Below are 57671 nucleotides of genomic sequence, written 5' to 3' on the forward strand. Positions count from 1 at the left end.
GCTCGTCAACGTGGCCCCGATGCCCGTCAGCGTCCGGGCCGACGACACCGTCGCGGAACTGATCGAGAAGGTCCAGCGTGAGCTGGTCGCCGCACTGCGACACCAGCGGTGCAGCCTCGACGACATCCGCCGCGACGCGGGCGACACCGCGACGACGGCACTGTTCGGGCCGATGGTGAACGTTATGTTGTTCCGTCAGGAGGTCGCGCTGGGTTCGCTCCTCGGCGATTTCCACATCGTCACGTCGGGTCCGGTCGAGGACCTGCTGATCAACGTGTATCAGAGCGGCACCCCCACCAGGATCTTCGTGGACTTCCGCGCGAATCCCAGCCGCTACGAGGACGCGGAACTGCGGGAACACCATCAGCAGTTCGTCGAGTTGCTCGAGGAACTGGCCACCGCCGACCCGGCGTCCCGGGTGGGCAGCATCCACGAGCCCAGTTCCCGTACCGGCGAACGGCTTCTGCGCGAGGCGGCGGAAATCGAGTACTGGCGCCGCCAGCTGGACGGGTTGCCCGACCTCCTGCCGTTGCCCACCGACCGTCGGCGGCCCGCGAGGTTGTCGCAGGCGAGCGACCGGGTCACCGTGGTGGTACCGGGGGAGTTGCACCGCCGCGTGGCCGCACTGGCCGATGCCACCGGCACCACCGGCCGCACGGTGTTCCTGACGGCGCTGTCGATTCTGATCGGCAGGGTAACCGGTAGTAGCGACATCGCCGTCGGAACGGCCGTGGACGTGGGCGATCGCACGGACGCCGTGGTCGTGCGGTCACGGTACGCGGGCGAGGTGTCGTGCCGCGACTATCTGTCGCACGTCCGGGATGTCGCCACCGAGGCGGTGGCGCACACGGGTGTTCCGTTCGACCGTCTGGTGCGGGAGCTCGGCGTGTCGGCGTCGGACGCGTACGCACCGATCGTCCAGGTGCTGCTCGACACCCGAGCGCCCGGCTCCCGGGGTTCCACCGTCTCCGGCCTCGACCTGTGCGTGACCGTGATCGAAGCGGCCGACGAGTCGGGCGGTCTTGCGGGTGTCACCGTCGAATTCGGTTTCGCTGCAGATTTGTTCGACGTCCACACGATCCGGGTGGCCGCCGAGCGGTACCTCCGCATACTCGACGCGATGACGGCCGATCCGGAGGTTCCGGTCGGTGACATCGAGATCCTCTCCGCAGACGAACGTTCCGCACTGACGCCGGTTCGAGGCCGGCCGGGCCGGTCCGAGCGCACCCTGCCCGACCTCTTCGCGGACGCCGCGGCACTGGATCCGGCGGCGACGGCGCTGTCGCGGCAGGGCGAGGAGTTGTCGTACCGAGAGTTGGACCGGTGGTCGACGCAGGTCGCGCGCATGCTGATCGATCGCGGGGTGGGACCGGAATCGTTCGTCGCGTTGGCGCTCCCGCGTTCGTTCCGGTCGGTGGCGTCCGTGTGGGCCGTCGCGAAGACCGGGGCGGCCTTCGTTCCGGTGGACCCGAACTACCCGGCCGATCGGATCGAATACATGCTCGCCGATTCGGGTGTGGTGCTGGGCCTGACGGAGGAATGGGCGCTCGGCCGCCTGCACGACTCGATTCCCTGGTGCGTGCTGGACGATCCGGACTTCCAGGCCGACTGCGCCGCCCGCTCCGACCGTCCGCTGACCGACTCCGACCGCATCCGGCCACTGCACCTCGGCAATGCCGCATACCTGATCTACACGTCCGGTTCGACGGGGCAGCCGAAGGGCGTCACAATCACCCACCGCGGGCTCGACAACTTCGCTGCCGACCAGCAGGAGAGGTTCGGGGCCACGAGATCGTCTCGGACGCTACACTTCTCGACCCCGAGCTTCGACGCGTCGGTGTTCGAGTACCTGCAGGCGTTCGGGGTCGGCGCGACGATGGTGGTAGTGCCGCCGTCCGCGTACGGGGGCTCGGAACTGGCCGACCTGCTGCGGTCGGAGCGTGTCACGCACGGCTTCGTCACCACCGCGGCGCTGGGCACGATCCCGCCGGATTCGCTGGGCGACTTCCTCGACGTGGTCGTGGGCGGTGAGGCCTGCCCGCCCGAACTGGTGGCCCGGTGGGCGCCGGACCGCAGGCTGCACAACGCCTACGGTCCCACCGAAACGACCATCATGGCGAACATCAGCGCACCGATGACCCCCGGTGACCCCATCACGCTGGGCGGGCCGCTCCGGGGCGCCGAGGAAGTGGTGCTCGACGCCCGGCTCCATCCGGTACCCGTCGGCGCGCCGGGCGAGCTGTACATCGCCGGTGCCGGTGTGGCGCGGGGCTATCACCGCCGGCCCGGTCTCACCGCGGCGCGGTTCGTCGCCGACCCGTACGGCCGGGGCCGCATGTACCGCACCGGTGACGTGGTGCGGTGGCGGCCCGACCACACGCTCGAGTACCTGCGGCGCAGCGACTTCCAGGTGAAGGTGCGGGGCTTCCGCATCGAGCTCGGCGAGATCGACGCGATGCTGCAGACGCAACCGGACGTGCGACTGGCCGTCACCATCGGCAGGCCGGGACCGTCCGGGGACACGGTCCTGGTCTCGTACGTCGTCCCGGCTCCAGGCAGGCCGATCGAGACGACCGAACTGCTGCGACAGGTGCGGAACCGATTGCCGGCGTATATGGTTCCCTCTGTCGTCGTGGTGCTGGACGAGATTCCGCTGAACCCGGTGGGCAAGCTGGACCGTGCGGCGCTACCGGAACCGCGGTTCCTGTCCGCGGCCGCCGAGTTCAAGGCGCCTGCCGATCCGGTCGAGGAGTCGATCGCCGAGGTCTTCACCGAGGTCCTCGGCGTCGAGCGGATCAGTGTCGACGACAGCTTCTTCGACCTCGGCGGAAATTCACTCGTGGCGACGCGGGTGATCGCGCGCGTCAACGCGGCACTCGGATCGGAGGTGGGTGTGCGGGCGTTGTTCGAGGCGCCCACCGCCGAACTGCTGGCCGCGTACGTTCGCCGTGCGGGGACGGACCTCGTGGACCGACCGCCTCTGATCGTCGGGGAGCGGCCCGAGCGGATCCCGTTGTCGCTGGCGCAGCAACGGATGTGGTTCATCAACCAGTTCGACACGTCGTCGGTGGCGTACAACATCCCGATGGCCGTGCGCCTCACCGGACCCTTGGACGCGGACACGCTGCTTGCCGCGGTGGGGGACGTGATCGAACGGCACGAGTCGTTGCGCACCGTGTATCCCGCGTCGCAGGACGGCCCGTACCAGGTGATCGTGGATGTCGCAGAGGTCGTCCCCGATCTCACCCCGCAGGTCGACGGCGACGAGTCGCTGCACGAGAGGATCGGGGCCCTCCTCGCGGGCGGGTTCGACGTGAGCGCGAAGGTCCCGCTGCGCGCGTCGCTGTTGTGGACCGGCCCCGACGAACACGTGCTGGTCATCGTGGTGCATCACATCGCCGCCGACGGGGCGTCGCTCGCGCCGCTGGCCCGAGACCTGATGGTCGCCTACTCTGCGCGCCGATCCGGGACGCCGCCGAGCTGGGAGCCGCTGCCCGTGCAGTACGCGGACTTCAGCGTGTGGCAGCGTCGCCTTCTCGGCAGTGCCGAGGACGCAAACAGCCTCATGTCCCGGCAGTTGCAGTACTGGCGCGGTGTGCTGGCCGAACTCCCGGAGGTCAGCGCCCTGCCACTCGACCGGAACAGGCCGGCCGCCCGCTCGCTCGAGGGTGCGACCGCGGCGTTCTCGATCGACGCGGGCCTGCACCGGCAACTGCTCCTTCTCGCGCGTGAGCACCACGCGACGCTGTTCATGGTGATGCACGCGGCGCTGGCCGTGCTGCTGTCGAGGATGTCCGGGTCGGGTGACGTCGCCATCGGCACACCGATCGCGGGTCGCGGTGAGGCGGCGCTGGACGACCTCGTCGGGATGTTCGTCAACACGCTGGTGCTGCGGACCCCGGTGGAGCCGGGAGAGGTGTTCACCGACGTGCTGGCCCGGGCCCGCGACATGGATCTGGGCGCGTTCGGGCACACGGACGTTCCGTTCGAGAGCGTCGTCGACGAGCTGGCTCCGGGCCGGTCGACGTCCCACTCGCCGCTGTTCCAGGTGCTGCTCGAATTCCAGAACACCGTGCGCGCCCATCTCGAACTGCCGGGCCTGACCGTCGATGCGGTCGACGTCGACCCGGGGGTCGCGAAATTCGACCTGCAGCTGTCGCTCGCCGAATACCACGACGAGAAAGGCACCGCCGCAGGGATGTCCGCCGCCTTCCGGTACGCGACGGACGTGTTCGACCGGACGTCGGTGGAGGGATTCGGGGAACGCTTCGTCCGGGTGCTGCGGGCGGTGGTCGACGACCCGGCGGCGGTGGTGGGGGACATTCCGGTTCTCGGTGCGGTCGAGCGCGACCTGGTGCTGGACCGGTACAACCGCGAGGGTGTCACCGCCGACGCGCAGACCGTGGTCGAGTTGTTCGCGCGGGTGGCCACGGCGACCCCGGACGCCACCGCGATCGTGTGCGGCGACGAGACGCTGACCTACGGCGAACTGGACGAGCAGGCGAACCGGTTGGCACGGTTGCTGATCGCCGAGGGTGTGGGAACCGAGTCGCTGGTCGCGGTGATGGTGGATCGCACGCCTGCGCTCGTGGTGACGTTGCTGGCGGTGCTCGCCGCCGGTGGCGGGTACGTGCCGGTCGACACCAGCTATCCCGCCGAGCGGGTGGCAGCGATGTTCGAGGACGCGCGACCCGTCTGCGCCGTGGTGAGCGCGGACTTCGCGTCGCTGGCACCGGCCGGAATTCCGGTGGTGGCGATCGACGATCCGGCGACGGCCGGTGCGGTGGCGGAACTGTCCGGGTTGCCGGTCACCGACTCGGACCGGTTGCGGCCGCTGTGGGCCGACGCCGTCGCGTACGTCATCTTCACGTCGGGGTCGACCGGGCGGCCGAAAGGCGTCCAGGTGTCCCATCGGTGCGTCGTCACGCTGCTCGCCAACACCCGGGAGCTGTTCGGGTTCGACTCGTCCGACGTGTGGACGCTGTTCCACTCGTACGCTTTCGACTTCTCCGTCTGGGAACTGTGGGGTGCGCTCGTCCACGGTGGCCGGCTGGTGCTGGTCGACTACTTCACCGCGCGGTCGCCGGACACGTTCCTCGAACTGCTGCGCCGGGAACGGGTGACGGTGCTGAACCAGACCCCGACGGCGTTCTACCAGCTGACGGAGGCCGATCGTGCGGCGAATGCCGTCGAAGACACGGGCGGAACGCCACTGTCATTGCGGCACGTGATCTTCGGCGGCGAAGCCCTCGACGTCGGGCAACTGGAGCGGTGGTACACCCGGCACGACGACCGAGCCCCCGTACTGGTGAACATGTACGGCATCACCGAGACCACGGTGCACGTCAGCTTCCTCGCCCTCGACCGCGCGCTGGCGGCGTCCGTACCGGGCTCGGTGATCGGCGGCGGACTCCCCGGTCTGCGCGTCTACGTCCTCGACGCCCGGCTGCATCCGGTGCCGCCCGGGGTGGTGGGCGAGCTGTATGTGTCGGGCGACCAGGTGACTCGCGGCTACATCGGCAGGCAGGGTTTGACCGCGACGCGTTTCGTCGCCGACCCGTTCGACCACCACCGGGCGGGGGCGCGCATGTACCGGTCGGGCGACGTCGTGAAGTGGGGTGCGGGCGGTCGGCTCGAGTACGTGGGGCGCAGCGACTTCCAGGTGCAGCTGCGCGGGTTCCGGGTGGAACTCGGCGAAGTGGAGGCGGCGCTGGCCGCGTGCACCGGGGTGGCGCAGTCGGTGGTCGTGGTGCGCGGCGACGACCGGGACGGCGACCGGCTGGTGGGCTACGTGGTCCCGGAGACGGGTGCCGATATCGACGCGGCGGCGGTACTCGACGCGGTCGGGGCCAGCGTTCCGTCGTACATGGTGCCGGCCGCGGTCGTGGTGATCGACGCCCTGCCCCTGACGATCAACGGCAAACTCGACCGGAAGGCGCTGCCCGAAGCGGACTTCGGCACATCGACGGTGGGTTTCGTCGCCCCGCGCAACCCGGTCGAGGAAATCGTCGCCGCCGTGTTCGCCGACCTGCTCGGCACCGTCCGGGTGGGGGCGAACGACAACTTCTTCGCACTCGGCGGAAACTCGCTGACCGCGACCCGGCTCGTCGCCCGCGTCAACGCCGCGGTCGGCGACCGACTGGGCGTGCGGGACGTGTTCGACGCCCCCACCGTCGCCGGGTTGGCCGCCCGCGCCGAGGCCGGGGACTCCCGCCCGGAATCCCGGCCGGCGCCGGCCCCGCGGGATCCGTCGCGGGAGGTCCCCGTCTCGCTCGCAGGGCAGCGGATGTGGTTCATCAACCAGTTCGACACGGCCAGTTCGGCGTACAACGTCGCGATCGCACTCCGCCTCGCCGGCACGCTCGACGCGCAGGCGCTGGAGACGGCCGTCGCCGACGTCGTCGAGCGCCACGAGTCCCTCCGCACCGTCTTCCCCCTCACCGACAGCGGTCCGCGGCAGGTGATCCTCCCGGCGGAGAACGTGGCGCCCGCTCTCACACCGCACGCCGTCGGGTCGGCGGACCTCGACGCGGAACTGCACCGCCTGCTCTCCGCAGGGTTCGACGTGACGACGGAGGCACCGGTGCGGGCCCGGCTGTTCGGGTTGGACGCGCACGAGCACGTGCTGGCCGTGGTCGTGCACCACATCGCGGCGGACGGCTTCTCGATGGTTCCGCTCGCCCGCGACGTCTTGTCGGCGTACACCGCCAGGCTGCACGGCGTCGCGCCGGACTGGACCCCGCTTCCCGTGCAGTACGCCGACTACACACTGTGGCAACGAGACTGGCTCGGCGGCGAAGACGAAGACGGTTCGCCGCTCGCCCGCCAGCTCGCCTACTGGACCGCGACGCTGGCCGACCTCCCGGATGTGCTGGAACTGCCGACGGACCGGTCCCGCCCGGCCGCCCGCGCCCTGGGTGCAGGCCGCGTCGAGTTCGAGATCGACCCGGACCTCCACCGGAGCGTCGTGCAGCTCGCACGCAGGCACGGATCGACCGTGTTCATGGCCCTGCATTCCGCGCTGGCGGTCCTGCTGTCGCGGCTGAGCGCGTCGGCCGACATCGCCGTGGGCACACCCATCGCGGGACGCGGCGAGGCCGAACTCGACGACCTGGTCGGGATGTTCGTGAACACCCTCGTGCTCCGCACCCCCGTCGACGGTGCCCGCACGTTCGCCGAGCTGCTCGCCCAGGTCCGCGAGGCCGATCTCGGGGCGTTCACGCACGCGGACGTCCCGTTCGAACGCGTCGTGGAGAGCCTGCGGCCCTCCCGTTCGACGGCGTACTCACCGCTGTTCCAGGTGATGCTCGAATTCCAGAACACCGAGCGCCCCGAGCTGGAGCTGCCCGGCCTCCACGTCGAACCCCTCGACCTCGCGTTCGACACGATCAACTTCGACCTGCAGCTGACCCTGCGGGAGAACGTCGACGCCGAAGGACATCCCGCGGGCATCAGCGCGGCGCTGGGGTACGCCACCGACATCTTCGACGCGGACACGGTGGCCGCGTTCGCCGAGCGTCTGGTCCGGATCCTGGGCGCCGTCACCGAGTCGCCGGACGCCCCGGTCGGCGACGTCGACGTCCTCGGCGCCGGCGAGCGGGTCGCACTGACGTCCGCGAGCGGGGGCCCCGGAGTGGCCGCTCGGACGCTGCCGCAGTTGCTGACGGCCGCCACCGCCGCGGACCCGGACGCCGCGGCGCTGTCCTTCGAAGGACGTCAGGTGTCCCACCGGGACCTCGACGAGTGGTCGAACCGGCTCGCCCGGCTCCTGATCGAGCGCGGCGTCGGCCCGGAACAGGTGGTAGCTCTGGCACTGCCGCGGTCGATCGAATCCGTGCTGGCCGTGTGGTCGGTGGCCAAGACCGGGGCCGCGTTCCTGCCGGTCGACCCGAACCATCCGGCCGAGCGCATCGAATACATGCTCGGCGACTCGGGCGCCGTCGCCGGTCTCACCACGGCCGCGCTGCGGTCTGCCCTTCCCGCGTCGATCCCGTGGCTGGTGCCGGGCGACCCCGGGACCGAGGCCGAGCTGGCGCTGCTCCCGGCGGGGGCGGTGACCGACACCGACCGGACGTCGGCGTTGCACGTGGACCATCCCGCGTACGTGATCTACACGTCGGGATCGACGGGCAGGCCGAAGGGTGTGGTGACCACACACCGCGGCATGGCGAATTTCGCTGCGACGGAGCAGAACACGTTCGGTACCACCGCGGCGTCCCGGACCCTGCACTTCGCGTCGCCGAGCTTCGACGCCTCCGTGCTGGAGCTGATGCTGGCGGTGGGTCCGGGCGCGACGATGGTGATCGCGGCCCCGTCCGTGTACGGCGGCGACGAGCTTGCGGATCTGCTGCTGCGCGAGCGGGTCACGCATTGCTTCGTCACCCCGGCGGCGCTCACCTCGGTCGATCCCGCAGGCCTCGAGAGCGTGCAGTGCGTGGTGACCGGCGGCGAGGCCTGCCCGCCGGAACTGGTGGCCCGCTGGGCGCCGGGCCGGGCCATGTTCGACGCGTACGGTCCGACCGAGTCGACCGTCGTGTCGAGCATCAGCACCCCGCTGGCGCCGGGCGAACCGGTCACGATCGGCGCGCCGACGCTCGGGTTCACCGAGGCGGTCCTCGATCAGCGGCTGCATCCCGTACCGGCGGGGGTCGCGGGGGAGCTGTACCTCGCCGGGCCGGCGCTCGCGCGCGGCTATCACGGCAGGTACTCGCTCACCGCGGAACGCTTCGTGGCCAACCCCTTCGGGCCGGCGGGCAGCCGGATGTACCGGACCGGCGACCTCGTGCGCTGGACGGCGGACGGGCAACTCGACTACCTCGGGCGCACCGACTTCCAGGTGAAGATCCGCGGATTCCGGATCGAGCTCGGCGAGATCGAGTCGGCGCTGCTCGCGCACGGCGACGTGGCGGCGGCGGTCGCCGACGTGCGCCGGGACGAACGCTCCGGCGACCGGCTGATCGGGTACGTGGTACCCGAACCCGGAGCGGACATCGATCCGGGTGTGGTCCTGCAGTTCGCGGGCACGCGGCTCGCGTCGTACATGGTGCCCGCCGCCGTCGTGGTGATCGCGGCGCTCCCGGTGACGGTCCACGGCAAGCTCGACCGGAAGGCCCTGCCGGAAGCGGACTTCGGAGTCGCCGTCACCGACAGTCGTCCGCCCCGCACCGAGACGGAGGCGCTGCTCGCCGGCCTGTTCCAGGATGTACTGGGACTCGAGTCGGTGGGGGTGGACGATTCGTTCTTCGCGCTGGGCGGCGACAGCATCATGTCGATCCAACTGGTGGCCCGCGCGAAGGCCGCGGGTCTGATCCTCTCCCCGCGGGACGTGTTCGAGCGCAGGACCGTTGCCGGTCTCGCCGAGGTGGCCCACTACGAGCGGGCGGATGCCGTGGTGCTGGAGGAACTGCCAGGCGGTGGCGTCGGCCCGGTTCCGCTGACGCCCGTCGTCGCGTGGATGCTGGGGCGCAGCGGTGGCCGGCTGGACCGGTTCTCCCAGGCGGTGCTGGTCACCGCACCGCCCCGGCTCACCCGCGACGGCCTCGTCGCCGCCGTCGACGTGGTGCTGGACCGCCACGACATGCTCCGCGCGCAGTTCGCCGTCGACGAGGCGGGGCAGTGGGCGATGACGGTGCTGCCCACCGGATCGGTGCCTGCCGATGCGCTGATCCATCACGTGCCCGTGACGTCGTTCGACGCCGGCGACTTCGATGCCGTGGCGAGAGCGGAACTGAATGCGGCGGCGGACCGCCTGGACCCGGCCTCGGCCAGCATGGTGCAGGTGCTCTGGTTCGACGGTCCCGGCGGGCAGGGGCGGTTGCTGCTGGTCGCGCATCATCTCGTGGTCGACGGCGTGTCGTGGCGGATCCTGATCGCGGATCTGGCGGCGGCCCACACTCGCGCCGCCGAGGGTCTGCCTGCCGCGCTGCCTGCCGTGGGGACGTCGATGCGGCGGTGGTCGCACGGACTCACCGATGCCGCGGTGGGCCGTCGCACCGAAGAGGGGCGGTGGCAGTCGATCCTGGACGGTCCCGACCCGCTCCTCGGCTTCCGGCCGCTGGATCCGGCCGTCGACGTCGATGCCACGACGGGCCGCGTCACCGTCGACGTGCCCGCACCCGTCACCGAGGCACTCCTCACCACACTGCCCGCCGCCTTCCACGGCACCGTCGGCGACGGCCTCCTCACCGCGCTCATACTGGCGATGATTCGATGGCGGCGGCACCGCGGGGTCGAGACGGCCGACGTGCTGATCAACCTCGAGGGTCACGGCCGCGAAGACCACGTCGTGCCCGGCGCCGACCTGTCCCGCACCGTCGGGTGGTTCACCACCCTGTTCCCGGCGCGACTCGACCTCACCGGCATCGGCATCGACGCCGCCCTCGCCGGCGACGACGCGGCCGGGTCCGCGATCAAGGCGATCAAGGAACAACTCCTCGCCATCCCCGATCACGGCATCGGGTACGGGATCCTGCGACACCTGGATCCGGTCAGCTCGGAGGCACTGCGCCGATTCCGGCCACCGCAGGTGAGTTTCAACTACCTCGGCCGGGTGGCGACGAGCGCGGGCGACGTGCCCTGGCTGCCCGTCGCCGGCAGCGGGGACCTCGGCGGAACCCAGAACTACGACATGCCCGCCGCCTGGGTCGTGGACGTCAACGCCGCCACCACCGTCCGGGACGGCGCACCGGTACTCACGGCGACGTGGTCGTACCCCACCGGTGTGCTGGCCGCCGAGGACGTGGAAGAGCTGTCCGCACTGTGGGTACGGGGACTCACCGCCCTGGCCGAGCACGCGAGCCGTCCGGGCGCAGGCGGGCTGACGCCGTCCGATCTCGATCTGGTGTCCGTCGGGCAGGCAGACATCGACCGGTTCGAGAGCACCTACCCGGACCTCGCCGACATCTGGCCGCTGTCACCGCTGCAGGCCGGTCTGCTGTTCCACGCGCAGCTGTCCGAGCATCGCCTCGACGCGTATCAGGTGCAGCTGGTCCTCGACCTGCGCGGCACCGTCGACTCCGCCAGGCTCCGCCGCGCCGCGCAGGGCCTGCTCGACCGGCATGCGAACCTCCGGGTGGCGTTCGCGGACACCGGTGGCGGACCCGTCCAGGTGGTACTCGCCGGGGCGACCGCGCCGTGGACAGACGTCGACCTGTCGGATCTCGACGACTCCCGGGGCGCCGCGGAGGCGACGGCACTCGTCACGGCCGACCGCGCGGTCCCGTTCGAGATGTCCGAGGCGCCGCTGCTCCGATTCACGTTGCTGCGCACCGCACCCGACCGCTACCGGCTGGTCGTGACCCACCACCACATCCTGCTCGACGGATGGTCGACGCCACTGGTGATCAAGGACCTGCTGATCCTCTACGCCACGGACGGCGACACGACGGCCCTTCCCCGCGTCACGTCCTACCGCGACTACCTGCAGTGGATCGGCAGGCAGGACCATGAACGCTCCACGGCCGCCTGGGTATCCGCCCTCGCCGGCTCGGACGAGCCGACGTTCGTGGCCCCCGCAGTGCGCGGCGAGCAGAGCTTCGCCGAACCCGAGGACGTGCGTCTCGACGTGGGCGAGGAGAAGACCCGGGCGCTCGAGGCCGTCGCACGGGAGCACGGACTGACGATGAACACCCTCGTCCAGGTGGCGTGGGGGCTGGTGCTGACCACACTCGGCACGCGCGAGGACGTGGTTTTCGGAGCCACGGTGTCCGGCCGCCCACCGGGAGTTGCCGGCATCGAGTCGATGGTCGGGCTGTTCATCAACACGGTGCCCGTCCGGCTGCGCCTGCGCCGTGAGGAGACGCTCGCGGAACTGCTGCAGCGTTTCCAGCGTGAACAGTCGGCCCTCCTCGATCACCACTACGTGGGCCTCACGGAGATTCAGCGCGCCGTGGGCGAGGGCGCCGCGTTCGACACGCTGACCGTGTTCGAGTCGTATCCGGTGGACCGCATGGGATTGTCGGAAGACACCGACATCGACGGCATGCACGTCGCCGGGATCGAGGGGATCGACTCCACCCACTACCCGTTCACCCTGATGGCGCACGTCGACACCGGACTGCACCTGCGCCTGCGGTACCAGCCGAACGTCTTCCAGAGCGAGTTCGCGGAGTCGGTGGCGGCCCGCGTCGCGCGCGTCGTGCAGATCATGCTGTCGGACATCGACACACCCATCGCCCACCTCACCCTGCTGTCGGAGGCCGAACTCCAGGAGTACACCGCGGTGTCCGGGGCCCCCGCCGGGCCGCCGAAGACCCTGCCCGAGATTCTCACAGCCTCGGCCGGGAACCGGCCGGAGGCACCCGCGCTCGTCTGCGACGGACGCGAGACGAGCTACCGCGAGCTCGACGAGCGGTCGAGTGCGCTGGCCCGCGTCTTCATCGAACGCGGTGCCGGGCCGGAGACGTTCGTGGCGCTCGGGCTACCCCGATCACGGGAATCGGTGCTGGCGGTGTGGGCGGTCGCGAAAGCGGGCGCGGCGTTCGTGCCCGTCGACCCGAACTATCCCGCCGATCGCATCGAGCACATGCTGACCGATTCCGGTGCGGCACTGGGTGTGACGACGTCGACTCACCGGCACCGGTTGCCCGGCTCCGTGCCGTGGCTGGTGCTGGACGATCCTGCCTTCGACCGCACGTGGGCCGCCGCATCGCCGGTCCGCGTCACCGACCTGGACCGCCGGTCGGTGCTCGACGTCGACCACGCCGCGTACGCGATCTACACGTCCGGGTCCACCGGCAGGCCGAAGGGCGTTGTCGTCACCCACCGCGGTCTGGCGAACCTGCTCACCGAGCAGACCGAGCACTACACCGTGTCGCCCGCCGCCCGGTGCCTCCACATCTGTTCACCCAGCTTCGACGTGTCGATACTCGAGCTCGTCCAGTCGTGTGCCGCGGGTGCGACGCTCGTCATCGCTCCCCCCGACGTCTACGGCGGTGCGGAACTGGCGGCGCTGCTGCGGCGCGAACGCGTCACCCACGCCTGCATCACCCCGGCCGTCCTGGCCACCGTGGAGCGCGACGGCATCGAGCACCTCGAGGCGCTCGTCGTGGCCGGCGACGCCGTCGGCGACGAACTGGTCGCCGCGTGGGGTGCGGATCGGTTGATGTTCAACGGCTACGGCCCCACCGAGGCGACCATCCTCACCACGTTCAGCCGGCCGATGAGACCGGGCGAGCCGGTCACCATCGGGAGCCCCGTTCGCGGCATCGCGCTGTCGGTCCTCGACGCGCGGCTGCAGCCCGTTCCGGCCGGGGTGCCCGGCGAGTTGTACATCGCGGGACCGGCGCTGGCCCGCGGATACCACCGGCGGCCCGCGCTCACCGCGGAGCGGTTCGTCGCCGACCCCTACGGCGGCGGCCGGATGTACCGCACGGGCGACGTCGTGCGGTGGCGTCGCGACCACACCCTCGAGTACCTCGGGCGCAGCGACTTCCAGGTGAAGATCCGCGGTCAGCGCGTCGAACTGGGGGAGATCGATTCCGTTCTCACCACCCACCCACACCTCGACTTCGCCGCGACCCTCGGCAGGCCGGGACCGCTGGGGGACACGGCGCTGGTGTCGTACGTGCTGCCGCACGACGGCGAGGAGGTGGCGGCGCCGGACGTGCTCGCGTTCGCGGGCCGGATCCTGCCCAAGTACATGGTGCCCGCCGCGGTGGTCGTCCTCGACGAGATTCCGCTGACCCCCGTCGGCAAGCTCGACCGGAAAGCCCTGCCCGCGCCGGAATTCACGTCGGCGACCATCGGGTACCGGGCGCCCACCACTCCGGTCGAGGAGGCCGTCGCGCAGGTGTTCGCCGACGTGCTCGGTGCCCCGCGCGTCGGTGCGGACGACAGCTTCTTCGAACTCGGCGGCGACTCGCTCAGCGCCACCCGGGCGGTCGCGCGCATCAACTCCGCCCTCGACGCCGGGATCGGCGTGGCCGCATTGTTCGACGCGCCCGTGGTCGCCGATCTGGCGGTCCGGATCGACTCGGCCGCGACGGCGGCCACCCCGTCGGTGGCACTGACCGCCCGACCGCGCCCCGACCGGATCCCGTTGTCGCTGGCGCAGCAACGCATGTGGTTCGTCAACCAGTTCGACACGTCCTCGCCCGCCTACAACATCCCGATCGCCCTGCGACTGACCGGCGCCCTCGATCACGCCGCCCTGCTCGCGGCGGTCGGCGACGTCGTCGAGCGGCACGAATCGCTCCGCACCGTGTTTCCCGGGTCGGTCGACGGACCGCACCAGGTGATCGTCGATCCCGGGCGGGCCACCCCCCGCCTCGATCCGGTGGCCGTCGCCGGTGACTGCCCACTGCGGGACGCGCTCGCAGCCCTGGTCGGCGCCGGTTTCGATGTGAGCGACGAGATCCCGTTCCGCGCCCGGCTGTTCGAGTTTGGGCCGGAGCAGCACGTCCTCGCCATCGTCGTGCACCACGTCGCCGCCGACGGGTTCTCCATGCTGCCGCTGGCCCGCGACATCATGCTCGCGTACACCGCCCGGACCGTGGGTGAGACGCCCGGGTGGACCCCGCTGCCGGTGCAGTACGCCGACTACAGCGTGTGGCAGCGGGACTTCCTCGGTGCGGTGGACGATCCGGACTCGGTGCTGTCGAGGCAACTGGGCTACTGGACGGACACCCTGTCCGGTGCGCCCGAGGTGCTGCAGATCCCGGTCGACTGGCCGCGCCCCGTCCAGCGGTCCTACCGCGGGGACGTCGTCGAGTTCGACGTGCCGACCCGGCTGCACCGGGCGTTGAACACGATCGCGGCCCAGCACAATTCGACACTGTTCATGGCGGTCCACGCGGCGTTCGCCGTCCTGCTGTCCCGGTTGTCGGGCACGGACGACGTCACGATGGGAACGCCCGTCGCCGGTCGCGGGCAGGCGGTGCTCGACGACGTGGTGGGTATGTTCGTCAATACGCTCGTCCTGCGGACGGTGGTGGATCCGCGGGCGTCGTTCGGTGAGGTACTGACCGCGGTCCGGGCCGCCGACCTCGGTGCGTTCGAGCACGCGGACATCCCGTTCGAGCGGCTGGTCGATCATCTCGCCCCCGAACGATCCACCGCGCACACCCCGCTGTTCCAGGTGCTCATCGAATTCCGGAACGCGGAGGGTACCCACCTCGAACTGCCCGGACTCACCGTCGACTCGCTCGACGTGGACCTCGGCGTCGCGAAGTTCGACCTGGAACTGAGCCTCGCCGAACGGATCGACGCGGACGGCGCACCCGCCGGACTCGCTGCCGGACTGCGGTTCGCGACGGACGTGCTCGATCGCGACACCGTCGCCCGGTTCGGGGAACGGTTCCTCCGGGTGCTCGAGTCGGTCGCCGCTGCGACGGAGCTCCCGGTGGGCGACATCGAGATCCTGGACACGGTGGAGCGGGACCTCGTGCTGCCGGCGTTCGCCGAGCCCGCCGTACCGGACGCGACCCTGGCGGAACTGTTCGAGCAGGCCGCGCAGCGGTCCCTCCACGAGACGGCCGTCGTGTGCGAAGGCGTCTCGCTCACCTACGACGAGCTGGACACCCGGGCGAATCGTCTGGCGCGGTTGCTGATCGCGCGGGGCGCCGGCCCCGAGACCCTGGTGGCCGTCGCCGCGGCGCGGTCGGTGGATCTGGTGGTGGCGCTGCTCGCGGTGGTGAAGTCGGGCGCCGGTTATGTGCCCGTGGACGTCACGTACCCGGCGGAGCGGCTCGCGTTCGTGTTCGCCGACGCCCGGCCGGTGTGTGTGCTGACCACCGAGGCCGAATCCGGCGCGGTCCGGGGGAGCGGGGTCCCGCTCCTGCTCGTGGACAGCGCGGAGACGGCGGCCGAACTCGACCGTACGTCGCCGCTGCCGGTGACCGACGGCGACCGGACCGGGCCGTTGCGCCCGGACTCGGTGGCGTACGTCATCTACACGTCCGGCTCGACGGGGCAGCCGAAAGGCGTTCAGGTGGCGCACCGCAACGTCGTCACCCTGTTCGCGGACACGCAGCCGCTGTTCCGGTTCGACGCCTCCGACGTGTGGACCATGTTCCACTCGGCGGCGTTCGACTTCTCCGTCTGGGAGCTGTGGGGTGCGCTGCTCCACGGCGGCCGACTGGTGGTGGTCGACTACTTCACGACCCGCTCACCCGACATGTTCCTGCGACTGCTCCGGGACGAGAACGTCACCGTCCTGAATCAGACCCCCACCGCCTTCTACCAACTCGCCGAGGCGGACCGGGTCGCCGGCGCCGCCGAACTCGCCCTCCGCGTAGTGGTGTTCGGTGGCGAGGCCCTCGACCTGGGGCAGCTCACCCGCTGGTACGCGCGGCGCGTTGACACCGCCCCGGCGCTGGTGAACATGTACGGCATCACGGAAACCACCGTGCACGTCAGTCACCTGCCGCTGGACGAGGAACTCGCCGCGTCCGCGTCGGCCTCCGTGATCGGCCGGGCACTGCCCGGACTGCGCGTGTACGTGCTCGACTCCCGCCTGCACCCGGTGCCGCCGGGAGTGGTCGGGGAACTCTATGTGTCGGGCGCGCAGGTGTCCCGGGGTTATCTGGGCCGGTTCACGCTCACGTCGACCCGGTTCGTGGCCGACCCGCACACACCCGGTTCGCGGATGTACCGGTCCGGCGACCTCGGCCGGTGGAACGCGGACGGCCAGCTGGAATATCTGGGCCGCAACGACTTCCAGGTTCAGGTCAAGGGCTTCCGCATCGAGCTCGGAGAGGTGGAATCGGCGCTCCTCGCCTGCGACGGCGTGGCGCAGTCGGTGGTGCTGGCGCGGCGCGAACGACTGGTGGGCTACGTGGTGCCCGAGGCGGGCCGGGTGCTGGACCCGGCCGGAATCGTCGACGCGGTCGCCGGCCGGCTGGCGGCGCACATGGTGCCCGCGGCCGTGGTGGTACTGGACGCCCTGCCCCTCACCGTGAACGGCAAACTCGACCGCCGGGCGCTGCCCGAACCGGACTTCGGACGGCAGGTGTCGCTCGGCCGCGCACCCGCCACGGAGACGGAGCGGATCCTCGCAGGCCTGTTCGCCGAGGTGCTCGGCCTCGAATCGGTGGGCGTCGACGATTCGTTCTTCGGGGTGGGCGGCGACTCCATCATGTCGATTCAGCTCGTCACCCGGGCGAAGGCGTCCGGGGTGGTGATCACCCCGCGGGACGTGTTCGAACGCAAGACGGTTGCCGCACTCGCGGAGGTCGCGACCGCGGGGGAGCAGACGGTCACGCTGGAGGAGTTGCCCGGCGGCGGCGTCGGCGAACTCCACCTGACCCCGATCGTGCACTGGATGCTGGGCAGGGACGGTGATTTCCGGCGGTACTCGCAGGCCGCGCTGTTCACCACCCCCGCCGCACTGGACGAGGACACGCTGACGGCGGCGATGCAGGCAGTCCTGGACCGGCACGACATGCTGCGCGCCCGGCTGTACCGGAGCGACCGGGCCGAGTTCGGCGCGGCGATGGCGGTCGCGCCCCCCGGCTGGGTGCGGGCGACCGCGGTGGTGCGCACGGTGTCACTCGACGCCGCGGACTCGTTCACCGAGGTTGCGTCCCGCGAACTGGACGCGGCCACGGGCCGGCTGGACCCGGAGTCGGGTGTCATGGTGCAGGCGGTCTGGTTCGCGAGCACTGCGACACCGGCAGCCCCGGGGCGGCTGCTGATCGTCGCCCATCACGTGGTGGTCGACGGGGTGTCGTGGCGGATCCTCGTCCCCGACCTCGCCCTCGCCTGCGCTCAGGTGCTGTCGGGTGAGCCGCCTACCCTGCCCGGCACCGGCACGTCGATGCGCCGGTGGGCGCACGCCCTCACGGATGTGGCACAGGAGCCTTCTCGCACAGCCGAACTCGACCTGTGGCGGCAGATGCTCGACACCCCGGACCCACCGCTCGGGTCGCGGGCCCTCACCGCAGCCGACGTCCAGACCTCCGACGTCGAGGTCCGGATTCCCGTCGAGGTGACCGAGGCGCTGCTGACGACGCTCCCCCAGGCCTTCCACGGGAGTGTCGGCGACGGACTGCTGACGGCGCTGGCGTTGGCGCTCGTCCGCTGGCGCCGGGTGCGAGGCATCGAGTCGTCCGGCGCGCTGGTGAATCTCGAGGGGCACGGTCGTGAGGAGCAGGTGGTTCCGGGCGCCGATCTCGCCCGCACCGTCGGCTGGTTCACCACGATCTTCCCGGTCTGCCTCGACCTGAGCGGCGTGGACATCGACGACGCATTCGCGGCCGGCCCCGCCGCCGGGGTCGCGGTCAAGGCGGTGAAGGAGCGGTTGCAGTCGATCCCCGACCACGGCATCGGGTTCGGGCTGCTCCGTTACCTCGACGCCGAGACGGCTCCCGAACTCGCGGCCCTGCCGGGCGCGCAGGTGAGCTTCAACTACCTCGGCAGGCTCGGTTCGGGTTCCGCTCCGGACGGCGACTGGATGCCGGTCGCCGACGCGGGCCTCGCGGCCGCCGCGCACTCCGGGCTGCCCGCCGCGGCCGTCGTCGACGTGAACGCCAGGACCACCGACACCGCCGCCGGTCCCGCACTCACCGCCACGTGGTCGTTCCCCGTCGGGGTGATCGCCGCCGACGACGTCGGCGAACTCGCGAGCCTGTGGGCCGGCGCGCTCGAGGCCCTCACCGCGCACGCCCGGTCCGGTGGCGGCGGATTCACCCCGTCCGACCTGAACCTCGTCCGGCTCGGCCAGAGCGCGATCGACGACCTCGAGCGCCGCTACCCGGCGATGACCGACGTCTGGCCGCTGTCGCCGCTGCAGGCGGGCATGCTGTTCCACGCCGAACTGGCCGACGAATCGGTCGACGCCTACCTCGTCCAGCTGATTCTCGACCTCGGCGGCGACGTCGACGCCGCACGACTGCGCCGGGCCGCCGCCGCACTCCTCGACCGTCACCCGAACCTGCGCAGCGCGTTCTGTCACGACGCCGACGGCGGGGCCGTGCAGGTGGTCTCGGGCCGGGTGGCCGTGCCCTGGCGGGAGATGGACCTGAGCGGACTGGACGAGGACGCGGCGGCTGCCGAGATCGAGCGACTGCTGGCCGCCGACCGGACCACCCCCTTCGACATGGCCACCGCGCCGCTGATCCGGTTCCTGCTGGTGCGGACGGCCGGCGGCCGCTGCCGGCTGGTGTCGACGAACCACCACATCCTGCTCGACGGCTGGTCGATGCCGCTGATGATCCGGGAACTGCTCACGCTGTACGCCACGGACGCCGACCCCTCGCCGCTGGCGCGTGTGCGGGACTACCGCGACTACCTGGCGTGGATGAGCGGGCGCGACACCGACCTGTCCGCGCGGGCCTGGGCGGATACCCTCGCGGGGGTCGAGGAACCGACGCTGCTGGTGCCTGCCGACCGGGCTCGGCAGCTGTCGACCGTGTCGCGGGAGTGGGTGTTCGATCTCGACGAGGACCGGACCGACCGGCTGCGCGAATCCGCGCGGACGCGCGGGCTCACCCTCAACAGCATTCTGCAGACGGCATGGGGCATCGTGCTGGGGATGCTCACCGGACGCGACGACGTCGTGTTCGGCGCCACCGTCTCCGGCCGGCCGCCGGAACTCTCCGGCATCGAGACGATGGTCGGGCTGTTCATCAATACCGTTCCGGTGCGCGTGACGCTGCGCCCGGAGGAGACACTCGGTGCGTTGCTGGAGCGGGTGCAGGCCGAGCAGGCGGCGATGCTCGATCACCACTACACGGGTCTCGCCGAGATCCAGGACGCCGCGGGTCCCGGCGTCGGGTTCGACACCCTCACCGTGTTCGAGTCGTATCCGGTGGACCGGGCGGGGCTGTCGGAAGACACCGACATCGCCGGGCTCCGCGTGACGGGTGTGGATGCCCGCGACGCCGCCCACTACCCGCTGAGTCTCGTCGCGTCGGCGGCGGCAAGCCTGCACCTGAAGTTCGAGTACGTGCCCGACCTGTTCGCCCCCGGCGCGATCGAGGACATCGCCGAGCGGGTGGTGCGGGTGCTCGACGCCTGCACGGGACCCGACGTGCCGCTGGCCCGGCTGTCGTTGCTCACCGAGCGGGAACGCGCGGAACTGGTACCGGTCCGCGGTGGTCCCGCCGGCTCCGTCCGCACGCTCCCGCAGATCTTCACGGACGCCGTCGCGGTCGACCCCGATGCGGTCGCCCTGTCGTCCGGCGACGTCGAGGTGTCGTACCGGGAGCTGGACGAGCGATCCAACCGGCTCGCCCGTGCTCTGATCGCCCGCGGACTCGGGCCGGAAAAGTCGGTGGCCGTGGGTATTCCACGCTCGATCGAGTCGGTGCTGTGCGTCTGGGCGGTGGCCAGGACCGGGGCCGTGTTCGTGCCCGTCGACCCGAACTATCCGGGCGAGCGCATCACGCACATGCTCACCGATTCGGAGTGCACACTCGGGCTGACGATGTCCGAGCATCGCGCCCGCCTGCCCGAGAACACCGGCTGGCTGGTTCTCGACGACCCCGCATTCGCCGCCGAGTGCGTTGCCACATCCGCGGCACCGGTCGACGACGGCGACCGCACGGCACCGGTCACCCTCGACACGGCCGCGTACCTCGTCTACACGTCGGGGTCGACCGGCCGGCCGAAGGGCGTGACCGTGACGCACCGCGGTCTCGACAATTTCGCGCGCGACCAACTCGCCCGCTTCGGGGCGGATCCCGGGTCGCGGACACTGCACTTCTCGACACCGAGCTTCGACGGTTCCGTGTTCGAGTACCTGCAGGCGTTCGGCGCGGCGGCGACGATGGTGATCGCGCCGACCACCGTCTTCGGCGGCGACGAACTCGCCCAGCTGATCCGCGACCGGCACGTCACGCACGCGTTCGTCACCACGGCGGCGCTCGCGTCCCTCGACCCGGCCGGGCTGGATCACTTCACCGAGGTCGCCGTCGGCGGCGAGGCCTGCCCACCCGAACTCGTGTCCCGGTGGGCGCCGGGACGCCGGTTGTACAACGCGTACGGGCCGACCGAGACCACGATCATGTCCAACATCAGCGATCCCCTGACGCCGGGGGAGCGCATCACCATCGGCGGACCGATCAGCGGTGTCACGGAGTTGGTGCTGGATTCCCGGTTGCAACCCGTTCCGGTCGGGGTTCCGGGGGAGTTGTACCTCGCCGGTGCGGGACTGGCGCGCGGCTACCACCGACGCCCCGGGCTGACGGCGCAGCGGTTCGTCGCCGACCCCGCCGCTCCCGGGGAGCGGATGTACCGCACCGGCGACATCGTGCGCTGGACCGCCGAGCACACCATCGAGTACGTCGGCCGCAGCGACTTCCAGGTGAAGGTGCGCGGGTTCCGCATCGAACTCGGCGAGATCGACACCACCCTCGTGGCGGACCCCGACGTCCGGTTCGCGGCCACGGTCGCCTACCGCGGACCGGCCGGGGACACACTCCTCGCGTCGTATGTCGTGCCGGCGCCCGAGCGCACCCTCGATACCGAGAAGATCACCCGCCGTCTCGCGGGCAGGCTGCCCGCCCACATGGTTCCGTCCTCGATCACGGTGCTGGACGAGATCCCGCTGAACGCCGTCGGCAAGTTCGACCGCAAAGCACTGCCCGCACCCGAATTCGACGTCGGTGCGCGCGAATACCGGGCACCCGCCGATCCGGTCGAGGAGACGGTGGCCGACGTCTTCGCGGAGGTCCTCGGACTCGACCGGGTGAGTGCGGATGCGGGATTCTTCGACCTCGGCGGCAACTCACTGAGCGCGACCCGCGCGGTGGCCCGCCTGCGCGCCGCACTCGACACCGACATCGGCGTGCGGGCGTTGTTCGAGGCGCCCACCGTCGAGGCCTTCGCCGCCCGCATCGAGCACGCGGGAGCGGGTCCGTCCGGCCGCCCCGCCCTCACCGCCGGGGACCGTCCCGACCGCATCCCGCTGTCCTACGCCCAGCAGCGCATGTGGTTCATCAACCAGTTCGACACGAGTTCGCCCGCCTACAACATCCCGATGGTGGTGCGGCTCACCGGCGACCTCGACGTGGAGGCGCTGACCGCCGCGGTCACGGACGTCGTGACCCGGCACGAGTCGTTGCGCACCCGCTTCCCGCTCCGCGACGGCGAACCCGTCCAGGAGATCCTCGCGCCCACCGGCCACCAAGGCTGTGGCCGATCAGAACAAGCCCCGATGCTCGCGCCGACCGCGGTCGCGGACGACGGTCGGCTCCGGGAGGAACTCACCCGGCTCGTGACGGCCGGCTTCGACGTCGCCCAAGCCGCCCCGCTGCGCGTCGCCCTGTTCTCCCTCGACCCGACGGACCACGTGCTCGCCGTCGTGGTCCACCACATCTCGGCCGACGGCTTCTCCATGGCACCGCTGGTGCGGGATGTGATGATCGCGTACGAATCCCGCGTCCACGGCCGCGCTCCCGTCTGGACGCCGCTGCCGGTCCAGTACGCCGACTACACACTGTGGCAACGCAGGCTGCTGGGTTCGGAGGACGACCCCGGGTCGCTGATCTCGCGGCAACTGGACTACTGGGAGTCGGCGCTGGCCGGGCTGCCCGAACTCCTCGAACTGCCTGCCGACCGTCGGCGTCCCGCACAGCAGTCGTTCCGCGGCGAGCGGGTGCGCTTCGCGATCGACCCCGGCCTGCACGAGCGGATCCGGACGGCGGCGCGAGAACACCGGTCCACCGAGTTCATGATCGTGCACGCTGCACTCGCCGTACTGCTCGGCCGGCTCGGCGGCACCGGGGACGTGGCGATCGGCACCCCGATCGCCGGGCGCGGCGAGGCGGCGCTCGACGACCTCGTCGGCATGTTCGTCGGCACGCTGGCCCTGCGCACCCCGGTGGAGGCGGGACAGCCGTTCCGTGACCTGCTCGCGCGGGTGCGCGACGCCGATCTCGGTGCCTTCGCGCACGCCGACCTGCCCTTCGAACGGGTGGTGGACGCCGTCGGACCGGTGCGGTCGACCGCCCACTCGCCGCTGTTCCAGGTGTCCCTCGAATTCCAGAACACCGAGAATCCCGCACTGCGGTTGCCGGGGCTGACCGTCGAGGGGCTCGATCCCGACCTCGCCGTCGTGAAGGTGGACCTCGAGGTGATCCTCGACGAGCGGTTCGCCGCCGACGGCAGCGCGGCGGGAATGGTGGGTGCGATCGACTACGCGACCGACCTGTTCGACGCCGACACGGTGCGCGGGTTCGCGGAACGGTTCGTGCGCATCCTCGGCACCGTCACCGCGGAACCCGGTGTTCCGGTCGGCGACATCGAGATCCTCGGCATCGACGAAGTCGCGGCGCTCACCCCGGCGCGCGGCGCACCCGACGCCCCGAATGTCCTGCTGCCGGAACTGCTGTCGGCTGCGGTCGAACGAGACCGGGGCGCCGACGCGGTGTCCTATCGGGGCCGGACGATCAGCTACCGCGAACTCGACGAGGCGTCGAACCGGCTGGCGCGCCGCCTGATCGAGGACGGTGCGGGTCCGGGAACCACCGTCGCGCTGAGCCTGCCGCGTTCGATCGAATCGGTGCTGTCGGTGTGGGCCGTCGCGCGAACGGGCGCCGCGTTCCTGCCGGTCGACCCCGGATATCCGCTCGACCGCATCGAGCACATGCTCACCGATTCCGGGGCGGTGTCCGGGGTGACCCTCCGGGCACACCGAGATCGGCTGCCCGGCACCGTGAACTGGATCGTGCTCGACGACGCGGAAGACGAGGAGCGGATCCGGGTGCAGTCGCCTGACCCCGTCACCGACGCGGACCGGACGGCACCGCTACACGAAGCACATCCCGCCTATCTCATCTACACGTCCGGATCCACGGGCGTCCCCAAGGGAGTGGCCGTCACGCACCGCGGCCTGGCGAACCTCGCCGCAGAGGAGCGCGACCGCCTCGGCGTCACACCCGGCGCCCGAGTGCTGCACTTCGCGTCGCCGAGTTTCGACGCGTCCGTGTTCGAACTGGTCATGGCATTCTGCGCGGGTGCGACGCTGGTGATCGCCCCGCCGACGATCTACGGCGGCACCGAACTGGCCGCACTGCTGAGCGACGAGCGGGTGTCCCACGGATTCGTCACCCCGACCGCACTGGCGTCGATGGACCCCCTCGGCTTCGAATCGCTGCGGACTCTGGTCGTGGCCGGTGAAGCCTGTCCACCCGAACTCGTCGCCCGGTGGGCGCCCGGCCGCCGGATGTTCAACGCCTACGGGCCGACCGAGACGACGATCATGTCGAACATCAGCGAGGCGCTGGTGCCGGGCGACCCGATCACACTCGGCGCACCCACCCGCGGTGTCTCGGAGGTGGTGCTGGATTCGCGGCTGCGCCCGGTGCCGGTCGGTGTGGTCGGTGAGCTGTACGTGTCGGGACGCGCCCTGGCGTCCGGGTATCACCGTCGGCCCGGTCTGACGGCCTCCCGTTTCGTGGCCGCCCCCTGGGGTGCCCCGGGTGAGCGGATGTACCGCACGGGCGACGTGGTGCGGTGGCGCCGGGACGGCACCCTCGAGTACGTCGGGCGCAGCGACTTCCAGGTGAAGATCCGCGGGTTCCGCATCGAACCCGGCGAGATCGACGCCGCACTCACCGATCATCCCGACGTCGGGTTCGCCGTCACGATCGGCCGTGCCGGGCCTGCCGGTGAACCGCTGCTCGTCTCGTATGTCCGTCCGATCGGCGGCGCGGACGTCGACACCGCGGAACTCACCCGTCTCGTCGGGGAGCGTCTGCCCGCCCACATGGTGCCCGCCGCGATCGTCGTCCTCGAACAGATTCCGCTGACGCCGGTGGGCAAGCTGGATCGCGCCGCACTGCCCGCACCCGAGTTCCTCTCGGGCGCCGGCTTCCGGTTGCCGGCGAACGACCTCGAGGCGGCGGTCGTGGACGTCTTCGCCGAGGTGCTCGGTCTCGACCGGGTGGGGGCCGAGGACAACTTCTTCGAGAGGAGCGGCAACTCCCTGCTCGCGACGAAGGTGATCGCCGCCCTGCAGGAGAGGCTCGATCGGAAGATCCCGCTGCAGTGGATGTTCCTCGATCCCACCCCGGCCGGCCTCGCCAGCAGGATCGCACTGCCGTCGGCGGAGGGCAGTGTGACGGAGGCGCTGGGGGTGGTGATTCCGCTGCGCACCGAGGGCACTGGACGACCGCTGTTCTGTGTCCACCCGGGAATCGGGCTCTCCTGGGGGTATGCGGGCCTCGTCCGGTATCTGCCCGCCGGCTTCCGCGCGTACGGACTGCAGTTGCCCACGATCAGCGGCGACGGCGACTACCAGTCGATCGAACAACTCGCGCACCGGTACGTCGAGGAGATGAAGGCCATCCAGCCGGAGGGACCGTACGACCTGCTCGGCTGGTCGCTGGGTGGGGTCATCGCCCACGCGATGGCCGTCGAACTCCAGCGTGCCGGCGACGACGTCGCCACCCTCACGGTCATGGACAGCTATCCCGACAACGGCGAGGATCCGCTGTTCGGGAAGCTCGACATGAAGGACCTGCTCCGCGGCCTCGGTCTGGTCGTCGAGACGAACGGCGAGCTCACCTACGAGGAGGCGGCGCGGCTTCTCAACCAGTCGTGGGGCAGCGACTCGGGGCTCCGCGGTGAGGACCTCGCGCGGATCAACTCCGGCTACGAGATCTCGCGAGACCTGGTCCACCGGTTCGTGCCGCAGGTCTACGACGGCGACCTGCTCATCTTCCCCGCCGTCGGCGCGGACGACACCGACACCAGGCCGCGGTCGGCGCAGGAATGGCGGCCGCTGGTCAGCGGCCGGATCGACGAGCACGCGGTGGACTGCGGGCACAACGACATGATCGAGCCGCGGTCCCTCGCCGTCATCGGGCCGGTGCTGTCGAGGTATCTCGAGGCCGGTCGCACCCGGCGCCGCGACGACCGAATCCGCTGAACAGGTCCGCGCCGCTGTGCGACTATGGGGTCTGTGCGCCCTGCTGACGGCGAACGAATTTTCTGGGGGGCGGGGAAAAGCTACCGCCTCCCGCATTCGCGAGCCAGGATTCGGACGCGGTCACGCCTTGAGCGGTCGGGGATACCTTATGGGGAGGAACCACCGTGAAGCCCGTCGACACGCGGAAGCCGGCCACACACGATTCTGACGCGGTGCCCTTCCCGCTGTCTGGGGCCCAGCGTGCCACCTGGTTCGCGCAGCAACTCGATCCCGCGGTGCCGATCTCGGTAGCGCACTACGTGGAGCTGCACGGCGACCTCGACATCGAGTTGTTGCGACGGGAGACCATCGTGGTGGCCCGCGAGTTCCAGTCGCCGTTCCTCAAGGTCGTCGAAGTCGACGGCCGGCCGATGCAGTACGTGGACCATGCCACCGACACGTCCATCGCCGTCATCGACTTTCGCGGTGCGGACGACCCGGTCGCTGCAGCGCACGAATGGATGGACCGGGACTACCAGGCCCCACTCGATCTCGACGCGGATCGACTGTTCGAAACCTCGATCCTGTGCGTGGGAGAGTCGCATTACCTGTGGTACAGCCGCATTCACCACGTCGCGCTCGACGGATACGGCGCCATGACGGTGATCAACCGCATCGCGCACCGGTACTCGGCCTCGGTGGCCGGTCGCGAACCGGATCCGAGTCGAGCCGCGACCCTGCATGAGCTGTACGCCGTCGACGCCCGCTACCGGTCGTCCGACCGCTTCGAGGCGGATCGGGAGTACTGGGCGAAGCGAGTCGAGGCGGTCGAGGGATCGACCCTGGCCGACGCGCCCGCGCCCGCACTCGCCAGGAGCAAGGTCGAGAGTGCCCTGCTGTCCGAGGCGGCCGTTTCCGGTATCCACAGCGCCGACAGTCAGGCAAACGCCACTGCGGCAGTCACGATCATCGCCGCGTTCGCCTGCTACCTGTCGCGGATCAATGCGAAAACCGATGTCCTCGTGAATGTTCCGATGTCCGGCCGGACCACGTCAGTGCTGCGCAACTCCGGCGGCATGATGGTCAGCGTCGCACCGCTGCCGATCACGGTCGACGAGGAAGAAACGGTCGAGGACCTCGTGTCGCGGGTCAGGCGAGAGCTGATGGGCGCGTTGCGGCATCAGCGGTGCAGTATCGAGGACATCCGCCGCGACGTGGGCGCGGGCAGCGGCGCCGATCTCCACGGACCGATGGTCAACGTCATGCTGTTCCATCAGAACGTGCAGCTGGGCCCACTGGTCGGCGAATACCACATCGTCACGTCGGGTCCGGTGGAGGATCTCCTGGTCAACGTGTACCCGAGCGGGACGCCGGCCGAGATCTTCGTCGATTTCCGAGCCAACCCGAACCGGTACGAGGATTCGGTGCTGCGCCTGCATCACCGGCACTTCGTCGAACTGCTGGAAGAGTTCATCTCGGCCGGCCCGCAGGCGCGGGTCGCTGCGATTCACGAGGCCACGGCCCGCGACGGTGAGCGACGACGCCTCGAGGCGCACCAACTCGAGTACTGGAAGGATCGGCTGTCGGGGATGCCCGAAGTGCTGAACCTGCCGTCCGATCGGCCTCGACCCGTCGCGCAATCCCGGCGGGAAGACCGCGTCGAAATTCCGATCGGCGCAGAGACACATGCCGCAGTGGTGGCCCTCGCGCAGGCACACGACACCACCATGTTCTCGGTTCTGCACGCAACCTTCACCATGCTGCTGAGCCGGCTGTCGGGCGCCTCGGATGTGGCGATCGGAACCACGGTGGGGGAGGACGACTCCCGGAACATTATCGTGCTGCGGAGCCGCGCCGAACCGGACCGCACCTTCACCCACGTGCTGAGGCACGTTCACGACGTCGACGTGGAGGCGTTCGCACACTGCGACGTTCCGTTCGAACAGGTGGTCCGGACGATCGGCCTCGGCGATTCGCCCGCGTACTCGCCGATCGTCCAGGTCCTGCTCGAGTGCCGCGGCGCAGCGGAGACGCCCGGGATCGGCCGACTCGACCTCCGGGTGACCGCGGCCGAGACCTTCGACGCCGACGGCATCCCGTCCGGCATCACGGCGACTCTCGGGTTCGCCACCGATCTGTTCGACCCCGACACGGTACGTCGTCTCGGCGAACGGTTCCGCCGAATCCTGGAGACGGTCACCGGCGATCCCTGGCTCGCAGTCGGCGACACCGACATCCTGTCCGATACCGAACGGGCCACACTCGTTCCGGTGTCCGGCGAGCCGGGGCGACCGGGTCGTACACTGCCCGAATTGTTCTCAGCAGCAGCACGAGCCAACCCCACCGGAGTCGCGCTCTCGTATCGCGGTATCGAGGTGACCTACCGCGAATTGGACGAGCGCTCGAACCAGTTGGCACGCATTCTCGCCGACCGCGGCATCGGGCCGGAGAACTTCGTCGCACTGGGCATGACTCGCTCGATCGAGTCGGTCCTGTCGATGCTGGCCGTGGCCAAGTCGGGTGCGGCCTACGTGCCGGTGGACCCGAACTACCCGGCCGAACGGATCGAGCACATGCTCGCCGATTCGGGCGCCGCCCTGGGCGTGACGGTGTCCGCCGTCCGTTCCCGGCTACCGGACGCGATTCCGTGGCTGGTGCTCGACGACGAAGAATTCCGGACCCTCTGCGCGACGCAGCCGGTATCCGTCGTGACCGACACCGAGCGGGCGCGGCCCCTCCGCGTGGACAACCCGTCCTACGTGATCTACACGTCCGGTTCCACAGGCAGGCCCAAAGGCGTCGTGGTCACACACGGCGGCCTGGACAACTTCGCGGCCGAGCAGCACTCACGATTCGGAGCGACGCAGACATCCCGGATTCTGCACTTCTCCACACCGAGCTTCGACGCGTCCGTCTCCGAATACCTGCACGTGTTCGCCGCGGCGGCAACCATGGTGATCGTGCCGCCCACGATCTACGGCGGTACCGAGTTGTCCCAGCTCCTGAAATCGGAGCGGGTCACCCACGGTTTCGTCACCACTGCCGCGCTCGGAACGGTCGAGCCGGACGGACTCTCCGACTTCCGGGACGTGGTGTTCGGTGGCGAGGCGTGCCCGCCGGAACTCGTCGAGCGGTGGGCGCCCGGTCGCAGATTGTGCAACGCGTACGGGCCCAGCGAGGCGACCGTCATGTCCAACATCAGTGCACCGATGTCCCCGGCCGGAGCCATCACGTTGGGCGGTCCGCTCCGCGGATTCCACGAGGTCGTCCTCGATGCGCGGTTGAAACCCGTGCCGCCCGGCGTGGCCGGGGAGCTGTACGTCTCGGGTGACGCCCTCGCTCGCGGGTATCACGGCAAATCAGCGCTGACGGCGGAACGGTTCGTGGCCAACCCCTTCGGTGACCCCGGCGACCGGATGTATCGAACCGGGGACGTGGTGCGGTGGCGAACCGACCGCACACTGGAGTACCTGGGCCGCAGCGATTTCCAGGTGAAGGTACGCGGATTCCGCATCGAGCTCGGTGAGATCGACACCGTCCTCCACACCCATCCGCGAGTGCGGACCGCGGTGACGATGCCGCGAACGGCACCGTCCGGCGACACGGTGCTCGTGTCGTACGTGCTGCCGGCAGCGGGGCAACAGCTCGCCACCGGCGAGTTGATCGACTATGCCGCAGAGCAATTGCCGACGTACATGGTGCCGGCAGCGATCGTCGTACTGGACGAGTTCCCGATGACACCGGTGGGGAAGCTCGATCGGGCGGCGTTGCGGGCGCCGGAATTCCTCTCCACGGCCACCGAGTTCCGTGCTCCTGTCACTCCGGTGGAACGGGCCGTCGCGCGAGTGTTCGCCGATGTGCTGGGTGTGGAGCGAATCGGCCTCGACGACAGCTTTTTCGACCTCGGCGGAAATTCACTGGTCGCGACGAGGGTGGTCGCGCGTGTCAACGCCGCACTCGGCGTCGACCTCGTGGTGCGGACCTTGTTCGAGGCACCGACGGTGGAGGTATTGGCGGCCCGGATCGAGGGTACTCACGCGAGGCGCCCCGACCGCCCGGACCTGGTGGCGCAGACACGGCCCGACCGGATCCCGCTTTCGCTTGCCCAGCAGCGTATGTGGTTCGTCAATCAGTACGACACCTCATCGCCTGCCTACAACATTCCGATGGCGTTGCGCCTGTCCGGAACCCTCGACGTCGAGGCGCTCCGGGCGACGGTGGCGGATGCCCTCGAACGACACGAATCGCTTCGCACGGTGTATCCGGCGTCGGTGGACGGACCGCATCAAGTGATCCTGTCGCCGGGAGAGGTGATTCCGGATCTGGAGCCGACGGTCTGCGAAGACGAGAACGCATTGCGCGTGCGGATCGCCGAGTTGACTGCTCAGGGCTTCGACGTGAGCACCGAGGTGCCCGTGCGTGGTGCCCTGTTCCGGACCGGCCACGACGAGCACGTCCTCATGCTGGTGGTGCACCACATTTCGGCGGACGGAGCGTCGCTGGCCCCGCTCGCCCATGACCTGGTGGTGGCGTACTCGGCGCGGGTACAGCAGGAGGCGCCGGACTGGCGGCCCCTCCCGGTGCAGTACGCCGACTACAGCCTGTGGCAGCGGGCGGCCCTCGGCAGTGACACGAATCCCGACAGCGTGATGTCGGCGCAGTTGGAGTACTGGAAGCAGACGCTGTCCGGCATCCCCGACGCGATGGATCTCCCATTGGATCGACCGAGGCCCGTGGACAGGGCGCTTCGGGGTGGGATCGTCCGGTTCTCGGTGTCGGCGGACGAGCATCGGGAGCTCCTCCTCCTTGCGCGGCAACACAATTCCACGATGTTCATGGTGATGCATGCGGCGCTGGCGGTGTTGGCGGCCCGGCTGAGTGGTTCCGGAGACATCGCGATCGGGACGCCGATCGCCGGGCGCGGCGAGGAAGCACTCGACGACGTGGTGGGGATGCTCGTCAATACTCTGGTCCTGCGGACGACCGTCGAGCCCGCCGCAACATTCGCCGAGGTGCTGTCCCAGGCGCGGGAGGCCGATCTGGCGGCGTTCGGTCATGCGGAAGTGCCCTTCGAGAGCGTGGTGGACGCGGTCGCGCCGACCCGCTCCACCGCGTATTCACCGCTGTTCCAGGTCCTGCTGGAGTTCCAGAACACCGCCCCGGCGCATCTCGACCTGCCAGGGCTGACGGTGGAGATCCTCGACGTCGATTCCGGTGTGTCCAAGTTCGATCTGCAGTTGACGCTCGCGGAGCGCTACGACGCGTCCGGGACGGCAGCAGGGATCGCCGCATCGTTCACGTTCGCGTCGGACGTGTTCGATCCGGCCACGGTCGCGGGATTCGGGGAGCGGTTCCTCCGGATTCTGGCGGGTGTGGTTGCGGATCCGGATGCGCCGGTCGGTGATGTGGAGGTTCTGGGGCCGGGTGAGCGGGCGTTGGTGGTGGGTTCGTGGAATGCGACGGGTCACCCGGTGCCGCACACCACCCTCGCCGACCTGTTCGATGCGCAGGTGGCGCGGACTCCGGACGCGGTGGCGGTGGTGTGCGGTGCGGTGGTGCTGTCGTACGCGGAGTTCGATGCGCGGGTGAATCGGCTGGCGCGGTTCCTGATCGCGGCCGGGGTGGGCCCGGAGTCGTCGGTGGGTGTGGCGGTGCGTCGCTCGGTGGAGATGCTGGTAGGGATCCACGCAGTGGTGAAGGCGGGTGGAGCATACGTTCCGATAGATCCGGATCTGCCTGAGGAGCGGGTCGGGTATGTGGTGGGGATTGCGGGTCCGGTGTTGGTGCTGACCACATCCGGGGATCGGGTGGGGTTGCCTGCGGGTGTGCGGGTGGTGGAGTTGGATTCGGTGGAGGTGTCGGGGTTTTCGGCGGGTCCGGTGGGGGATGGGGAGCGGTTGTCGCGGTTGCGGCCGGAGAATCCGGCGTATGTGATGTTCACGTCGGGGTCGACGGGGCGGCCGAAGGGTGTGGCGGTGCCGCATGAGGGCATCGTGAATCGGTTGTTGTGGATGCAGGATCGGTATGGGTTGGTGTCGGATGATGTGGTGTTGCAGAAGACGCCGGTGACGTTCGATGTGTCGGTGTGGGAGTTGTGCTGGCCGTTGATTGTCGGTGCGCGGTTGGTGATCGCGGAGCCGGACGGGCATCGTGACCCGGGGTATCTGGAGCGGGTGATCCGTGAGGAGTCGGTCACCACTGTGCATTTCGTGCCGTCGATGCTCGAGGTGTTTGTGGCGGGGGCGAACGTGGAGGGGTGTGGTGCGCTGCGCCGGGTGGTTGCCAGCGGTGAGGCGTTGCCGTCGGCGACCGCGGCACGTCTGCGGCGGGTGAGTGGGGCGGAGCTGCACAATCTGTACGGTCCGACCGAGGCTGCGGTGGATGTGACCTTCCACGAGGTGACGGAGGCGGATCGGACTGTGGTGCCGATCGGGGCGCCGGTGTGGAATACGCAGACGTTTGTGCTGGATGGGCGGTTGCGGCCGGTGCCGGTGGGGGTGGCGGGGGAGTTGTATCTCGGTGGTGTGCAGTTGGCGCGGGGGTATCAGGGGCGGCCGGATTTGACGGCGGATCGGTTCGTGGCGAATCCGTTCGGTGCGGGGCGGTTGTATCGGACGGGGGATCGGGTTCGGTGGTTCCCGTCCGGTGAGTTGGAGTATTTGGGGCGTACGGATTTTCAGGTGAAGTTGCGGGGTCAGCGGGTCGAGTTGGGGGAGATCGAGGCGGTGTTGTTGCGCCGGGAGGAGGTGGCGCAGGCGGTGGTGGTGCTGCGCGGTGATGGGTCGTCGGGGGACTATCTGGCGGGGTATGTGGTGCCGGTGGCGGGTGCGGTGGTGGATGAGCGGGAGGTGCGGGAGTGGGCTGCGGTGGGGTTGCCGGGGTTCATGGTGCCGTCGGTGGTGGTGGTGCTGGCGGAGTTGCCGGTGACGGCGAACGGCAAACTCGACCGAAAAGCATTGCCCGAACCAGATTTTGGCGGCGCGACTGCGAGTTTCGTCGCTCCCCGATCCCCGATCGAGGGGATAGTCGCCGCCGTGTGCGCCGACCTGCTCGGTCTCCCGAGAGTAGGCGTGAACGACGACTTCTTCGCCCTCGGCGGAAACTCTCTGATCGCCACCAGGTTGGTCGCGCGGATCAATGCGGCCGTCGGAGACCGGATCGGTATTCGCGACGTGTTCGACGCCCCCACCGTGGCCGGTCTGGCGGCGCTGGCCGAGTCGGAGGAAGGACTGGAGGCCCGGCCACCGCTGAAGCCGAGGGAAGGTACCGCCGAAGTCCCCGTGTCGCCGGCCCAGCAGCGGATGTGGTTCATCAACCAGTTCGACACCTCCTCGTCCGCATACAACGTCGCGTTCGCGTTGAGGCTCGAGGGACGGCTCGACGTGCAAGCGCTGCAGGCGGCGGTTGCCGACGTCATCGACCGGCACGAGGCCGTGCGCACCCTGTTCCCGCTCACCGACGACGGACCGTGCCAGGTGATCCTGCCCGCGGCGAGCGCGGTGCCCGACCTCGTACCGATCGCGGTGTCGGGGGAGGCCGAGCTCCGCGAACATTCGCGGAGAGTGCTGTCCGCCGGATTCGACGTGACGACGCAGGTGCCGTTGCGCGCACGACTGTTCAGCCTCGACGGGGACGTGCACGTGCTCGCGGTGGTGGTGCATCACATCGCGGCCGACGGCTTCTCGATGGCACCGTTGGCCCGGGACGTCATGGACGCGTATGTGTCCCGGGTGAACGGGTCGGCCCCGGACTGGGCCCCGCTCGAGGTGCAGTACGCCGACTACGCGCTGTGGCAGCGCGAGTGGCTGGGATCGGAATCCGATGAGAATTCGCCCATTTCGCGACAGCTGACCTATTGGACCACCACGCTGACGGATCTGCCCGAAGTGCTCGAGTTGCCCACCGACCGTCCCCGTCCCCCCGTCCGGTCACTTCGCGGCGGCCACGTCGAGTTCGTGATCGGACCGGAGGTTCATGCCGGTGTGGTCAGGCTGGCGCGGCAACACACCACGACGGTGTTCATGACGTTGCATGCCGCGTTGGCGATCATGCTGGCACGCGTGAGCGGTGCGGACGACATCGCCGTCGGGACGCCGATCGCCGGCCGCGGCGAGCGCGAACTCGACAACGTGGTGGGCATGTTCGTCAACACCCTCGTCCTGCGCACCCACGTCGACGGCGGCGCCACCTTCTCCGAGTTCCTGGCCGGCGTTCGGGAAACCGATCTGGGCGCCTTCACCCACGCGGAGGTCCCGTTCGAACGGGTGGTGGAAGTCCTGAGTCCTTCCCGGGTGACGGCGTACGCGCCGCTGTTCCAGGTGATGCTGGAGTTCCAGGACATCGAGCGCCCCACACTGGAATTGCCGGATCTGCAGGTTCGGAACATCGACTTCGAGATCGACACCGCCAACTTCGATCTGCAGCTGACCCTGGCCGAGAACGTCGACGTCGACGGCAACCCGACGGGCATCGCCGCGGGGCTGGGCTACGCGACCGATCTCTTCGACGAGGACACGGTGCTCGGCTTCGCGGAACGGCTCGTGCGCATTCTCGAGGCGGTCACGGCCGACCCCGGCGCCCGGGTGGGAGACATCGACATTCTCGGACCGCTCGAGCGTGCCGTACTGACCCCGGTGACGGGCGGCGCGGCGGTAGAAGCACGGACGCTGCCGGATCTGATGGCCGAGGCGGCAGCGAACGATCCGGAAGCCTCGGCGTTGGTCTTCGACGGGCGTGTCGTGCGCTACGGAGACCTCGACAGGCGATCGAACCAGCTGGCCCGCCTGTTGATCGAGTGTGGTGTCGGCCCGGAATCCGTCGTCGCACTGTGCGTGCCGCGGTCCGTCGAATCCGTACTGGCCGTCTGGGCGGTGGCCAAGTCGGGGGCCGCGTTCCTGCCGGTGGATCCGGATCATCCGGCCGCACGGATCGAATTCATGCTCACCGATTCCGGTGCCGTGTGGGGTGTGACGGGCTCGGCGCAGCGCGACGCACTGCCGGACACGGTGCCGTGGCTGGTGCTGGGTGGTCCGGATCTCGAGGACCGGCTGTCGCGCTTCCCGTCGTCGCCGGTCACCGATGGCGAACGGACAGCGAAGATTCGGATCGACAATCCCGCCTACCTCATCTACACCTCGGGGTCGACCGGCACGCCCAAGGGTGTGGTCACCACCCATCGCGGTCTCGCCGCCTTCGCTGCCCAGGAGAGGGCGACGTTCGGCACGACGCCCGAATCCAGAACACTGCACTTCGCATCGCCGAGCTTCGACGCGTCCGTTCTCGAACTGCTGCTGGCAATCGGCGCGGCAGCCACGATGGTGATCGCACCACCGTCCGTCTACGGCGGTGCCGAATTGGCGCAGTTGCTGGAATCCGAGCGGGTCACGCACTGCTTCGTCACTCCGGCGGCGCTCGCGTCGGTCGACCCAGTCGGTCTTACCGCCCTCGAGTGCGTGGTGACGGGCGGCGAGGCGTGCCCGCCCGAACTGGTCGCGCGGTGGGCGCCGGGCCGTCGCATGTTCGACGCGTACGGGCCGACCGAGTCGACCGTCGTGTCGAGTATCAGCGACGAACTGGTACCGGGAGCTCCGATCACCATCGGCACGCCCACGCTCGGTTTCGCCGAGGTCGTGCTGGACTCGCGACTGCACCCGGTGCCTGCCGGTGTCGCAGGGGAGTTGTATCTCGCAGGCCCCGCCCTCGCACGCGGGTACCGCCGGCGGTTCCCACTGACCGCCGAACGATTCGTCGCCGATCCCTTCGGCCCGCCGGGAAGCCGGATGTATCGCACCGGCGACCGGGCGCGCTGGATGCCCGACGGTCAGTTGGAGTACCTCGGGCGCACCGATTCCCAGGTGAAGATCCGGGGCTTCCGGATCGAACTCGGTGAGGTCGAGTCGGCGTTGCTCGCCCACGACTCCGTGGCCCACGCGGTCGCGAACGTGTGGAACGGGGACGGCGGCGGCGATCGGCTGATCGGTTACCTGGTGCCCGAACCGGGTGCGACGATCGATTCGAAGGCTGTCCTCGACTTCGCCGGCGGCCGGTTGGCGTCGTACATGGTGCCGGCGGCGCTCGTGATACTCGAATCGCTTCCGCTGACGGTGCACGGAAAGCTCGACCGCACAGCGCTTCCGGCACCCGACTTTGCGGGTTCCGGGAGTCGGCCGCCGCAAACCGAGACCGAGGAGCTTCTCGCCGGACTGTTCGAGGAGGTGCTCGGACTGGACTCGGTGGGGGTGGACGACTCGTTCTTCGCCCTCGGGGGCGACAGCATCATGTCGATACAGTTGGTGGCCCGCGCACGAGCCGCCGGTGTGATCCTCTCTCCCCGAGATGTTTTCGACCACCGAACGGTCGCCGGCCTCGCCGCGGTGGCGCGATTCGACAGCGACGGCAGGGTCGCTGTGGACGAGCTGCCGGGCGGTGGCGTCGGCCCCCTGCCGCTGACACCCGTCGCGCGCTGGATGTTCGAGCGCAGCGGCGGACGGCTCGACAGGTTCACGCAGGCACTGCTGCTGGCGGCTCCCGCGGATCTCACCCGCGAGGTCCTCGTCCGTGCCGTCGAGGCAGTGCTGAACCGGCACGACATGCTCCGCGCCCGTGTGTCCGAGCAAGACATGGATGTGCTGCCGACCGGCGCGGTGCCGGCGGACGCACTGGTCCGTCGGGTGCCGGTCGACACGGTGGCGGGAGACGGCTTCACCGCACTCGCGACCACAGAACTCGATGCTGCGGCCGACCACCTGGACCCCGCCGCGGCCCGCATGGTGCGGGTGGTGTGGTTCGACGTCCCGGGTGACGTCGGGCGACTGCTCGTGGTGGTGCATCACCTCGTGGTCGACGGTGTCTCGTGGCGCATCCTCGTCGCGGATCTCGCGTCGGCGTGCAGCCAACTCCAGGCCGGTCTCGCACCGGAACTGCCGGAAGTCGGAACGTCGATGCGGCGGTGGTCGCACGGCCTGTCCGAAGCTGTGCCTCACCGCACCGGCGAACTCGCATTGTGGGAGAAGATCCTCGACGGCCCGGATCCGCTGATCGGTTCGCGGCCACTCGATCCCGCGATCGACGTCGACGCGACCGTCGGCACCGTCACGGTCGACGTGTCGTCGGCGGTGACCGGAGCTCTGCTCACCACGCTGCCGGACGCGTTCCACGGGAGTGTGGGCGACGGGTTGCTCGCCGCAGTCACGCTGGCACTGATCGCTTGGCGCCGGGAACGGGACGCCTCGGTGTCGGACGCTCTGATCACCCTCGAGGGCCACGGCCGCGAGGAGCAGGTCGTCGCCGGCGCGGATCTGTCCCGGACCGTCGGCTGGTTCACCACCGTGTATCCGGCGCGGTTGGATCTCACCGGAATCGATGTCGACGACGCGATGGCAGGTGGTGCTGCGGCAGGGCAGGCGGTCAAGGCCGTCAAGGAGCAGTTGCTGGCGATCCCGGATCACGGGATCGGCTTCGGACTATTGCGCTATCTGGACGGCGAGACGGCGGATTCTCTCCGCCGATTCCGTGCTGCGCAAGTGAGTTTCAACTATCTCGGTCGAGTGACCACCACGGACGGAGCCGAGGACTGGCTGCCGGTGGAGAGCACGCTCGGCGGCACACGGAACCCCGACATGCCCGTTGCGTCCGTGATCGACGTCAACGCCGTCGTCACCGACAGTCCTGAGGGACCCCGGCTGAGGGCGTCGTTCGCCTTTCCGGCCGGGGTACTCCGCGACGCCGAGGTCGCGGCGTTCGCGGATCTGTGGCGCCGCGCCCTCGACGGACTCGCCGCGCACGCATCACGTCCAAATGCGGGCGGTCTGACACCATCCGACGTTCCGCTGGTGTCGGCCGGTCAGCAGCAGATCGAGCGCTGGGAGGAGCGGTTCCCGGGACTGCGGGACGTGTGGTCGCTGTCTCCGCTGCAGTCGGGATTGCTGTTTCACGCTTCCCTGGCCGCGGAGTCGATGGACGTCTACACGGCGCAACTGCGCATCGACCTCGAGGGGGCGGTCGATGCCGACCGTCTGCGCGCCGCCGCGGCCGGGCTGCTGGCCCGTCACCCCAGCCTGCGGACCGCGTTCGTCAACGACGACGGGGTGCCCGCGCAACTGGTGGTCGACGCGGTGGACGTGCCGTGGCAGGAGGTGGATCTCACCGCCCGTGGACCGGCCAGCGACACGGAACTCGTGCGCCTGCTCGACGAGGACCGCAGTGCCCGATTCGACCTCGCCCGGCCGCCGCTGCTCCGGCTGACCCTGTTCGGCACCGCACCGGAGCGCTTCGTGCTGGCGGTCACGAATCATCACATCATCCTGGACGGCTGGTCGATGCCGCTGCTGGTGCGGGAACTGCTGGTTCGTTACGCCGCCGACGGCGATCCGGCCGGACTGCCGCAGCCGCCCTCGTACCGCACGTATCTGGAATGGGTAGCGAGCCGGGACGCCGAGGCGTCGGCGCGTGCCTGGGAACGAGCGCTCGACGGCGTCGAGGAGCCGACGCTGGTGGCGCCGCACGCATCTGCGTCGCTCTACGGTGTGCCCCACGAACTCGACGTCGAACTGCCCGCCCCGCTGCGGAGCGGACTCGCCACGGCGGCGGAGCGCGCCGGCGTCACCACGAACACGGTGATCCAAGCGGCGTGGGGGATGCTGTTGTCCCGGTTACTCTCCCGCGACGACGTGGTCTTCGGTGCCACCGTGTCCGGTCGTCCGCCGCAGCTGTCCGGTGTCGAGAACATGCTGGGACTGTTCATCAACACGGTGCCCGTGCGAGTACGGGTGGACCCGGACGAGAGTGTCGCGCGGCTGCTCGCCCGCCTGCAGGACGAGCAGACGTCCCTGCTCGACCACCATCACCTCGGCCTCGGCGAGATTCAGGCGCGGGTGGGTCTGGGCAATCTGTTCGACACGCTGTCGGTGTTCGAATCGTTCCCGATCGACACGTCCGGGCTGGACGAGAACACCGACATCGGGGGCATGCGGGTGACCGGTCTCGATGCCCGCGACGCCACCCACTATCCGCTCACTCTGCTGTCGATCCTCGAACCGCGGCTGCGATTGAGTCTGCGCTACCAGCCGGGAGCCGTCGACCGCGGCAGTGCCGGAGCGCTCGCCGACCGCCTCGTCCGGATTCTGGTGACGATCGCCGGCGACGTGGACACCGCGGTCGGTGATGTGGAGGTTCTGGGGCCGGGTGAGCGGGCGTTGGTGGTGGGTTCGTGGAATGCGACGGGTCACCCGGTGCCGCACACCACCCTCGCCGACCTGTTCGATGCGCAGGTGGCGCGGACTCCGGACGCGGTGGCGGTGGTGTGCGGTGCGGTGGTGCTGTCGTACGCGGAGTTCGATGCGCGGGTGAATCGGCTGGCGCGGTTCCTGATCGCGGCCGGGGTGGGCCCGGAGTCGTCGGTGGGTGTGGCGGTGCGTCGCTCGGTGGAGATGCTGGTAGGGATCCACGCAGTGGTGAAGGCGGGTGGAGCATACGTTCCGATAGATCCGGATCTGCCTGAGGAGCGGGTCGGGTATGTGGTGGGGATTGCGGGTCCGGTGTTGGTGCTGACCACATCCGGGGATCGGGTGGGGTTGCCTGCGGGTGTGCGGGTGGTGGAGTTGGATTCGGTGGAGGTGTCGGGGTTTTCGGCGGGTCCGGTGGGGGATGGGGAGCGGTTGTCGCGGTTGCGGCCGGAGAATCCGGCGTATGTGATGTTCACGTCGGGGTCGACGGGGCGGCCGAAGGGTGTGGCGGTGCCGCATGAGGGCATCGTGAATCGGTTGTTGTGGATGCAGGATCGGTATGGGTTGGTGTCGGATGATGTGGTGTTGCAGAAGACGCCGGTGACGTTCGATGTGTCGGTGTGGGAGTTGTGCTGGCCGTTGATTGTCGGTGCGCGGTTGGTGATCGCGGAGCCGGACGGGCATCGTGACCCGGGGTATCTGGAGCGGGTGATCCGTGAGGAGTCGGTCACCACTGTGCATTTCGTGCCGTCGATGCTCGAGGTGTTTGTGGCGGGGGCGAACGTGGAGGGGTGTGGTGCGCTGCGCCGGGTGTTTGCCAGCGGTGAGGCGTTGCCGTCGGCGACCGCGGCACGTCTGCGGCGGGTGAGTGGGGCGGAGCTGCACAATCTGTACGGTCCGACCGAGGCTGCGGTGGATGTGACCTTCCACGAGGTGACGGAGGCGGATCGGACTGTGGTGCCGATCGGGGCGCCGGTGTGGAATACGCAGACGTTTGTGCTGGATGGGCGGTTGCGGCCGGTGCCGGTGGGGGTGGCGGGGGAGTTGTATCTCGGTGGTGTGCAGTTGGCGCGGGGGTATCAGGGGCGGCCGGATTTGACGGCGGATCGGTTCGTGGCGAATCCGTTCGGTGCGGGGCGGTTGTATCGGACGGGGGATCGGGTTCGGTGGTTCCCGTCCGGTGAGTTGGAGTATTTGGGGCGTACGGATTTTCAGGTGAAGTTGCGGGGTCAGCGGGTCGAGTTGGGGGAGATCGAGGCGGTGTTGTTGCGCCGGGAGGAGGTGGCGCAGGCGGTGGTGGTGCTGCGCGGTGATGGGTCGTCGGGGGACTATCTGGCGGGGTATGTGGTGCCGGTGGCGGGTGCGGTGGTGGATGAGCGGGAGGTGCGGGAGTGGGCTGCGGTGGGGTTGCCGGGGTTCATGGTGCCGTCGGTGGTGGTGGTGCTGGCGGAGTTGCCGGTGACGGCGAACGGCAAACTCGACCGAAAAGCATTGCCGAAACCCGAATTCGGCACGACCACGGTCGGATATCGCGCGCCCACCACACCGGCGGAGGAAGCGGTCGCCACGGCCTTCGCCGCCGTCCTCCGTGTCGATCGCGTCGGGGCCGGCGACAGCTTCTTCGATCTCGGGGGAGACTCGCTCAGTGCCACCCGGGCGGTGGGACGCATCAACAGCGCGCTCGACACGACGCTGGGTGTCGCGGCGTTGTTCGACGCACCCGTGGTGTCCGATCTGGCCGTCCGGATCGACTCGGACGTGATGACGAGTTCCGCCTCCCCGGCACTCACCGCGACGGCGCGGCCCGAGCGGATTCCCCTGTCCCTCGCGCAGCAGCGCATGTGGTTCGTCAACCAGTTCGACACCTCCTCACCGGCCTACAACATTCCGGTCGCCCTGCACCTGGACGGGGTGGTGGACCTGGCTGCACTACGAGCGGCACTCGGCGACGTCATGGAACGGCACGAGTCGCTGCGGACCGTGTTCCCCGGCTCCGCCGACGGACCCCGGCAGGTGATCGTCGATTCCGCGCTCGCCACCCCCGGCCTCGATCCGGTCCCGGTTGCCGAAGGAGACCTTCCCGACTCGCTCGCCGCATTCTTCGGCGTGGGATTCGATGTCACCGAAGACCTTCCGATCCGGGTGCGGCTGTGGGAACTCGCTCCCGAGCGGCACGTCCTCGCCCTCGTCGCACACCACATCGCGGCCGACGGCTTCTCGATGGCGCCCCTGGCGCGGGACGTGATGCTCGCCTACACCGCCCGCGCGCAGCAGCAGGCACCCGGCTGGGCGCCGCTGCCCGTGCAGTACGCCGACTACAGCCTGTGGCAGCGAGAGGTCCTGGGCACCGAACAGCAACCCGATTCGATGATGTCCCGCCAGCTCGGCTACTGGACCCGGACGTTGTCGGGCATCCCGGATGTGTTGCCACTGCCCCTGGACCGGCCGCGTCCCGTCCAGCGGTCTTTCGTCGGGGCCGTCGTGCCGTTCGACATCCCACCGGCCGTCCACGACGCTCTGACCGAACTTGCACACCAGCACAATTCGACGCTGTTCATGGTGGTGCACGCCGCGTTGGCCGTGCTGCTCACGAGAGTGTCGGGATCCGACGACGTGGTGGTGGGGACCCCGATCGCAGGCCGGGGCCACGCGGCACTCGACGACGTCGTGGGGATGTTCGTCAACACACTGGTGCTCCGCACACCGGTGGCACCAGGATCGTCGTTCGCCGACGTGCTCACCGCCGTGCGGTCGGTGGACCTCGGCGCGTTCGAGCACGCAGACCTCCCCTTCGAGCGTCTGGTGGACGAACTCGCACCCGAGCGGTCCACCTCGCACTCACCCCTGTTCCAGGTGTTGCTCGAATTCCAGAACGCCACCCGCACCCACCTGGAGCTGCCCGGGTTGACCGCCCGGTCGCTCGACGTCGATCTGGACGTCGCGAAGTTCGATCTGCAGCTGAGCCTGGTGGAGCGGGTCGACGAGCAGGGCGTGCCGGCCGGGATCGGTGCCGGCCTCCGCTACGCGACCGACGTGTTCGATCGGGCATCGGTGGAGAATTTCGCCGAGCGTTTCGTGCGGGTGATCGAGGCCGTGACCACCGACCCGACCACACCCGTGGGGGACGTCGACATCCTGCACGCGCCCGAACGCGAGCTCCTGCTCACGGCCGCGCATCGGCCGGGGACCGACGTCCCACCGCTGTCGCTCGTGGACGCGTTCGATCGCATGGTGGCGTCCGCAGGCGATGCCGTCGCGGTGCGCTGCGACGGCGCGTCGATGACGTACCGGGAACTCGACGACCGGGCCAACCGGCTCGCGAGACTGCTGGTGGCGCAGGGGGCAGGTGCGGAAACGCTGGTGGCGGTGGGGATGACGCGGTCGATCGACCTCGTCGTGGCACTGCTGGCGGTGGTGAAGTCGGGCGCCGGTTACCTTCCGGTGGACGTGACCTCTCCTGCCGAGCGGTTGGCCTTCCTGCTCGGCGACGCTCGGCCGCGGTGCGTGCTCACCACGACCGCCGACGCCGAGACCTTCCGGAGTGCCGGGGTTCCGGTGGTTGTGGTGGACGACCCCGAGACCGCGACTGCGCTGCAGCGGTTCTCGTCGCTGCCGGTGACCGATGGCGACCGCGGTGCTCCGCTGCATCTGGACTCGGTGGCGTACGTGATCTACACGTCGGGTTCCACCGGGCAGCCGAAGGGCGTGCAGGTCTCGCACCGCAACGTGATCACGTTGCTGGCGAACACCCAGACGCTGTTCGGATTCGGACCGGCCGACGTGTGGACCATGTTCCATTCCGCCGCGTTCGACTTCTCGGTGTGGGAAATGTGGGGAGCGCTCGCGCACGGCGGCCGGCTGGTGCTGGTGGACTACTTCACGGCGCGCTCGCCCGAGAAGTTCCTCGAACTCCTGCGCGACGAAACGGTCACGGTCGTGAGTCAAACCCCTACCGCCTTCTACCAATTGGCGGAGGCCGATCGCCTCGCCGGTGGTCCCGGCCTGTCGCTGCGGTACGTGATCTTCGGCGGGGAGGCCCTCGAATTCGGCCAGTTGCGGCGCTGGTACGCACGCCGGGGCGACTCACCGGTACTGGTCAACATGTACGGCATCACGGAAACAACCGTGCACGTCAGCCACCTGCCGATCGACCGGAACCTCGTCGAGGGAGAGTCCGCATCGGTGATCGGCCGGGGACTGCCCGGACTGCGCGTGTACGTGCTCGACGGACGACTCCATCCCGTGCCGCAAGGCGTGGTCGGGGAGATGTACATCTCGGGGGCGCAGGTCTCGCGCGGCTACCTCGGCCGGGCCGCCCTCACATCCGGCCGATTCGTCGCCGACCCCTTCACTCCCGGGGCCCGGATGTACCGATCCGGCGACCTGGGCAGGTGGAACGGGAACGGACAGCTGGAGTACCTCGGCCGCAACGACCTCCAGGTGCAGGTGAAGGGCTACCGGATCGAACTCGGCGAGGTGGAATCGGCGCTGCTCGCGTGTGAGGGGGTGGCGCAGTCGGCCGTGACGGCACGCGGGGACCGGTTGGTGGGATACGTGCTGCCGGAGACCGGCGCCGCGATCGATCCGGCGGCGATCATCGACGCGGCCGCGGAGCGGGTGGCATCGCACATGGTGCCGGCCGCGGTGGTGGTTCTCGACGAGATGCCGCGGACGGTGAACGGCAAGCTCGATCGGAAAGCGCTGCCCGAACCGGACTTCGGGCAGCAGGTGACCGCGGGCCGCAGCCCGGTCACCGAGGCCGAACGGATTCTCGCCGACGTGTTCGCGGAGGTCCTCGGGCTCGACTCGGTGGGGGTCGACGACTCGTTCTTCACCCTCGGCGGGGATTCGATCATGTCGATCCAACTGGTCACCCGCGCCAAGGGCGCCGGGATACTGATCTCGCCGCGCGAGGTGTTCGAGCGCAAAACCGTTGCCGGGCTGGCCGCGACGGCCGGAACGGTTGACGGAACGGTGATTCTCGACGAGCTGCCCGGAGGCGGAATCGGCGAGATTCCGCTGACTCCGATCGTGCGGTGGATGCTCGCCCGCGGTGGCGATTTCCGCCGCTACTCGCAGTCCGCACTGTTCACGCTGCCCGCCACGGTGGACGAAGACACCCTGACGGCGGCGCTGCAGGCCGTGCTGGATCGGCACGACCTGTTGCGGGCGCGGTTGTACCGCACGTCCCGCACCGAAGAGGGCTGGTCGATGGAGGTGCAGGCCGAAGGATCGGTGCGGGCGGCGACCGTTCTCCGGCGGGGCCGGAAGGACGACGTCGGCGCCGAACTCGACAGTGCCCTCGATCGGCTCGACCCGGAGTCGGGCGTGATGATGCAGGCGGTCTGGCTGGACGGGGCCGACCATCCGGGTCGCGTGCTGATCGTCGTCCATCATCTGGCGATGGACGGTGTGTCCTGGCGGATCCTGATCCCCGACCTCGCGGCGGCGTGCGCGCAACTGCAGTCCGGCGCGGCACCGACGCTCGAGCCACCGGGGACGTCGATGCGCCGGTGGGCGCACGCACTCGCCGACGCCGCGCGTGAACCCCAGCGCACCGCCGAGGCCGAACTGTGGCAGGGAATGCTGAACGCACCCGACCCGCTGCTGGGGTCGCGCCCGGTGACCGCGTCGGACACCGCTGCGACCGTCGCGGACATCGCGGTACGGGTTCCTGCCCCGTTGACCGAGACGCTCCTGACGACCGTGCCGCGGGCCTTCCACGGCAGCGTGGGAGATGCACTGCTGACTGCCCTGACCATGGCGCTGACGAGCTGGCGGCGGAAACGCGGGATCGACCTGTCCGGCGCGCTGGTAAGTCTCGAGGGACACGGTCGTGAGGAGCAGTTGGTGCCCGGCGCCGATCTCGCGCGCACCATCGGCTGGTTCACGACGATCTTCCCGGTGCGACTCGATCTGAGTGGGGTGGACCTCGACGACGCGTTCGCCGCAGGCCCGTCCGCGGGGGCCGCGATGAAGACCGTCAAGGAGCAACTCCTCGCCGTTCCCGACCACGGCATCGGTTTCGGACTTCTCCGGTACCTGAACGACGAGACAGCGCAGGCTCTTTCGCCGCTGACGATGCCTCAGGTCAGCTTCAACTATCTCGGCAGAATGAATCGGACCGCCACGGAGACCGCCGAGGGGTGGGCGCCGGTCGACGCACCCGGACTGCGCGAGAAGTCGGCGGTGCCCGTCGCGGCCGTCGTCGACGTCAACGCGATGACCGTCGACTCGGGGGACGGGCCCCAGCTGAACTCCACCTGGACCTACCCTCCGGGCGTCCTCGCCCGCGATGAGGTCGAAGAACTCGCGCAGCTGTGGCTGCAGGCACTCGCTGCTCTCGGCACGCATGCGGAGTCGGGCGGTGGCGGGTTCACGCCGTCGGATCTCGATCTCGTCGAACTACGGCAGGATGCGATCGAGGACCTCGAACACGTCTGTCCGGACCTGACGGATGTGTGGCCGCTGTCGCCCCTGCAGTCCGGCATGCTCTTCCACTCCGAACTCGCCGACGACTCCCGCGACGCCTACCTGGTGCAGGTGAGCCTCGAACTCGACGGCGCCGTGGATCCGCGTCGACTGCGCCGCGCGGCCGATGCCCTGCTGGACCGGCACGCCAACCTGCGCGCCGGCTTCCTGCACGACGCCGAGGGCAACGCCGTTCACGTGATCCGGCGACGGGTGGCGGCGCCCTGGCGCGAGGTCGATCTTCTGGACGACGACGCCGCGGCGTCCGAGGTCGCGCGACTGCTGGCCGAGGACCGCGTGCGCCCTTTCGACATGACGCGTGCCCCGCTGATCCGGTTCATGCTGATCGCGACCGCGCCGAACCGCTACCGGCTGGTGTCGACCAACCACCACATCCTCCTCGACGGCTGGTCGATGCCGCTGCTGGTCCGGGAGTTGCTGACGCTCTACGCCACCGACGGGGACCCGTCGCCGCTGCCCCGCGTACACAGGTACCGCGACTATCTGGCGTGGATGAGCCGCCGAGATCAGGGAGCCTCCCGTGAGATGTGGGCTCGGGCCCTCGCCGGGGTGGACGGACCGACGTTGCTGGCGGCCGGGGCGAGCGGAGCGACGGGGAATGGACCTGCGCACCCGGACCGGCGGCTGTCCACGATGTCCGACGAGTGGGTCTTCGACCTGGACGAGGACCACACCACCCGCCTGCGCGACGTCGCACGGTCGCGCGATCTGACGGTCAACACGCTCGTTCAGGTCTCGTGGGGGATTGTGCTGGGTACGTTGACCGCCCGAAACGACGTGCTGTTCGGTGCCACCGTCTCGGGGCGGCCACCCGAACTGGCCGGCATCGAGACGATGGTCGGACTGTTCATCAACACCCTGCCCGTCCGGGTGAGGCTGCGCCCCGACGACACGGTGGGTGCCCTGCTGGAACGCGTTCAGGCCGAGCAGGCGGCGTTGCTGGACCACCACTACCTCGGGCTGGCCGAGATTCAGAGTGCCGCCGGGCCGGAGGTCGGATTCGACACATTGACGGTGTTCGAGTCGTACCCGGTCGACCGCGCCGGGCTCTCCACCGAGACCGACATCGCCGGAATGCGGGTCACCGGAGTGGATGCGCGCGATGCGGCCCACTATCCGCTGAGTCTCGTGGCATCCGTCGACTCTCGCCTGCGCCTGAAGTTCGAGTACCTGCCGGACGTCTTCGACGCGGACACCATCGACGACATCGCCGGGCGCGTGCTGCGGGTGCTCGACGCCTGCACTCGTCCGGACCAGCCGCTGGCCGCGCTGTCGCTGCTGACCGACCGGGAGCGCGCCGACCTGGTGCCGGTCCGCGGCCGTCCGGGCGGGTCGGCCCGCACGCTGCCCCAGATTCTCGACGAGGGGGCCGCGCTCGATCCGGGCGCGATCGCACTGTCCTCCGATGACAGCGACGTGAGCTACGGCGATTTGGACGAGCGGTCGAATCGTCTCGCCCGCGCACTCCTCGCGCGCGGGGCGGGCCCGGAGACGTTCGTGGCCATCGGAATACCGCGGTCCATCGACTCCGTACTGTCGATGTGGGCGGTGGCGAAGACCGGTGCCGCGTTCGTGCCGATCGACCCGAACTACCCCGACGAGCGCATCACCCACATGCTCGTCGACTCCGGAGTCACCCTCGGCGTGACCACGACCGCGCACCGAGACCGGCTCCCGGGCACCGCACACTGGCTGGTGCTCGACGAACCCGGCTTCGCGACCGAGTGCGCCGAGCGCCCGGGGGCATCCGTGACCGATTCCGACCGGAGCGGTCCGGTCACACTGGACACCGCCGCGTACGCCGTCTACACGTCGGGGTCCACGGGTGTGCCCAAGGGCGTGGTGGTCACCCATCGCGGACTCGACAACTTCGCTCTCGACCAGCTCGAACGTTTCGGGGCGACACCGCAGTCCCGCACCCTGCACTTTTCCACGCCGAGTTTCGACGGGTCGGTGTTCGAGTATCTGCAGGCCTTCGGTGCCGGCGCGACGATGGTGATCGCGGCGCCCAACGTGTTCGGCGGGGAGGAACTCGCGAGGCTGCTGGCCGACCGGAGCGTCACCCACGCGTTCATCACCACCGCTGCGCTGGCGTCACTCGATCCGGCCGGCCTCGTGCATCTCACGGACCTGGTATTCGGCGGCGAGGCCTGCCCACCCGAACTCGTCGCCCGCTGGGCACCGGGCCGTCGGCTGTACAACGCGTACGGGCCCACCGAGACGACGATCATGTCCAACATCAGCGAGCCGATGGTTCCCGGGGAACCGATCACCATCGGCGGCCCGATCCGCGGGGTGACGGAACTGGTGCTCGACTCCCGGCTGCAACCGGTCCCCGTGGGAGTTCCGGGCGAGTTGTATCTCGCCGGCGCCGGCCTGGCCCGCGGGTACCACCGCCGACCGGCACTCACCGCCGAACGGTTCGTCGCAGACCCCGTCCGTCCCGGCGAGAGGATGTACCGCACCGGCGACATCGTGCGGTGGACGGCAGACCACAGCATCGAGTATGTGGGCCGCACCGACTTCCAGGTGAAGGTGCGCGGCTTCCGCATCGAACTCGGCGAGATCGACTCCGCCCTCATGTCGGAGCCGGACGTCGGATTCGCGGCCACTCTTGCGCACCGCGGTCCCGCGGGAGACACCCTGCTGGTGTCGTACGTCGTTCCGGCGTCGGGTCGCTCCCTCGACCCGGTCGTACTCACCCGGCACCTGGCGGACCGCCTGCCGTCCCACATGGTGCCCACCTCGATCACGGTGCTGGACCGCATTCCGCTGACGGCGGTCGGCAAGCTGGACCGCACGGCACTGCCCGAACCCGACCTGCTCTCCGGAACGGCGCACGACCGGGTTCCGGTCGGTCCGATCGAGGACGCGGTGGCCGTCGTCTTCGCGGAGGTACTCGGACTGGCGCGCGTCGGCGCAGACGCCGGTTTCTTCGACATCGGCGGCAACTCGTTGAGCGCGACCCGGGTGATGGCGCGGCTGCGCGCGCTGCTCGGCACCGACTGCGGGGTGCGGGATCTGTTCGAGGCGCCCACGGTCGCCGCGCTGGCGGCGCGGATCGAGCACGCCGGCGCCGGGCCGTCCGGACGTCCGGTGCTCGCGGCCCGAACCCGGCCGGAGGACGTTCCGCTGTCGTTCGCGCAGCAGCGGATGTGGTTCGTCAACCAGCTCGACACCACCTCGGCTGCCTACAACATCCCGATCGTGGTGACACTGAGCGGGGACCTCGATGTGGGAGCGTTGAACTCGGCACTCACCGACGTCGTCGCCCGGCACGAGTCATTGCGCACGATGTTCCCGGTCCGCGGGGACTGGCCGGTTCAGCAGATCCTGCCCGCCGAGGGTGCGGTGCCCACTCTGACCCCCGTCCCTGTCACGGACGAGCACAGCCTGCGGGAGGAGCTGACCCGGCTGGTCTCGGCGGGTTTCGATGTCACCGTGCGGCTTCCGCTGCGGGCCGGACTGTATTCGCTGAGCGACACCGAGCACGTACTCGCCGTGGTCGTGCATCACATCTCGGCGGACGGGTTCTCGATGGTCCCGTTGGTGCGCGACGTGATGACGGCGTACGGCGCCCGCGTCTGCGGCGGCGCGCCCGACTGGGCGCCCCTGCCGGTGCAGTACGCCGATTACGCCCTGTGGCAACGGGAGTCGCTGGGTTCCGACGACGACCCCCGATCGCTGATCTCGCGGCAACTCGACTACTGGACGACCGCGCTGGCGGGTGCCCCCGACCTCCTGGAACTCCCCACGGATCGGGATCGGCCGTCCCAGCAGTCCTTCCGCGGCGCGCGCATCCACTTCTCCGTCGACAGCGACCTCCACTGTCGCATCAGGGAGCTGTCGCGACGTCTCGGCTCCACCGAATTCATGACCGTGCACGCCGCCCTGGCGGTGTTGCTCAGCCGTCTCGGTGGAACCCCGGACGTCGCCGTCGGCACCCCGATCGCCGGCCGGGGAGAGCCCGCACTCGACGGTCTGGTGGGCATGTTCGTGGGCACGCTCGCCCTGCGCACGCAGGTGGATGCTGCCGACTCGTTCACCGCCCTTGCCGCGCACTGTCGCGACGTCGACCTCGGAGCCTTCGCCCATGCCGACGTTCCGTTCGAGCGGGTGGTGGAGGCGGTCGGCCCGACCCGATCGACGGCGTATGCGCCGCTCGTTCAGGTCTCGCTGGAATTTCAGAACAACGAGCGACCGGTCCTGACGCTGCCGGGATTGGAAGTCCGTGCAATCGATCCCGGGCTCGCCGTGGTCAAGGTGGATCTCGAATTCCTCCTGGCAGAGGAGTTCGACGCGAACGGGGCGCCGGCCGGGATGACCGGTGCCGTCGACTTCGCCACCGATCTCTTCGACCCCGACACGGTCCGCGGCTTCGCCGACCGCTTCGTGCGCATCCTCGACGCCGTCACCGAGAATCCGGACCGGCCGATCGGTGACCTCCCCCTCCTCGACGAGGTGGAGTTGCGGGAGATGGTGCCTGCCCGCGGCAAGCCGGAGGTGCGCCCCGAGCTGTGGCCCGATCTGCTGACGGCCGCCGCCGCAGTCGACCCGGACTCGGTGGCGCTGTCCTTCGAGGACCGGCGGGTGAGCTACCGACAGCTCGACGAGTGGTCCAACCGGGTGGCCCGGGTCCTCCGCGGCCGCGGGGTGGGACCGGAGACGTTCGTGGCAGTCGGAATGCCCCGGTCGATCGAGTCGGTGGTCTCGATCTGGTCGATCACCAAGGCAGGCGCGGCGTTCGTGCCCGTCGACCCCACCTACCCGCGGGAGCGTATCGACTACATGCTCACCGATTGCCGGGCCGCGCTCGGCCTCACCGTGAGAAGTCGCCGGAGCGTCCTGCCCGATACGGTTCCGTGGCTGATCCTCGACGACGAGGACTTCGCCGCACCGGCGGCGGACGTCTCGTCGGCACCGATCACCGACGAGGATCGGACGAGTCCGTTGCACCTCGCCCACCCGGCGTATCTCATCTACACGTCGGGGTCGACCGGAAGGCCGAAGGGCGTGACCGTCACACACCGGGGCATGGCCGATTTCACCGCGGAAACGCACGAACGGTTCCAGGTCACGCACGAGTCCCGGGTCTCGCAGCTGGCGTCCCCGAGTTTCGATGCCTCGGTGTTCGAGCTGATGATGGCGTTCAGCGCGTCGGCGCGGGTCGTGATCGTGCCGCCCGCCGTCGTCGGGGGCAGCGAACTGGCGGATCTGTTCCGTCGCGAGCAGGTGACCCATGCAACCATCACCCCGACGGCACTGGCGGCCCTCGACAACGACGGACTCGATTCGCTTCGGGTCCTGGATCTGGTGGGCGAGGCGTGCCCGCCGGAGGTGGTGGCCCGGTGGGCGCCGGGGCGGAGCCTGCACAGCGGGTACGGGCCCACGGAGACCACGATCCAGGCGAGCGTCAGCGCCCCAATGCGTCCCGGCGAGGGCGTGAACATCGGTTCACCCGCACGGGGATTCGCGTTCCTGGTCCTCGACGAGAGGCTGCAACCGGTCCCGGTCGGTGTGCCCGGCGAGTTGTACATCGCCGGACCGGGTATGGCACGCGGGTACCACAACCGGGCGGCGCTCACCTCGGAACGATTCGTGGCCTGCAACGTCGGGGAACCGGGGCGCCGGATGTACCGCACCGGTGACGTGGTGCGCTGGCGTGAGTCGGCGAGCACCCTCGAGTACATCGGGCGCAGCGACTTCCAGGTGAAGGTCCGTGGTTTCCGCATCGAACTAGGGGAGATCGACGCGGTGCTCGCCCGTCACCCGGCGGTTGCCTTCGCCGCCACCATCGGTCATACCGGCCCGTCCGGCGACACCGTGCTCGCCTCGTACGTGCGGGCTCAGGACGGACAGGAGGTGGAGCCCGCGGGACTGCGCACCTACGCGTCCGAGCGCCTGCCCGCCCACATGGTGCCGTCCGCGGTGGTCGTACTTGATCGGATTCCGATGACCCCGGTGGGCAAACTCGACCGGAAGGCGTTGCCCGCCCCGGAGTTCGGTTCGACCGGTGCGGCGTTCCGGGCGCCGGCCACGGAAAACGAGCGCATCGTCGTGGATGTCTTCGCGGAGGTTCTCGGGGTGGACCGGGTGGGCACCGCGGACAGCTTCTTCGACCTCGGCGGAAATTCGCTTCTCGCCACCAGGATCGTCAGCGCCCTGCAGGCCGAACTGGACCGGAGGGTTCCGCTGCAATGGATGTTCCTCGACCCGACACCGGCGGGGATCGCCCGCCGCCTCGACCTTCCGCACCGGAGCACCGGTATGGAAGAGGCACTCGCCGTGGTGATTCCGCTGCGTGCGCAGGGAAGCGGGCGACCGTTGTTCTGCGTGCATCCGGGCATCGGCCTGTCCTGGGGGTACGCCGGTCTGGTGCAGTATCTCCCTCCCGACCGGCCGGCTTACGGGCTGCAGCTGCCCACGATCAGCGGTGACGGCGACTACCGGACGATCGAGCAACTGGCCCACCGCTACATCGAGGAAATGCAGGCGATCCAGCCCACCGGCCCGTACGACCTGCTCGGCTGGTCGCTCGGCGGGGTCATCGCGCACGCCATGGCCGTCGAACTGCAGGCAGCCGGCGACGAGGTCGCCACGCTCGCCGTCATGGACAGCTACCCCGTGGGCGGCGAGGACCCGCTGGCCGGCCGGCTCGAGATCCGGGACCTCCTGCGCGGGCTGGGACTCCAGACCGAGGAAGACGGCGAGATGACCTACGAACACGCCGCGCGGTTGATCGACGAATCGTTCGGGACCGAGACCGGAGTGCGAGGGCACGACCTCGAACGGATCACCGCGGGCTACGAGAGTTCGAGGTGGCTCGCCCACCACTTCGTGCCCCGGGTGTACGACGGGGACCTGCTCATCTTCCCCGCCACGCACGATGGCACGACCCGTGTCCGGTCGGCGGACGAGTGGCGGCCGCTCGTGACCGGCCGGATCGACGAGCAGCCCGTGGACTGCGGGCACAACGAGATGATCGAGCCGCAGTCGCTCGCCGTCATCGGGCCGGTGTTGTCGCGCGTGCTCTCCGAACGGCCGTGACTCGGGTCAGGCGATGCGGAACTGCGCGAGACCGCGAATCGGCCACTCGCCGTTGACGTCCGATCCGTCCCGACCCTGCCGGACGAGGTAGTCGGCGAAGTCGCGTTGCCGTTCGGCGTGCCAGCCGGCCTGATGCGTCATGATGTCGAGGGCCCGCAGATTCGGGTACTCCTGCGCGAGCGTCCGGGCGAGGTGTGCCGCGGCGATCGCGTCGGCCTCGGCCTCGTGGGCGTCCTTCAGCGCGATGCCGTAGTGCTCGCACACCGCGCCGAGTGTGCGCCTGCCCTTCCGGTACCGGTCCATCTCGCGGTCGATGACGTAGGGGTCGACCACGATGCCGGTGACGAGTTCGGTCAGCCCGAGGCGCAGACCCTCGGTGTGCATGACGGTCAGGTCGTAGGAGGCGTTGAACGCGACGACGGCATGGTCGCGGGTCCACGCGTCGTGCAGGGCCTCGCGGATCTCCCCGTACCCGGTGGCGTAGTCCTGCCCGTGGGCCCGGGCGTACTCCGTGGAGATTCCGTGCACGTCCGACGCGCCCTGCGGGATGGCGACCTCCGGGTCGAGTAGCCAGGTTCGCGACTCGAAGTGGTGAGCGTCGACGATGGCGATGCACGCGGAGACGATGCGGGCATCGGTGGGGTCGGGCCCCGTCGTCTCCAGGTCGAACGCGCAGATCGGTCTGTCCGACCAGCTGGTCATGGGGGCCTCTCGGTGGTGATTCGGTGCCCGCCCAGTATCTGCCGCGGCAGGCGCCGGATCCGGGACCGACACGGCGGGGATCCCAGGTTGTCGTGGCCGGTCGCCGGGGGTATCGTGTCCTCCGGTCTGCAGTTCGCCGAGGTCGTGAACTGCCTTTCGAGAGAGCAAGGAGGTGTGGCATCCGATGAGAAGCCAACCTCCGAGTACCAACTGAAACCGTTCCACCGGTAGGTGCGCGGTTTCACGGTCCGTGTTCCTCAGCGCCGTTCCGCGCTGCCCACTTTCCCTCGAAAGCCCCGTGTCATGCCTCAGCTGCGTCCGATCCGTTCCCTCCTCCCCAGCCGTTCCGCCGGTCTGTCCGATGCCGACGCCGGTCACGTGGCGACCCGCAGGCCCGTCGAACCGACGCCTGCAGAGGAAACGGTGGTCAACAGCGCCGTCTACCGCGACGGCCGGAAGACGGCCACCCCGGCCACACTGTCGGAGGCACTCGCGAGCCTGCCGGATGCGTCGTCGATGGCGTGGATCGGGATGTACCGGCCGAACGACGCCCAGTTGTACGCGGCAGCAAAGCAATTCGACCTGCACGAGCTGGCCGTCGAAGACGCGATCGTCGCCCACCAGCGGCCCAAGCTGGAGCGTTACGGCAAGACGCTGTTCGTGGTCCTGCGCGCCGCGCGCTACTGCGACGAGACCGAGCGCGTCGAATTCGGTGAGCTGCACGTCTTCTGTGGTCCGACGTTCGTGCTCACGGTCCGGCACAGCGAATCCCCCGACCTGTCGGCGGTCCGCCGGCGGATGGAGAGCAACCCGGACCTGCTCCGGCTCGGACCCGAGGCCGTCCTCTACGCCATCCTCGACGCCGTGGTCGACGGGTACGCGCCGGTGGTGGCCGGACTGCAGAACGACATCGACGAGATCGAGACCGAGGTGTTCAGCGGAGCGCCCGGGGTGTCGCGGCGCATCTACGAACTCACCCGCGAGGTCATCGAATTCCAGAGGGCCACAAGGCCGCTACTCGGGATGCTGCGCGGATTGTCGGCGGGATTCGAGAAGTACAACACCGACGAGGAATTGCAGCGGTACCTACGTGACGTCACCGACCACGCCACGGTGGTCGTGGAGCGCGCGGACAATTTCCGCCAGCTGCTCGGGAACATCCTCACCGTCAACGCCACCCTGGTGTCGCAGGAGCAGAACGAGGAGATGCGCAACCTGACCCAGGCCAGCTATGCGCAGAACGAGGAGATCAAGAAGGTGTCGGCGTGGGCGGCGATCCTCTTCGCGCCCACCCTGATCGGGACGGTCTACGGCATGAACTTCGACCACATGCCCGAACTGCACTGGGCCGGTGGGTATCCGTTCGCCCTGTCGCTGATGATGCTCACCTGCGCCGGCCTGTACACGATCTTCAAACGCCGCGGCTGGTTGTGAGCGAGGCCGGCTGCGGGCACTGCCCGCAGCCGGCCGTTGCCTCCGGTCAGAGTTCGTCGACGCAGACGACGAACTTGCGCTCGGGGTATTCGTATCCGTTGGAGGACGTGCTGCACGAGTCCACGGACGTGGCGCCCTGCACGATCTCGGTCACCTTCACACCGTCGACGGCGGTGGTGTCGCCGCAGTCGATGCGCGCGGGATCCTCGCCACCGACGTCCATGCAACCGCCGACGACCCAGTCCACGTCGAGGCAGATCGCGCCCTGCTCGACGCCGCCGAGGGTTTCGTAGTAGTACGAGTCGGCATCGCTGATGCACTGGCTGTTCTTCGCGGCCTTGGCGATCACCTTGTAGTTCGAATCGGCGCTGCCGCACACCGCCTTGTCGATCTCGGCGTCGGAGACGGTGCCGCCGAGCTTCACGCACTCACCGATCGCGACCTCGAAGTCGACGTCGCCGCCGGCGTCCTCGCCTTCCTGTCCGTTGATCACGGTGGTCGATTCGCTGGACGAGGTGGCCGCGGACGCACCCGACTCCGGCACCGCGGTGGGCGTCGTGTCCGAACCGCACCCGGCCACCAGGACTGCCGTCGCCGACAACGCGACGACTGCGGTACACACCCGCCGAACTAACCCTGTCATGTCTGACCCCTCCGTCAGGTGACCGTCCGCCACCCGTTCCTCCGAGATGACCTTGCCACCTCGATCGTGTCCACCGCGATTGCCGTGTCGCGCATTATTTGATTACATCGCTGTCCGATTTGCCAATCGTGGTGACAGTATGGACGGGTGGATCTCCCCGTGATGCCTCCGTTACAGCCGATGCTCGCGAAGGCTGCGTCGTCCGTTCCGGCGCAACCGGAGTCCGGGCTCGCCTGGTCCTACGAACCGAAATGGGACGGTTTCCGCACCCTCGTCTTCCGCGACGGCGACGAGGTGGTGCTCGGGTCCCGCGGCGGAAAGGATCTGGCCAGGTACTTTCCCGAACTCGTCCGGGCGGTGAAGGACGAACTGCCGGAGCGGTGCGTGGTGGACGGCGAACTCGTCGTCCCGCGCAGCATCGACGGCCGCACCCGGCTCGACTGGGAGTCGTTGTCGGAGCGCATTCATCCGGCCGAGAGCCGGGTGACGATGCTGTCCGAGAAGACCCCGGCGCAGTTCGTCGCGTTCGATCTGCTCGCCCTGGGCGACCGCGACCTCACCCGGGAGGATTTTTCCGTGCGCCGCGCGCAGCTCGTCGACACCATCGGCGGTGGACCCAGCTGCCACGTCACCGCCGCCACCGAATCCAGTGCGACGGCCACCGAGTGGTTCGAGGCGTTCGAGGGCGCCGGACTCGACGGGGTGGTGGCGAAGAAGCTGGTGGGCCCGTACCTGCCCAACAAGCGGGAAATGGTGAAGGTGAAGCACGCCCGCACCGCCGACTGCGTCGTCATCGGATACCGGCCGCACAAGAGCCAGCCGGGGATCGGGTCGATGCTGCTCGGACTGTACGACGGCGACCAGATGGCGATGGTCGGCGGTGCGTCGGCGTTCACGGCGGCGCGGCGGATCGAACTGCTCGCCGAGCTCGACGAGCTGCGCGTCGGCGACGACGTCGTGGCCGACGGGGCGCCGACGCGGTGGCAGTCGGGCAACGACCGAACCTGGGTGCCGCTGCGCCCCGAACGCGTCGTCGAGGTGGCGTACGACCAGATGGAGGGTGCCCGGTTCCGGCACGCCGCGCGGTTCCTGCGCTGGCGCCCGGACCGGACACCCGACGAGTGCACGTTCCAACAATTGGAGGTCCCGGTGCGATACGACCTTGCCGACGTCCTGGCCGGAGGTTCCTAGATGGCGAGTCCTGCCGAAGAACTCGACGTCGACGGCGTCGCCGTGCGGCTGTCGAATCCCGACAAGATCTACTACCCGAAACTCGGCGCCGAGGGCGGCACGAAACGGCACCTGGTGGAGTACTACCGGACCGTCGCACTGAACGGTGCGCTGCTGACCGCCCTGTTCGATCGGCCGACGCACCTGCAACGGTTCCCGGACGGTATCGAGGGCGAGGAAATCTACCAGAAGCGGGTTCCCGCGAAGCGCCCCGACCACGTCGACTCGTGTGAGGTCACGTTCCCGTCCGGCCGCAAGGCCGACGTGCTCCGCGTGCGGAGTGCCGCGAACATCGTGTGGGCGGCGAACCTCGGCAACATCACGTTCCATCCGTGGGCGGTCCGGTGCCCCGACGTCGATCACCCCGACGAACTGCGCATCGACCTGGACCCGCAGCCGGGGACCGGATTCGACGACGCCCGGGCGGTCGCGCTGGACGTGCTCCGGCCGCTGCTGGACGAACTCGGTCTCGTCGGTTATCCCAAGACCTCGGGCGGCCGCGGGCTGCACGTGTATCTCCGCATCGAACCGCGCTGGGATTTCATCGAGGTGCGGCGCGCGGGGATCGCCCTCGCACGGGAGATCGAGCGGCGCAGCGGCGACCGCGCCACCACGTCCTGGTGGAAGGAGGAACGCGGCGAACGCATCTTCCTCGACTTCAACCAGAACGCCAGGGACAAGACCATCGCGTCCGCCTACTCGGCCCGCAAGACGCCGATCGCGACCGTGTCGACGCCGGTCACCTGGGAGGAACTCGTCGACGTCGACCCCGACGACTTCACCATCGCGACCGTGCCCGCGCTGCTCGCGAAGCGCGGCGATCCCATGGCGACCATGGGCGACGTGGCGCAATCGCTGGACGTGCTGCTGGAGATGGCGGAACGGGACGCCGCGAACGGTCTCGGCGATCTCCCGTACCCACCCAATTACCCGAAGATGCCGGGCGAACCCAAGCGGGTACAACCGAGTCGGGACCGAGACCGCAAATAGCCGGCGCTCACGTAGGCTCGGCACGGTCGGGTCGGGAACAATGTGAGGTCTTCATGGAACGTACGACAGTCCGTACTGCCGGACTCGCCCTCGGTGTCGTCGCGACGGCACTCGGGAC

8 protein-coding genes (2 of these 8 running past the window's edge) are annotated in these 57671 nt (G+C 69.5%); 6 read left to right on the top strand and 2 right to left on the bottom strand.

Going from position 1 to position 57671, the window contains the following annotated elements; translation table 11 throughout:
- Both ACFVJ3_RS17720 and ACFVJ3_RS17725 read left to right on the top strand, forming a co-directional pair.
- Positions 1-25813 carry the 3' portion of a non-ribosomal peptide synthase/polyketide synthase gene (locus ACFVJ3_RS17720; protein ID WP_378453265.1) on the top strand. The gene continues 917 nt to the left of window position 1, outside the view, so only the last 25813 of its 26730 coding nucleotides appear in the window; the start codon falls outside the window, past its left edge; its stop codon occupies positions 25811-25813.
- A gap of 164 nt (positions 25814-25977) precedes the next feature.
- Positions 25978-52554, top strand: a complete 26577-nt coding sequence (locus ACFVJ3_RS17725; protein ID WP_378453266.1) for a non-ribosomal peptide synthase/polyketide synthase — start codon at positions 25978-25980, stop codon at positions 52552-52554.
- A gap of 6 nt (positions 52555-52560) precedes the next feature.
- On the opposite strand, the gene ACFVJ3_RS17730 is transcribed toward ACFVJ3_RS17725, so the two are convergent.
- Positions 52561-53256: a 3'-5' exonuclease gene (locus tag ACFVJ3_RS17730; RefSeq protein WP_378453267.1), complete on the bottom strand. Its 696-nt coding sequence runs from the start codon at positions 53254-53256 to the stop codon at positions 52561-52563.
- 303 nt (positions 53257-53559) lie between these two features.
- Between ACFVJ3_RS17730 and ACFVJ3_RS17735 the strand changes: the two genes are divergently transcribed.
- Positions 53560-54690, top strand: coding sequence for a magnesium and cobalt transport protein CorA (locus ACFVJ3_RS17735; protein WP_378453268.1), 1131 nt, complete (start codon positions 53560-53562; stop codon positions 54688-54690).
- 46 nt (positions 54691-54736) lie between these two features.
- On the opposite strand, the gene ACFVJ3_RS17740 is transcribed toward ACFVJ3_RS17735, so the two are convergent.
- Positions 54737-55333, bottom strand: a complete 597-nt coding sequence (locus tag ACFVJ3_RS17740) for a hypothetical protein (protein WP_378453269.1) — start codon at positions 55331-55333, stop codon at positions 54737-54739.
- 147 nt (positions 55334-55480) lie between these two features.
- Between ACFVJ3_RS17740 and ACFVJ3_RS17745 the strand changes: the two genes are divergently transcribed.
- The 3 genes in view from ACFVJ3_RS17745 to ACFVJ3_RS17755 are tightly spaced (at most 53 nt apart) and all read left to right on the top strand, a layout consistent with a single transcriptional unit that may run on beyond the window.
- Entirely contained in the window at positions 55481-56524 is a 1044-nt protein-coding gene (locus ACFVJ3_RS17745; RefSeq protein WP_378453270.1) for an ATP-dependent DNA ligase, read from the top strand.
- The gene (locus tag ACFVJ3_RS17750) at positions 56525-57553 is read left to right on the top strand and encodes a DNA polymerase domain-containing protein (RefSeq protein ID WP_378453271.1); all 1029 of its coding nucleotides are present in this window, start codon (positions 56525-56527) and stop codon (positions 57551-57553) included.
- 53 nt (positions 57554-57606) lie between these two features.
- Positions 57607-57671, top strand: partial view of a DUF6764 family protein gene (locus ACFVJ3_RS17755; RefSeq protein WP_378453272.1) — the 5' portion only. The gene runs 451 nt beyond the window's last position; 65 of the gene's 516 nt are visible here — the first part of the coding sequence; it begins with the start codon at positions 57607-57609; its stop codon lies off the right edge, out of view.

The organism is Rhodococcus sp. NPDC127593, assembly GCF_042671975.1.
Taxonomy (GTDB): Bacteria; Actinomycetota; Actinomycetes; order Mycobacteriales; family Mycobacteriaceae; genus Rhodococcus_F.

Bases quoted from the DNA above. Each gene is read 5' to 3' on its own strand.
- ACFVJ3_RS17735 (WP_378453268.1), top strand. From the start codon at position 53,560: ATGCCTCAGCTGCGTCCGATCCGTTCCCTCCTCCCCAGCCGTTCCGCC.
- ACFVJ3_RS17730 (WP_378453267.1), bottom strand. From the start codon at position 53,256: ATGACCAGCTGGTCGGACAGACCGATCTGCGCGTTCGACCTGGAGACG.
- ACFVJ3_RS17750 (WP_378453271.1), top strand. From the start codon at position 56,525: ATGGCGAGTCCTGCCGAAGAACTCGACGTCGACGGCGTCGCCGTGCGG.
- ACFVJ3_RS17740 (WP_378453269.1), bottom strand. From the start codon at position 55,333: ATGACAGGGTTAGTTCGGCGGGTGTGTACCGCAGTCGTCGCGTTGTCG.